The organism is Candidatus Kryptoniota bacterium, from assembly GCA_036567965.1.
Taxonomy (GTDB): Bacteria; Bacteroidota; Ignavibacteria; order Kryptoniales; family JAKASW01; genus JAKASW01.
The window spans coordinates 1-57,671 of sequence record DATCTN010000017.1 but is presented as its reverse complement, the minus strand read 5'-3'; the positions used below and the strand labels follow the sequence as shown (position 1 = coordinate 57,671).

The window sequence follows — 57,671 nt, the reverse complement described above, 5'->3', positions numbered from 1 at the left end:
ACACCTATGGTGGCAAGATAATTCAAAACGTATCGTGGCAGGTGGTCGAAATCGGCGAACCGAACAGGTTAAAGAGCGTTAATGAGGACATCCAGGATTTTTATTCCGATGATTGGCGCGATCAATCCCACTACCCCCGCGAACTTCGGGTTCAGAATGATGCCCCCATTGAGTGAAAGCCTGCTCGATCTTTCAGAAGTAACATGAAGGAGAAGCGGATACTCGAATAAGTTGAAGACGAGAGCTCCCAGGATGGCGCTCTGCGGAGAACCCAGCTTCAAGAAATTCAGTGGTCCAATTTCCGGGCCTTGCATCCCGACATGGCGAAGGAGCGCGATCGCAGCAGGCACGAGGATGATCGATCCGGCTACTATGCTTGCAATGCCAAATGTTGTCAAAGCGCGCTTGACTGCACTTAATCGCCTTCCGCTTTGAACGACTTCCGTGAGATTTGAATAGTCTTCACCGATCTTCACAACGCTTTTCAGATTCGAGTCAGGATGACCGTTCAACTGCACCGAGAAGCCGATGTCGGCCTGTGCAAAAGCAGCTCCATTATTGGATGCGCTTCCTACAACTCCAACGAATTGCCCCAATGCCTTCCCCTGCAGAATATGCAAGAGCCTCTTACCGGGATCAGTCTCGACGAGAGTGCGACTCGGGCTAATTCTCTCAATCGCAGATGAGTCAATGGTCTTGTCAGCTATGAGCGTATCGATTTCGCCTGCCTTCTCTAACACACTGACATTCGGCGGGAAGATTTCTTTTCTAATCAGCCGATTCATTTCTGATGTCTCTGACGAATCCATAGATCTTCCCACGGTGACCGGAACAAGACATAGCCAGAGTGAAATAAATGCCGGCAGGAGTCCCATCTCACCGGAAAACGCAGAGGGTGTTCTCCCGGCGGACGATGGCAGGAATGGAATGCTGATGAAAAAGAGCGAGAAGCTTATTATGACAAACCACATCGGCATCGCCATCGAGATCTCATCTCCGCTTAATCCGCGCGATGGGCTTTGAATGAGTGAAGCGACGCGATCAAGCACACCGTCAGTAGGTCGCTTTGTAACACGCACGACAATCCGTCCGGTAAGGACGCGCGTCCCGGCGATGACCCTGTTTCGATCTTTGCCACTTTCGCGAATCGCGGACACCGATTCGCCGGTCATGGCAGATTCATCTACATTTGCAAATCCCTGGATGACGATTCCGTCTGCAGGTATCAGGTCCCCGGCTTTGCAAACGACCAAATTGTTCTTGCGAAGTGCGTACGCAGAGATTAACGTTTCATCTCCCTCAACAAGTTTGCGAGCGGTATTTCCTCGTGGTTCGTTATATGCAATACCTGTAAATGACTCGACAAGATTCATGAGCACCACAGTCAACCAGAGCACCGTCATCAGTTGAAAATTAAACCAGGAAAAATTTCCCATGACAGGTCCGCTAACAACAAGGAGCGTGACAATCAATGCGCAAAATGTGGGAACAAGAACAAGTGGTCTCTTCGTAATCATCCGAAAATCGAATTTTCTTGTGAACACTTCCACCTCAGTATTCCATCTAGCGAAGGATTCACCGCGAAATGTTCTGGCAGGCATCACGGGTGTCTTCAATTGATGTAAACCCTGGATAATAGATTCGTTCGTTCTCAAGATCTTTTACACTATCCTCAAAGCTGCGAGAAGCATGTCTATGAGCTTGATGCCGATGAAAGGTGCGATCACTCCGCCTACACCGTAGATGAGCAGGTGTCTTCTCAGCAGATGAACCGCGCTCACGGCTCTGTACTTAACGCCCTTCAATGCAAGTGGTATCAGGGCAACAATGATCAGCGCATTAAAGATGACCGCTGAGAGAATTGCACTTTCCGGCGTTGCAAGTTTCATGATGTTTAGTGCGTTCAGAACCGGATACGTCGTTGCGAATGCAGCGGGTATTATCGCGAAATATTTCGCCACGTCATTCGCTATGCTAAATGTTGTGAGTGTTCCGCGCGTCATAAGGAGTTGTTTCCCGATCTCGACTATCTCCATGAGCTTAGTTGGATTGCTGTCGAGATCGATCATGTTGGCAGCTTCGCGGGCTGGCTGGGTACCTGTATTCATAGCGACCGCAACATCTGCCTGAGCGAGAGCCGGTGCATCGTTAGTGCCGTCACCCGTCATTGCCACAAGCCGTCCGCCGCTTTGATACTGGCGGATAAGTTTCAGTTTGTCTTCAGGTTTCGCTTCTGCGAGAAAATCGTCGACGCCTGCTTCAGCGGCAATTGCAGTTGCGGTAAGCTGGTTGTCTCCCGTTATCATCACGGTTTTGATTCCCATCGTCCTCAACTGTGCGAATCTCTCCTTTATTCCGCCTTTGACGATGTCCTTCAACTGGATTACGCCCAGCACCTCTCCGTTTTCGGAGACCACGAGCGGTGTCCCGCCTTTGCGCCCGATATCCTGGACCAGCTGTTCGACAGGGATCGGGTATTTGCCGCCCTGTTGCTCGACGAATTTGCGAATTGAATCGGCAGCTCCTTTACGAATACTCCTGAATAAAGATTTGCCATCAGTTTGAATATCAACTCCGCTCATCCTGGTCTGTGCGCTGAAAGGAACGAACTGCGCTGAGATCTGACGGATGTCACGACCCCGAAGACCATACTTTTCCTTCGCGAGAACTACGATCGATCTTCCTTCAGGCGTTTCATCCGCCAGGGAAGCCAACTGAGCAGCATCAACCAATCGATCCTGCGATATTCCGGGAGCAGGAACAAATTCTGTCGCCATCCGGTTGCCAAGCGTTACCGTGCCGGTCTTGTCGAGAAGCAAGACATCTACGTCGCCGGCAGCTTCGATCGCACGTCCCGAGGTCGCGATAACGTTGTGACGGATCATCCTGTCCATCCCAGCGATTCCTATTGCGGACAGGAGTCCTCCGATCGTAGTCGGAATCAGACACACAAGAAGCGCGACGAGAACAGTGACGGTGACCGGCGTTCCCTGTCCGGCCGCCTGCACGCTGAAGAGAGAAAACGGAAGGAGCGACACGCAAACCATCAGGAAAATAATTGTGAATGCCGCCAGCAAAATATTCAGAGCAATTTCATTGGGAGTCTTCTGCCTCTTCGCGCCTTCGATCAAATGAATCATCTTATCTAGGAATCCTGCTCCTGGATCGGATGTCATGCGGATAATGAGCCAGTCCGACAGGACGCGTGTGCCACCGGTGACCGCACTCCGGTCGCCGCCCGACTCACGTATGACCGGCGCACTCTCTCCTGTTATGGCGCTCTCGTCGACCGACGCGATCCCTTCGATGACTTCGCCGTCGGCTGCTATGACATCTCCTGCCTCCGCGATGAAACAGTCACCCTTATGCAGCGCGGTCGATGGAACGGGATTAAATTTTGATCCATGCCGGGGGTCATCGAGAATTTTTGCCATGGTTTCCCGGCGCGCCTTCCGCAATCCTTCCGCCTGCGCCTTTCCTCGTCCTTCGGCAAGCGCCTCGGAGAAGTTCGCGAAAAGCACGGTGAACCAAAGCCACAGCGAAACCGTCCCGATGTACCATGCAGGTGCTTCCCCGTGACCGACGAGCGCCTGGATCCACAACCCCGTTGTGAGTACGCTTCCTACTTCCACCACGAACATGACCGGATTACGCATCATGTTGAGAGGATTCAATTTCATGAACGAATCCAGAAGAGCACGCCTAAAAATTTCTCCCGTAAGACCTAATGGCCTTTTATGCTGTGAAGTTTCGGTATTCATAATGTCAATTAACCTTTTTCGCTTTTCATTATTCTCTTTTCACTTCTTCAATGTACCATCATGAGGTGCTCGACAACCGGACCCAGCGCAAGCGCAGGAAAGAAGTTGAGAGCGCCGACGATGAGTATCACGGCGATCAACCAGAAAATGAAAAGAGGTGTGTGAGTCGGCAAAGTACCTTCGCTCGGTGGAATTTTCTTTTTGCGCACGAGCGAGCCTGCGAGCGCAAGTGTGGGTATTGCAAGCCAATAGCGGCAGATAAACATGGCAATTGCGCCTGTGATATTAGGGAAAGGCGCATTGGCATTCACACCTGCGAAGGCACTTCCATTGTTGTTGGCCTGTGAAGTATATGTGTATAGAATTTCACTAAAGCCGTGTGGACCCGGATTGTCCATGATAGCTATTCCCGCCGGAACCACAACTGCCAGAGCAGTGAAGACCAGGACGACGATCGGCATTATGAGTATCAGAAGAGATGCCATTTTCATATCGTAAGCTTCTATCTTGTGGCCCAAATATTCGGGCGTTCTTCCGACAAGAAGCCCCGCGACAAACACGGCGACAATTACAAACACAAGCATTCCATAAAGCCCGGAGCCGACGCCTCCGAAGACAACTTCGCCGAGATGCATCGCGATCAATGGAATCAATCCGCCGAGCGGCGTGAAGGAATCGTGCATCGAATTGACAGAGCCATTGGAGGCGGACGTCGTTGACGTCGCCCAAAGAGCCGAGTTAGCTATTCCGAATCGGACTTCCTTCCCTTCCATGTTGCCACCGGATTGTGTCGAGCTCGCTATTTGATCGACATTCAATTTTGTAAGGAGCGGAATTCCCTTCTGCTCCGACCAATAACAAACGGCAAGCATCGCCACGAGGATTATCATCATTGCTGCAATCAAAGACCAGCCCTGGCGCATGTCCCCGATCATTTTACCGAATGTGAAACAGAGCGCAGCTCCGATGAGTAGGATTGCAAGCACTTCCAGAAAATCTGAAAACGGAGTAGGATTCTCATAAGGATGCGCGGAATTTACATTGAAGAAACCTCCGCCATTCGTGCCGAGCTGCTTGATTGCAATCTGTGAAGCTGCAGGACCAACCGCGATAACCTGTTCGGCGACCTTTGCTCCACTCGTGTCCGCCGCTGGCTGTACGAAATTCGCGGTCGCGTATGAGGAAAACGTTTGCACTGTGCCTTGTGACACAAGAAGCAGCGCAAGAATTATCGAAAGTGGCAACAACACATATAACACGCTTCTCGTCAAGTCGACCCAGAAATTACCAAGCACTTTTGAGGAATGCCGGACGAGTCCGCGAATAAACAGGACGAGCACAGCAATTCCTGTTGCCGCGGAAAGAAAATTCTGAGTAGTCAAAGCAAGCATTTGTGTCAAGTAGCTCATCGTTGTCTCACCGCCGTATCCCTGCCAGTTCGTATTAGTCGCAAAACTGACGGCGGTATTGAATGACGAATCGGGAGATACTGCACCGAAGTGCTGGGGGTTTAAAGGGAGAAGCTGTTGAAGCCTTTGCAGCCCATACACGATGAGAATGCCCAACACATTGAAAATCATCATCGCGATTGCATTCTGCTTCCAGTCCATTTCCTCTTCGGGATCGATACCGCAGAGGCGATAGATGAACTTCTCTATCGGCCCAAATATGGGATGGAGGAAAGTTTTTTCTCCCTGGAATATTCTCGCCATAAAAGTTCCAAGCGGTTTGGCAAGAAGCACCAGTACAACCAGGTAGAATACGATCTGAATAATTCCATTTAATGTCATTCGAATTTCTCCGGCCTAAGTAATGCGACGAATAAATAGATCAATAAGGCAAATGAAATAATGCCTGCGACTAGATAAAGCCAACTCATGATTTCCCTCCGCTCTTCTGTTCCTCTGCCGGAGACGACTTCGAGTTGTCGGGAGGGACCTCACATACTTTCATCAGGCCCCATGTGAAGAGAAGCAGCGCAGCAGTGATGCCGACATAAAGGAGATCCATATTCATTTCTCCTTCTTTTGAATTTCGTCCAGAGCCAGGTTTAACCTCAGGACATTGACACCGGGCTCGCCAATAAATCCGAGGAACCTCCCGTCGGTAAATTTGTCCACGAGACTGCGGAGTAAGTCCGGACTTAAGCCGCGAACTTTCGCGACTCTTGGAAGCTGGTACAGTGCTGCGGCGATGCTGATATGCGGATCGAGTCCGCTGCCGGATGAAGTGACCAGGTCAACCGGGACCGGCTGAGTATTCAGGGAGTCGACCTTATTCAGATCACTGATCCTCTGAGTCACCTCACTTGATAACGCCGGATTTGTAGGACCAATGTTTGATCCTGTGGATGCAGCTGCGTTGTACGGATATGGACTGGTTGGTGAGATGCGGCTCCAAAAATATTTCTGATCGCTGAATGGCTGACCGATCAATGACGAGCCAACAACCTTCCCATCACTTTTAATAAGACTTCCATTCGCCTGCGACGGGAAGATCAACTGCGCGATCCCCGTAATTGCCAACGGGTAAAGGAGTCCCGTAAGAACGCTGAACAGCACGATACTTATTGCCGCCGTTCGAAGATGTTTCAAAAACATTTTTTGTGCTCCTGATTATTGAGCCTTGATTCCATTTCCATGATTTGATTTTCTCGCCGTCAATATTGCCAACGACCGGTACGCCGGGCAATTAAGGGAAAGTAAAAAGAAGCGTGAAGGACATAAAGAATTCATAAAAATGCCGCGCGAGAAGGCGATTTCCATATTGCTTCCGTTCAAAACACGACTATGACACAGGCTAGAAGTGTCGGTTGTGAATTCCTCGTCGGAAAGGGAGTGCTCGCGGATATAAACGAATTCCCGTTTGAGAAATCGTCACGTGCTTCCAGCCGGACGATCAGGGGATCCCACGGTCGATATTCGTAAGTGGCGGTAATCTCTTTGAAGGTCGCCTTTGGAAACGCCGCAGGTATCGTGTAGTCATAGGGATCATAATACACTTCACCGCGCAGCGCCACATCTGATTTGGAATCTAGATTGTACTTTCCGTAAAGGGCAATCCCCTTCCACATATTCAAAAAGCCGAATACACGTTCTCTCCCGTAGGTAGCGTCGCACGCCAAAGACAGATTGTCACCCAATTGCTGCGTGACGATCAACTCCGCGACATCCTTCTTTCCGTACGGAACGCCGATTGTCTGCTCGAAACCGCTCATTCCGTTCAAAGTCAATGTCGTTGTAGAAGAAGGCGAATAGTTCAGGGCAAGTCCCACGGATTTCGATTTATTGTTGTCGATGACGGTGTTCCAGCTGTTGACAATGTGGACGGCGACCGTAAAATTGCTCGCGACCGGGTAAGTCAGCCTCATTCCCATGTGATAATATGGTATAGCCCACGCGAAGAGGAGTGAACGGCTATAATTCCAATTTCCGTTCGATTCAATCACTTCGTAGCCCATCATGGTCGCGAACTTCCCGACATCAACTGTCAATCCCGATCCGACCGGAACTACCGCGGTAAGGTATGCCTGCTCCAGCATATTAAGTGTGCTTGCTGAGGCAGTTGTCGTTCCCGTAAGCGGATTGAGCAGACCCTGGACTATGTCGTTGCCTGTACCGAATCCGAGATCCAATCTGAATCCCACGGGCTGGGCTTGCTCCTGAACTGTCAGTTTTGCAAGGTTGAAGCCAAATTGGTTCTCGTAAATATCGAAGTTCCTAAGTTGGTTAAGCTGATTAGACGGGCTGTTGAAATTCTTGCTGTAATAAACATCGACGAAGCCCGACCATGAGATCTTCGACTGGGTTAAGGTCGAGTCACCTGCGAATACTCGTGTCGCCAACAAAACGTCGACGAAAAGTGCTGCTGCTAAAATTCTCGTTCTCACAAATAGGTCCTTTCTTAGATTAATGAAGCCAGTGTGAGACTTCAGTTTCTATCTCGTCCGTACCGATTCGAATTGCTTTTTCGATTCGTGATATGACAAGTGTAACATTATCACCTCGATTAGTACTAGCTCCTTCAGATATCGCTAGGACAACCGGAATGACCATTGAGTCAATAATCTTCACTTCAAGCTTTACTTTCGGGACGAATCCAATTTCATATTCCATCCCCCTATAGGTCTCTCTGATAGGTCTTTCGCTTTCATCTACTTTGATGTCGGTCGCGATTATTCCCCTTATGCCGACTTCGATCAACGATCTGCAGATTTTGTCTACCAGATCGGCATCGACAATAAACTCTACTTTTTTCATAGCGGACATAATATGATGGGCGCGTGCCGCGCGCCGCAATCAAGGAAGTGTAAAAAGGAGAGTCGAAGTGCTAAAGGAGGTATAAAGGAGCGGGACCGATTAATCCGAAAGCAATTCCCGGTACAGATTATTGGTTGTTGGTCATATGGTTTGAGCTTTTTATGATGAGTTTTATCTGTGCGTCATGAAGTGAGAACGAGTTATTTCTTTGCCACTCCGATGGAAGACGTAGTATCATCACGAGCAGCTGAGTAAAGGATCATGGATTGCAGGCGCCTACGTGCGGACGACTCCAAGGATCTCTGCTACTATCAGTTACTTCCAAACAGGAATCCGGCAACGAGCGTCAGCCTAACGCGATTCTTGTCGACTGAGATGGACGGATCAATCACCATGCTTCCCGTTCCAGAAGTCCTGATCGCCAGCGGAAAAGCAAGTGTAGCCGTATACATATGGAGATTTTCATATTCTCCTTCTACATTGACTCCCTCGCTAGCCAGAAAGCCCTCCAAATAATCTATTTCAATTGATGGTTGGACATATACCACTGAAGAAATATTGAAGTTACGACGGAACGAAACTCCGTAATAAAAATGTCCGTCACGGAACGCCAGCCGCGATTGGTAACCGCTCAAGGCCGCAGAATAAGATCCGAAAGCGAACCCCGATGATAACGAGACAGAAAAAGGGACTGACATGGAAATTTCCTTGACGACATGCATTAGAAACCCAAGCGAGTACGCGCCGCCGGTCAGCGTGCGGTCATGGAAGGAAGTGTATGGATATGAACGCATGACATTCATTTGAGCGAGGGACAATGCTGCGTCCACATTTCCACCGCAACAATAATCTACGGAGCCGCCGATTCCTGAACCATCAGTATTTGATATTAGACCCGCGACCGCGCCCCATCCGTTTTCTTCACTCTGCAGATGAGCAACCTGGGTGAACGCTGACTCCACCAGCAGAATTGAAATGCACAGAGTGAGGAGATAAATCCTCATATGGATCGAGACTTCCTACTCGGATGTTCCTCCATCTTCGACGCGGGCCAGCACTCCAGATACATTTGCACGACAAGCAAAGATTAGCAGGCCGCATAATCATAGCAATGCATAATGTGATACCTCGGGTTGCTCGTCTTCGCTGGCCGTTCAAAGATCGTTCGACGGTCGCTAATCGCAGCATGCCCCGTCCATGCGTTTTATGAATCGGGAGCGATTGTCAATAAATATTTTGCGAAATGACCGCAGAGTCCGTCAGGTCTCGGAGTATTTGATGACTCTCAGTGAAAGCCGAAACTATTTTCCAGATCAGGTGCGGTCGAGGCTGAAACTCCTGGAAAGGGATGTTTCTTTGCTTACCCATCATGGAGTATACCATCCCATCGTCACCTGAGTTACTCTCCCCTGATATGTTTCGAACCAAATCCCTCTGGCGATGCTTTCTTCGAGATACTCCACAGTGCCGCTGCTATCCTCATTCTTCCCGTACTTCTGAAAAACCTATTCAACAAGGTCTCCAACTCTGAAGTCGATTACCGATGTCGTATTTCCAAAGCGCATGTAATTTTCAAGATGTATGCCTGCACTTTATGGGTACCATCAATCCCAATTTCATTTCCCCAGCCGACGATTATGACAGAATATGGATCAGACGCAGGTTCACTAGGAAAGCCATCGTAATCGCTTATAGAGGGTGTTGTTTGTGTAATCTGAAAGTATCAGTTCGAATAGGCGGCGTTGGCATCAGACAGCCTGAAGCCCTCGAAAGATAATCCTCCTCCGCCCATCGAGGTGGGTCTGCGGAAATATTGTCGTGCCTGAGCTGCTATATTGTTCAAGTCGTTAATGACCTGATTCCGGTCCGCACTCACCGCTCGCTCCGCATCCCAAGGCTTCGAACGACACGAGACCCATTCCTCTTTGTTCTCTCAGACCCACATCCACTACAGTGCTTACGGTTTTTTTCACCATCTTCATCCTGATATTACGACTGTAGTTTAACTTTCCCTATAAACCTCAACAAGTCAACCGCTTATTTAAATTCTAGCAACCGTTAACAGGTACGCTTATAGCTCGATCCCTTCAACTAGCAACGAGGTAAACTTATCGCCGCGCCACACAGTCCGTCCTTGTTCTTCGGACGGATTCAGCGAGCGGCTACGGCGGCTAACGTTTGCGACTATACGAAGTTGGCGAAGCCAATCTGGGAAAGCGAAGTGCAACAAGCTTTCCGTATAATCGCTGTTAAACGGCCCACGGCAAAGCCGACAGTGCAACGTGGCTCGGAGCGAATCGGAGAAAGTTCAAAAAGTATTTTGCGTTCATATATCCAATAATAGGATATCACTATTACTTATAATTTTGATTTTTTCCGCTTTGAAAAATGAAAGAGGGGTTAGGGGTGAATATTATTTTTCAAAAATTACCTTTTAATACGAAAGTGTAGGCTTGTGATCTCGCCTGTTGTGGTCGATTCTGTTCGTTCAAGTTCTATGTCTCCATTTTTTAGATTATCTGATTGAGTGTTACCTGCGATCCAAAAAGGAGATCGAATGAATGCAAAGTCAGGTAGTAACTTGAAGTTTGATTAATCCATTTTCCCATCCCTGCCTGCCGGCAGGCAGGGAATGTACTAATCATCTAATCCCTTTCCATTGAGAATTTGCTGCATACATTTTTCAACCCTTGACTCCCGGGTTTTGGATTGTTTTGGTGCAGAAAAATAAAAAATGTATGCTCTTTGCCGTCCCGGCGTCAAAGCATAAAAGGCAGTTTTCAAGGCTGGGATTCTATTTAATTTATTTAGAAATTCTTCAGGAATTATGAACTCTGAAGTCTTTTTATAGTTCACTTTCAAACCGGCTTTTTCCACTTCAATGGCTTCATGAATATAGGTTTTCAAGATGGTCTCCATCTCAAAAATATCCCTAAGATTGGTGAACCGAACCTGGCGCGCCGCCTGCACATTCTCAGTTTGTTGGATGAGAATACTCTTGGCATCATGTAACAAGGCACCCTTGAAAAACAAAACCGCACAGTATTCTTTAAAGCCATGTATTAAAACTATGTTACTTTTCTGCCTGCCCGCTGAGGCGGGAAACGTGTAACAAGGACAACCCCACTTCAATTCTTCGGTCAGCCCGCAGTCGAGAACGATCATTCTTAATTTCTCAAATTCTTCTTTCCACTTTTTGGCTTTATTAAAAAAGAAATCAACCTTGGGATTCATTTGTATGTGGGTCAAATTTGTTGTCTACGTCGTTGCCAATAAGAATACTTCTCCACTTGCAGGCAAAAGATTGTCGGTTCTATTCGTAAAATAATATTGTTCCATATCTTTTGTTGATATCGTTTTTGCTTCTTTAAAACCCGCTCCACTAGCTAAAGTCAATATATCATCAGGCGTAAAAAAACTTACCATCGGAGTTCCTGCTGCACGAGCGCCTTTCTCTGCTATTTCCTGCATAGGTTTGTCTTCTTCATCAAGAAGTTCCATTGGCAAGTAAAATGTCATAGCAAGTTTTGAACTTGTCACAAGTGTCGCAATTTGCTTTAGCGTAGAAGTAATTGCTTCTCTTGTGAGGTACAGACTAACTCCAGCACAGGCAACAACAGCAGGTTTGCCGGTGTCAAATCCTGCTATTAATAACTGTTCCCACCAGGAAGTAGTTTCAAAATTAACAGGAACAAAACGCAGGTATTCCGGAACACCAAAACCAATTTCAATTAATCGTTGTTGTTTCCAGGCCAATGTACCGGGTTGGTCAATTTCATATATCTGAAATTTGGAAGCAATGTCGGGTCTGCGTTGAGCAAACGTGTCAAGTCCTGCACCAAGAATAACATACTGACTAATTCCTTCTTTGCTTTGTTCAATAATTAGATCTTCTGTAAAACGACCACGGGCTACAATAGATGCCCTAAGGCGTTTTGTAAATTTCATATCAGGACGCTGCTGCCAATCATCGGGCGGAGCTATCAATTTCAAGCCAATTTCATCTTCAAGTACATAAGGCTTTGTGTCTACTTGCATGTGCAAAGCTCTCCATAAAGCTGTTCTTACTGCTGTGTTATCAGGTCCTTTTATTTTATTGTTTTGTTCCATCTTGTGAATCAATCTGTTCATCTATTGATTAATTGAAATGATTTTTCTATTCGCGGGTCTGAAATACCATGATGCCACAGTCAGGATTAGAAGTCCCAACGAGGGAAATATTGCATTCACGGAATCACCTGATGCGATATGTGAAAACACCGCTCCCGACATGGCAAAGAAAAAGCCTGCATAAGCCCATTCCTTCAATAGAGGAAATCTGGGAATGAGAACCGCTACCACCCCCAACATTTTCCAGACACCTAGTATTGTCAGAAGATAGACGGGATATCCCAAATGCGTCATCATATCTACAGCGCCTTGTCCCGTTTTCATCCTCAATAGCTGCCCCGCTCCGGTTGATACCATTCCTAAGGCAAGCCAAAGGGTGAAGACCCAATAGATAATTTTATTTCTCTTTGTCATGGTTTGTCACCTCAATTTGTTTGCGATCTCTTGTATTCGGTTATGTGCCATGTTTAAGCCCTGCGGCATCCCTATTTTTAGCACCTGGTCTCTTTGTGCAACCGATTCATATATCACGTGCATATTGAGTTTGCTGGTGTCGTCAGTCAGACGTTCAAATTCATAGAACTCAAGCTGGACGCCAAAAGGCGTATTCTCCATTTCAAATGTCCGTGTGATTTTCCGGTTCGGGGTAAATTCATGGATTACCCCATTGGCCTGAAATACCACTTTTCCCTGAGCATCGGTCGTTTCAAATTGATAACTGCCATGCTTTTTATTTTCAAGCTTTAGCACTTTCGTTCCCATCCATTGCGCAACAATGTCGGGCTCTATGTACGCTTTAAAAAGTAATTCCAACGGCAAATCAAACTCCCTTGTAATCGTTAATTCCTGTTTGCCGTCTTCGACATTGATATTTGTTTTTTGTTCCATCCTATTACCCCTTTTTTGATTTGTATTTTTTCATTGTGCTTTCCAATTTTTTAAACCTGTCATCCCACATTTTGCGGAATGGTTCAATAAAGTCTGCTAGTTCCTTTATCTTTTTGGGATTGAAGTGATAGTAGATTTCTCTGCCGTTCTGCTCTTGTTCAAGCAATTCGCACTCGGTGAGTATTTGCAAGTGTTTTGAAACTGTCGGTCTTGCGGTGTCAAAGTTTGAGGCTATCGCACCTGCTGTCATAGATTGTGAGGCTACCAACAGAAGTATAGCCCTTCTTGTCGGGTCTGCTATGGCTTGGAATACGTCTCGTCTTAAATTCATTGCGTAGCTATTTGACTACAAATATATGTATAGTTATCTAACTACGCAAATTTTTCGCAAATTTTTTTGTCGAAAGGTTTTATGTGTGGTTGGCTGTAAGTCCGAATGATCGTCAGCCGTTATTTTTCTATGAGTCAACGAAGGACTGTCTCACGAAAGTTGGCTGAGAGATGTTGTGCTGTGGAAGTTCGGTTGTGTCTGCCGAATAGTGAACTGTCAGCGGACAGTCCACTGATGACTTTACAAGTGTCGGGTTGTGCGGTCGTTTAGCCTTGCTGCCAACGTCCGCGGCAACAATGCAGTCCGCCGATAGGCGGATTGAGCGAACTCCTTTGGTCAATATGTTATTTGTGGACAGCCTGCCCCGATCTGCTCTTAATCCGCGTCATTGTTGCTGATGTTAGTTGCAGTTCCCCGTTCCGTCATTTGAGTACTATCAGCTTCTTTGTTTCTGCGAATGTACCAGCCTGCAGGCGATAGAAGTAAACTCCACTTGGTAAGTTCATGGCATTGAATTGCACGTAATGGTCGCCTGCATTCTGACGTTCATTAATCAATATTTTCACTTCTCTTCCGAGTACGTCATAGACCTTCACCGTCACGAAGCTGTTCACTGGCAATTCGTATCTGATTGAAGTTGACGGATTAAAGGGGTTAGGATAGTTTTGCAGAAGTGAGAAGCTTCTAGATATGCGAGAGGGGTTTTCTTTCACCGGTGTCATCTCAGGGACAGGGCGCAGCCAGACCCCATTGCCCTCTGTACCCGCAGCAAGACTATCTCCGACAATTGCAAGTGCTCCAATATTCAGGTTCGTCAACCCGGCATTGACAGCGCACCAACTGACGCCGGCGTTTTTGGAAACGAAGATTCCGCCGCCGTTTGTTCCTGCAAATACGTCCATTCCGCTTACAGCGATAGAATTCACAATCACATTTGTCAGCCCGCTATCCGAAAAAGTCCACGATACGCCGCCGTTCCTGGAGAAGTAAACGCCAGATCCGGGCATGATCACGGTGCCGCCATCATCCCCTAGGACGCCTTCAGTGTGCCAGGCAGCCGCAAACACATCATCCCCATTTCCTGCCAGGCAATGGACCTTGAATTGGTCAAGCCCGCTATCGACGGGCATCCAAGTTTTGCCGGCGTCGGTGGAACGAACTATGCCGCTGTCTGTGCCTGCAAGCATATAGGAATCGCTTAAGAGAACGCAATAGACAAAAGTCCTTGAAATACCTATGTTGACGCGACTCCAACTCATCCCCCTGTCAGTGGATAAAATGATTCCACCGACTGTTCCGGCAAAAATCTGACTGTCTTTAATCGCAAGTGCGAGAATACTTGTGTTGAGAAGCCCGCTCTCTATGGCGCTCCATGATGCACCGTTATCAGTCGAGAGAAAAGCCCCGGACGGAGTTCCTGCAAATAGATCCGAACTGTCAGCCGCAAGACATTGGATGCTGCCAGTAGCCAGACCGTTGTTAACAGGCATCCAATCGGCGCCTTTGTCGGTAGTAGAAAAGACTCCGTCGTTTTCCGTCCCCGCAAAGAGATTACCTTTATTCGCGACGAGAGACTGCACGCTGGAATAATCCAATCCAGCATTAGCGGGTCGCCATTGCACCCCACTGTCCGATGAGACAAAAACTCCCCCGTCCGTGGCAACGAAGATTTCGCCATTGTCTATGGCAAATGAATGGATGTTGACATTCGTGAGCCCGGAATTCACGGGAGTCCAGGACGTATCGGAATTCTTTGAAAGATACAATCCGCCGTCCCATCCGCCTGCAAAGAGGTTTTGGCCAAGAACAGCGAGTACCCAAATACCCTCCTCAGATGGGTTTGTGCCGAAAGCCTTCCAGCTCATGCCAGCATCTTCAGAAAGGAACACTCCGCCCCCAGTTCCGTCGGCGTTGCAACCTGTTCCGGCAAATAGGCTGTCTCCTTCCACGGCAATAGACAAGACTGTCAAATAAGTCAACCCGTTGTTCATGGCTACCCAAGTCGCACCACTGTCAGTTGAACCGAATATGCCGCCATCTGCTGTTCCAGCATAAATCTCTTTACCGACAACGGCAAAAGAACGGATGTCCATAGCCGATATAGGAAGATGATTCCACGTTGCTCCCTTGTCCGTTGAAACAAATGCTCCGGCTGTGTACGTGCCTGCAAAGATTTTTTCTCCAAGCACTGCGAGAGAGAGCACCCCCCAGCCGCCAGACAGACCGCTGTCACCACTTGTCCAAGTCAACCCGGCATCGGTCGAAATGGCTACACCCTGGTTAGAGGTACCTGTATAGATGTCGGATCCACTGACAACAATTGCGCTCTTTTCCACGCCCGTTGGGCTGCCATTTACGATCGTCCACATTTTGCCCTTGTCCGTTGAAACATACATGCCATAAGCAGTCGACGCAAAGAGTTTGTTCCCACAGAGCGCAAGTGCGTTCACTGAACCGCCAGTAGGGCCATTAGTCTGAACCCATTGAGCTTTCGACTCGGGGGTCAATGATGCCAAAACGAATGATAAGAAGATAAACATTTTTCCAAACCAGGTCATAATAAGCCTCCTTTCATTGACTCCGAAAGGCAATTGCAACTAACGTCCGCGAGAACTATGTCCGTGCCGCGCTCCTTCTTTATATTATGTGCGCGGCATGTCCGAAGGACCCCTTCGGGGAAGCGATACATAAATAGCCTGTCCCGATGCCGCTTCACGGCATCCCGACATATAAATAATTTGGACGGGACACGCTCTTGGTCGGGGAGCTTCTCGACCGAAATCGCGATGCTCTCCATCGCGACGCAGGTCGGCGTCTTTGTCCCGCGTGTCAGTCGCCGCGCGGCGTCCACGGGGAGAGAGTGCACTTCCAGCAACGTGGAGCATTACTTGTACTTCGCGTAGTTGTGAGTCGAGTAAGCTAAGCTCGCGTCGTATAGACCGCTTGAAAGTTTTGGATAGATCGACAACCATGCAGGGAAACCATACACTGAATCGTATCTAACCTCGATATTAAAAATTGATGTGTCGCAGCGAGCCATTTCATCGAGCAAACCCTTTATTGTTCGGAATCTGGTCCTTTGCGAAATTGTCAGGGGTGTATTGTCGGATAAGGAGATCGCGCCGAAAATTGTGTCCGCGACAACGTAGATCCGAGCTGAATCGCCACTCCCGGGGCAGAAGCAAAGCCGAGTCTGGTCAATCGAGTAATCATACCCGGGCTTAACATTCACAGTTGCATCCTTCGAACACGCAAAGGATGTGACAGCGAGGATGACAGTGACACATATACCTTTCATATTATCATGCCTCCTTAGATAAGGGATAAATCATCCGAGTTCTCCTGACGCCGCGTGGCAGCTAACTACTTCAATCACGACAAACGCCGTTTATGCTGCCCGTATAGGATGAAATACGCTATATGGCGTTTATTTTCTTTATGGAACCCATCGCTGCATTTTCCCTAATGCTTCTGCGTGAAATTTAACTGCACTCTTCGCCATTGTCAATCAATCTGAAGGCTCCCCGCTTTTGACGGACAGCCTTCCATGCCATACTGCTTATTGATCTTTCGGTGGATTCTTCATCGACTTCCGCGTCACCGCAGCTTTCAACGGCGCTTTCTTCTGCGCACGCATGCGAGCTGACGGGGTCAGGACATATGACATCGGACCTGAGACAGGATGCAACCAGTTCCAGGCTCGCTGCGTCGCGGTCCGTCCAGGATGATTGACGGCGCGCCAAGCTGCATCGTGGTCGTGGCACGCTGAATTGACGTTCGGGCGCGTTGCAGCGCCGCCGCGGCACGGAACGGAGACATCGCGCAAAGCCGCAATGTGGCTAAGGCATGATGATTTGGCCCTGCAGGCACGCTGTTTTGTGTTCCTGACATGTCGCATCGATACTCTGTGGCGCAGATTTAACGTTCCGGCATTTCCCTGTGCCGTGGAACGACTGGCCGATACGGTCTACCGCTCTGCCTCTATCGCAAGTCCGGCTGCCCGGACATGGTTGTAACGATGCAGATGAGTGCGAGAATCCCTTTTGGTGTAGGGACTACGCCCCGTGAATCATGGTACAGAGCTAGTTTATGTTGATGTTCAGATGCAGGCTTGGAGAAAAGATAAAGTGCATTGCTGCAGTGATTACATGGAATCTGCTCCAGTAATCATCAGTGATACTTCAGCAAGGCTTGATGAAGATTCATTGGAATAATAAAACGCCCCTTGTCATTTCGAGGAGTCGGATGAGGATTGGATCAGTGACGACGAAAAATCTTCCAGAGTACTCCTCAGTGATACTTTTGTAGAGTCATGCAGAGGATTCCTCCACTCATTCATCTGTCCGATTACTCGGGCCGACTCATTCGGTCGGAATGACAAATCAAAACTATCTTTGTCATTTCGAGGAGTCAGATGAGGATTCGATAAGTGACGACGAGAAATCTTCCAGAGTACTCTTCAATAATACCATTATGGAGTCCCATAAAAGATTCCTCCACTCACTCATCCGTCCGATATACTCGGACGGATTCATTCGGTCGGAATGACAAAGCGGAAACGCAAAGGCAAGTAATTCGTTGATGGGTTCTCCTGATCAAGTAGACATTTGGAATGCCGATCATTATTTTGCTGTCCTCAGGAGGTTTTATGTTCAGAGGGCGATCCTACTTTGTATACATTATGGCAAGTGATTCGCGAGTCCTGTATGTCGGCATGACGGGGGACTTGTGCCATAGGGTCTCCGAACATGAGCACAAGAAACTGGAAGGGTTTACGAAGCGGTACAACGTCGACCGGCTGGTTTATTACGAGGAGACAGAGGATGTTTGGTCGGCAATCCAAAGAGAAAAGCAACTGAAACGTTGGCGGAGGCAAAAGAAGATAAATTTAATCGAAAAGGAGAACGCTGCATGGAGGGACCTGTACTATGAAACATGCGGGGAGGAGGAGCATGGATCGACCGACGATGCGTAATCCTTTGAACTGCTCACCAATAATACCACTGTGGAGTCATGCGAAAGCTTCCTCCACTCGTTCATACGTCCGATTACTCGGACGGACTCATTCTGTTGGAAAGACAGAGCGATCGGACTTATAAGCCAGCACCGTCTCTCCGAGCCGCGTTCTGCTCTTTTTCCGGGTCGGCGATTTTATTTCATCAGCACGAGCTTCTTGATCGACTCGAACTTTTCGCCGTTGACACCGACCGCGCTTATCCTGTAGTAGTACACGCCGCTTGCGAATCGGTTCATGCTGAATGTCTCGTTGTATCTCCCGGCGTCCATTGTCCCGTAATCCTGTTCCATCACTTTCTGTCCAAGAACATTATACACCGTGATCGTCACAGTCGATGTCTGTTTGAGATCGAACCTTATCGTCGTGCTTGGATTGAATGGGTTCGGATAATTCTGATAAAGCGCGTAAGCCTTCGGAACGCCGACTGTCACCTGAAGTGTGTTCATATCTTTCGTCGTGCCGCTCGTCGACGCACTCTGCAGCTTGTAGATGTATGTCGTGCCTGACGAGACGTGGGAGTCGGTGAACTGGTAGTCCTTCCCGGTGCTGCTTGTCCCGAGACCGACGAGGCTCTTGTTTGAAGTATAGCTTCCTACCAGTTGCCAACTGCTGGCACCTAACTTCTGTCTCATCAAATTGAACCCGGCGTTGCCCACTTCACTCCGTGTCTTCCATGACAGCGTGACACTTCCGATGTCGGTGCTTGCAATGAAGTCCGTTACCGAGACGGCAAGCGAGACGTCGGATGAACCTATCATGAACTGGCTGAACGAAGTTAGCCCGTTAAACGTGATTGTTGTGGCGGTTACCGATGCAGCTCCGCTCACAGCCGTTGTCCAGCTTCCGTCGTCTTCATCACCTCGATGGAAGAGAGTGTAGCTTGAAGTCGCCTCCGACCCGTTCGCCGTGAAATATGACGGCACTGTGAAAGTAACGTTGGTCGAATACGTTCCAGCGATGCCGAACGGCGTTATCACCCAGTACCGGTTGGTCAGAAGTGCGCCGGGGTTGGGAGGAAGTGAATCGGGGACTTCGTCGATTTCAGTTGCGGTTATCTCGATGGTGGTATCGAACGCGTCGGTCGTCGCAAGCGACACGTGACCAAGGTTCGCCGTCCCGCTCTCGAAGCCGGTGCTGTCTCCGCTTGTGCCGCTTCCCTCAGGCGCGGTCGAAGTGACCCATCCATCGCTCGTATTGAAACTGAAGTTCGACAAAGTGCCGTTTTGACCACTCACGACATCGAAGGCGGTGGTCCCTGTTGAATCGTTAAACTGATACTCTGTGATCAGGTTTGAAGTGGTGGGGGGCACCGCGAGGTGCATGTCTTCCCTGATCTGATTTGAATCTTTGCTGACGCTCCAGAAGCGAACCTCGTCGATCGTCCCGTTGAATGTCTCAGTTGAGAAGCCGCTGTGTCCGCCGATAAAGAGATTGCCCGCCGGCACATTGGGTCCGCCGCTTCCAAGAGCTTGACTCACCCCGTTCAGGTACAGCGTCCACAAACCGGAACCGTCTCTCGTAAGGGCGACATGTGTCCACGCTCCGACCGGCAGCGTGAAATATGAATCTTGAATGAAATTCCCTCCAGCGAGGAGGCTGGCCGCATTCGACGCGCCCTGGTCCAGAAAAATTCCGTACCCGGTTGAGGACGTATTACCGCTGTAGAAGAGAACCTGGTTGCTCGGAGTGCCGCCGTTCCATTTGACCCATCCTTCCATGGTGAATCCTGAGGTGGCGGTCGTGGGCACGGGCGCGCTGACGTAGTCCGAACTGCCATCGAACTTAAGCGCGTTCCCCGGCGAACCGGAATAGGGCGGGAGTGTGTTGAATTGTTCTATCGCGCCGACTATGTATCCGTTCGAGCTCGTGGTTGCGACAGCCGTGTAATATGTTGTAGCCGCCGATAATCCGGACAAGACGGCGGAGACGGGAGTATCCGAGTTGCCGCCCACACTGCCGGGGCTCGCGAGGACGCTGTCCTTCAATGAGTCGGGCGATGTGCCGTAAAGGAACCGCACCGTCGTAGTCGCGCCGTTAGCGTTAACCTGTCCATTGACTCCGGCGGTCTGAGATGTCTCGGATGACAGAGCGAGAGTCGCGGCGACTGAACCGTTCCTGGAGACGTAGACGGGACTGGAACTGTTTGTGAAGAAGTTCGAACCGTTGCCTGATGCGTCGACATTGACTATGGAATCGGCGAACGACCCATTGAAATAAAATGCCGAAGAAGGACCGGAGCTTGTGTTCTTTCGCAGTGTTCCACCTGACCATATAAGAAAACCAATGTCGTCTTCGACGCCGCCGCCTGTGCTCAGCGATGTGTTGCTGTCTACTTCCACATTGGTGAAATAAACTGGACCGCTCAGATAGACTCCGCCTCCGCTTAATGCGGCTGAGTTGCCGCAGATCCTGACATTCGATAGAGTGTCATAAACAGGTATTCCGTAGAAGAATATTCCTGCGCCGCGGTTTCCAACGCTATTGAAGCTGACATCAGAGTTGTAGATCCTGAGAGAGTCGCTGGCTGCGATTCCTCCGCCGTCAAATGCCGCGGAATTCCATCTCACGCTGTCATTCATCATCGTGACGCTGTTTCCTCCGGTATACACGCCGCCGACATATGCCGCCGTGTAATTGCTGTCGATGATGCAGTTCATTACGGAGCAATCGCCTCCGTCGATATCGATGGCGCCGGAGTACAAGTCGCCGTAGTTATGTTTGAGGATACAGTGGTCCATCGTGAAATTGCCGTCGTCGTTATCGAATCCGCCTCCTCCAGATCCAAAGCCTGCAATAGTGCTGTCGCCGATGAAAGTGCAGTAGCTGCAGGAAATATTGGCGCCTGATCCCCCGTTCTGGATGCCGCCTCCGTTGGCGGCGATGTTGCTGTCTATATGGACGTTGAAGAACGATGCGGTCCCTGCCTGGAAGTCAGCTCCTCCACCCTGGTAGCTGCTGCCGCTGAAGTCCGCGAAGTTCGAGCTGAGCATCCCGTAATTCATCGTCAGCGTTCCCGAAATGACCTCGATGCCGCCGCCATTTTGATCGGCGGTATTCTGAACCACATCCACGCTGTCAAGCTCGACTGTACCACCATACATCTGTATTCCTCCCCCGCTCTCTCCGGTCGGGTAGCCGCCGTCCACCGTGAGCGAGGTGATTTTCACCGAAATGTTCGAGTTGGCAGGCCCGATGTCGAAATCCCTGTCCGATGTATTTCCGTTGATAACAGTCTGACTTTCTCCCGCCCCCAATATGACGAGGCTGTCGTTTATGTCGAGGTCGCCTGCGGCTGCAGTGTCTTCATCGGGTCCCGCCCACGTCAGATTGTACAAACCGGGTGGTACGATGATGGTATCCTGTCCTGCTGCGGCATTTGTAAACTGGATCGCAGACCTGAGGGTAACAAATCCATTCGACGCGGTGTCGGCAAGCGTCGGGTCGACTGCGGGCTCGTCTACGATGGAGTTGACCGTTATCGCGCCCACCGAGTGCGGGAAGTAAACACGGCGGAATGAAGATGTGCGCTTCCCCCTGATCGATGCGAGGACATTCCCCGACTTCTTTGATGACGTGTGTCTGTTCTTTATAGATTGGAGCGTAGGATGTGCTGCTCGTGTGGGAGTCGTAACCTTCTTCTGACCTCCGTTCCCTGTCGGGACGGAGACGAATTGTACCGTCACAGCCACGATGGCTGCAAGGCAAAACTGTAACGCCAACTTCTTCATTTCACCTCCAAGGTTTACAATGCGTTGCAATACGTAAGCGCGGGATTTTCTGCGATTATCCGGTACATTAGAACCTACCTCGCGTAAATCCTGGTACATGAAGCAAAATGGAATTGAAGTGCCCGGCGGGAATCCAGCAAGAACCTATATGGTGCTCTCCTCCTCCATATATTGCGCCAACGTGGTGGGTGAGTAAATAGTTCCCACCATGGAGCGGAGAGTGCCATGGAGCGGTGAGAAAATAGGGATGTAAGATGTGGTGATTCAAATTGCGAAGCCTCGTCATGCTGAACTCGGTTCAGCATCTATTCCTAGACCCCGAAACGAGTTCGGGGTGACAGAGAGTAATGGAAATGACTCACCACCAGAATGTGGCATGGCAGGCACGTTCTCATTAGATTGTTCCCGCCCCGAGCACAAAATTGAAATGAAAGAGGAGGGTCCTTGATGTCGTTCGGAGAATTGATGGTGGTGTCCCTCGTCGCCGGATTCGTCGGTGCGATGAGCGGGATGGGAGGAGGTGTGATACTCATACCTCTACTCACACTTTTCGGCATGGACATCAAACACGCGATCGCCATCAGTATAGTCTCGGTTATCGCTACATCGTCGGGGTCGGCGTCTGCTTACGTCAGGGACCGGATCACGAACCTCAAGGTGGGTATGTTCCTCGAAATGTTTACAATTGTGGGCGCGCTCGTCGGCGCCACAATTACCCTTTCTGCATCCCGGGCACCCCTCTTTATACTTTTCGGAATCGTCCTTCTTGGCTCCTGGGTCGTGTTGTTCATGCAGAAACACGAGACCTATCACCACGTCGATCACCAGGACAGGTTCTCGGGCTGGTTGGAATTGAAGGGCGAATATTTCGATTACGCATCCAATGAGACGATATCATACAAAGGACAGAAGGCATACTATGGCGGTCCACTCATGTTTGGTGCAGGATTCATCGCAGGACTCCTTGGAATCGGAGCGGGCGCGCTTAAGGTGCTGATACATGATCTGGTAATGGGACTTCCGCCGAAAGTCTCCACCACGACAAGCAATTTGATTATCGGTGTAACCGCGCTCGCGGGAACGAGCGTCTATCTCGCGGCCGGACTGATCGATCCCGCTCTTGCTGCGCCTGTAATACTCGGCATCGTTGCGGGCGCGTTCATAGGTACTCGTGTGCTCGTCCGGCTTACGAATCGGATGGTGCGGCTTTTCTTCCTCGTCATACTCGCGGTCCTCGGCATTGAGATGATCATCCGCGGAATAGGAGCGATAGCGTGATGGATAATTCCGACAAGGAATTGAGAAGCAGAGAGGTTGAACACGAAATGGACTCGCTCATCGGATACATTTTACTGATTGGTGTCCTCGCAAGCATCGTGCTTATCACGACCGGAGTTATCTGGAACTTTATTGACACAGGATATCTGGGATTGAAATACTCCATCGCGGGAATGAATCTCTTCCAATTCGCGGCGGTGGAACTCCGGCACGCGGGCGAGCTCAAACTCCGCCCAGAGCTGTTCGTGAACCTCGGGTTTGTGACACTTCTTCTCACTCCCTATGTGCGGGTCGCGGCGTCGATGTTTTTTTTCGCGTTCACGGAAAAGAACCTGAAGTACACCTGTTTCACGGCGATTGTGTTTTGTATACTGACCTATTCGCTTTTTCTAAGGTGACAGGGCTGGCTGGGGATGAATTGCTTGCCGTTCTCCGTCGTCCCGAATTAATTTCAGGTTCTGGTTCACCTACGCCTTGACGTGCTCGAAGTATCTGCCGGCGGAGACGGGTTATGCTCCGGAGGCGGGATTGGACGCGGACGGGGCTGAGTTGGTTGATCAGGCGGTGACGGATTATGAGTTGGCGGCGCGACGGGTCGCGGGCGTGCGGGTTCTGCAGGCGGGGACGACGGCTCTGGCGATACTGGCGTTCCAACAGGGATCGGCACTTCAGGAGGCCACCACGGAGGCGGGATCGGATCGCCTATAACCGGCGGCACAGGCGGAGGCTCGGGTGATGGAACAGGCGGCGGAGGCGAAGCGGGGGCCTGCATCACAATCATCCAGTTTCCGTTTTCGTCGAGCTCACACATGAAATCATCGGATCCAAGAGGCGACTCGTCCTGAACGTATGCAACATCGAGGCCGCTCGAAAAGTCGAACGAATACCAATGCTCGACAAATACCCACGCGCCAGCGTTAGAAGGATCGACATCGTTTCCGATCGGAACAAGTGCACCGAAGAACGACCGCGCAGCCGCGGCTTTGTCGTCTGTCCTTGAACCGAGAAAGTCATTCAGCATCACGGCGTGTTTGTTATCAAGTCCCAATGGTATCGCATGTTTCGTATTCTGAAATTCAAGAAGAAGGCCCGTAATATTCGACGTGAGAGGTCCGCTTCCGTCTGTAGTCTCGATAGACACGCTCACCCCGTTCTGTACCATGGCGTACTTGTAGCCGTAGGCCGGGTAATTGAAATCCTGGCTCTGCAGAAAACTCAAGAGCGATGAAGCCGCACGAACGACAGGTGAACTCATATCCGGCGAGGGCGCGCGCGCTGTTTCATTCGCCCATGCACGAAAAAAGCTGTCAAGAGTGTCCTTCGATCCGGACCTGTAAGCAGAAAAGAGGAGCACGCTTTGCGAATCCGCCGTCGGGCCGCGTTGACCGATCTCATCGGTTGTGACCTGGTAGTCAGTCGATGGCGTACCAAAGGTGTAGCAGCCAGCCAGAACCAATCCCGACACTATCATAAGAAGAGAAGCTCTCATCGCGTTACCTCCTTTCGACTCATTTGCCTTCCTACATTTTTGGACGCAGCCAAGTCGAAAAGGTTTTCTGTTTTTGGTAGGCATTCGGCACACATGCATGAGGCACGCTCTCGTCCGTCCAGGTAGAGCTGATACCAACGCTTGTCGACTGAGTCGCGCGACTTCTCTCCTGAGACACTTCAGCCGGAAATGAGCTGCCCCTTCTCGCTTATGACTACATTGAATCTGCGCTCTCAACGCTCGTATTTAGCCAGAAAGAACAGCAGGCGCAACTGAGCCTGTCGTGGATCCGACGTCACCAGAAACACTTACGCTGATCGCGTTGACGAAGAAGCCAATCGTCGTGGACATATTATGGAGGTTTGTTGTGTCGTCTTTCGGCGTTTGTCATAAAGCGCTTAAACAGCACATAATCGCGGGTTGACAACGTAACATTGTTATGCTATATTACGTAAGAGGAATTGATATGGAAAATGAACTGATTTCAAAGAAGGACTTACTCGAATTGGCCGGTATATCATACGGCCAGCTTTACAGATGGAAGCGCAAGATGCTGATTCCTGAAGATTGGTTTGTGAGAAAGTCGACATTTACGGGCCAGGAAACTTTCTTCCCCCGCGACAAGATTCTTTCTCGAATCCAGAAGATTAAGAATATGAAGACGGAGTCGTCTCTGGATGACCTCGCAGACATCTTGTCACCCGAACCCGCTGACGTCTTTATGGATCGAAATCGGATCGTGAATGAAAAGATTGCATCCGAACAGGCAATGCAGCTGTTCGAGGAGACACTCGGCCATACGGACGTATTGGATTTCGAAAAACTACTCGCCGTGTACGTGCTCGACAAGCTTCTCCAATCGGGCGAGATCAGCAGCGATGAAGGCAAATCGCTTTTGAAAATTCTGAGCGATCACTACGGCGAATTCCAAGGGAAGAATTGTGACCTGTTACTCATCCGAAAACTCGGAGTCTCAAATTGCATCTTACTGGGAGCGCCCAACCAGATCGTTCTTGATTCAGGATCGAAACCGGTCGTCAGACTTAATCTCGTTAATTGTGTCGAAGAACTGAAACCCCGCGTGACAAGCAGCGGCAACAATTCAGAGGGAGGTAAATCAAATGGAAGACAATGAAAGATCCGATTTAAGAATAAACGGGCTGGGGACTGCTGCCGGAGGAAAATATAATTTCGTCCAGATCAACGGCAAAGGGGACATAAGCGGCGATGTGGAATGTGTCCAGCTGCAAATTAATGGTTTCGGTTCAATCGGGGGCAACCTGAAGATGGAGACTGCCCGGATCGCGGGCAAATCGGAGATCGCCGGTAACATCACGGGCGGTGAACTGACTGTCGACGGCATGATCGAAGTCAACGGCGGAATCTCTGCGGAGCACATCGAAAATCGCGGAACAATGCAGATCGCCCGCGACTGCGGGGCCGAGAGTTTCAAATCCAGGGGCGGATTCTCGATCGGCGGGCTGCTCAACTCCGGAAAGATCGACGTCGAAATTTATACTTCCTGTACTGCACGTGAGATTGGCGGAGAGAAAATCAATATAAGAAAAGGTGACGCGTTTGGGTTCAAGAAATTTCTTGATTCGCTGTTCCCCGGTCTGGGATGGAACCGCGGTTTGTCCGCTGAAACGGTTGAGGGAGACGACATCTATTTAGAGAGTACCACCGCTAAAGTTGTCCGCGGCGACAATGTGAGGCTGGGACCGGGTTGTCAAATCGACCTGGTCGAGTACAGAAGCACTCTTGAACGCGCTAGTGATTCTATCATCAAGGAAAGCAAGAAAATCTGAACGGAGAAGATCCATGAACGAACACAAACGGGACCTGAGGATCATAGGAAACGGGAGCGCCACCGGTGGTTACTACAACGATGTAAAAGTCATTGGCGATGGAGTGATAAACGGCGACTTCGAATGCAATCATTTCAGATGCGCTGGAACCGCGACGATCAACGGGAGCATCAATACTCATTCGCTAAAAGTAGCAGGTTCGTCATCGGTGACCGGCACGCTTAAGTCCGACGACATCCGTATCGCGGGCAATGTCGACGTCCAGGGCGATATCAAGGGCGGAACGTTTGTCGTGAGAGGCGGCGCGGATGTGAGAGGAAGCGTCAGCGCGGACGACGTCTCGCTGAAAGGCTATGTCAACATTCGCAGAGACTGCGGGGCAGACAAATTCTGTTCCGAAGGACCGCTCACAGTCAGTGGACTTCTAAGTGCCGACGATATCGATATCAAAATCCACAGCTCGTGCAAGGTTTCGGAGATAGGCGGCCACAAGATACGCGCCAGACGCGGGCACGGCTCGACTATCGCGCACTTACTTAAGTCGCTTTTCATCGCACCCGATTTCTACAGCGGGAAGCTCATCTGCGACAGCATCGAAGGAGACGAGATTCAACTTGAATACACAAAAGCGAAGGTCGTAAGAGGAAAGAAAGTGATCATCGGTGACGGCTGCGAGGTTGACCTCATAGAGTACAAGGACGAATGCCGGGTGTTCGGGAGATCGAGCATCAAAGACAAAAAGAGGATTTCGTGAGCGTTCAATTTCATTGGAGATTCAGTCGACCATAAAGCAATCTAATCGGCTTGAGATAGAGGATAGACGACATGATGAAAACGCAGCGCCACATCAAAACGCGAAGTAACGGTTTCTTAGCGAAAGATTAACGTCACAACAAACAGCTACCCTTACACGTCATGATAATCGGTAATTCCGTAATCGAGAATCGAGAGGAAAGCATGCCAAAAACGCCCGAATTATTCATTTTTCGCACAAATATCGAGACATTGTCTGATTTCGCATGCGTGCGGAAGGACCTTCAACGGGTAGCGGGGGTTCTTGAATGCACCATCGATCTTGAAGACCGCGATAAGGTTCTTCGGGTCGAAACGGAGAACCGGAATATTAGCATTATTGTTGATAAGGTTGTCAGTCACGGGTTCTTTTGCGAAGAGCTCGAGGACTGATAACGAAATTTTCAAAACCCTAACGAGGAAAATGTGGAAGCAAAGAACGCCGACTTATCGTCATTAAGAATTGATCGATCAAAACGCGACCCGGGACAGCAGTCCGGATCGTCCGCAAAGAAAATATTCACCATCGCAATACCCGCAATTGTTATCGTCGCCGCGGCGATCGCAGTTTCAAGGACCATGTCGGGCTCACCAATGCAGGTGAAAGCGATTACGGTAGTTCAAGAGTCCCCGTCACAATCTCAGGCCCTACTTACGGCGAGCGGTTACGTCGTCGCTCAGCGGAAGGCCGCGATTGCCTCCAAGGCCACCGGAAGATTGGTTTATCTCGGCGTTGTTGAAGGGGACAAGGTTAAGAAAGGCCAGGTTATCGGGCGACTTGAAGACAGCGACGTGAAAGCTCAGCTCGACGAAGCGAATGCGAATCTTGAATTGTACCAGGCTTCTCTCGCCGACGCCAAATGGAACTACGACCGAGACAAGGACTTGTTGAAGTCGGGCTCCATTACCCAGTCCACGTTCCAGACTGCAGAGACCCAATACAAGAAAGCTCAGGCGTCCGTTGATGTGGCGAAAGCGAATGTTGAGGCGGCTGAAGTCGCGGTCGAGAACACTGTTGTCCGCGCGCCCTTCGACGGGACCGTCCTCACGAAGAATGCCGACGTCGGAGAGATTGTCGCACCGATGGCAGGAAGTGTCAACACACGAGGGACCGTGGTGACGATCGCGGACATGGGCTCGCTCCAGGTAGAAGCAGATGTGTCGGAGTCGAATATAGAGAAAGTGCGGATCGACCAGCCGTGCGAGATCACCCTCGACGCGTATCCGAACGTCCAGTACGATGCTTACGTCGCGAAGATCGTTCCCACCGCAGACAGAGGAAAAGCTACGGTCACCGTAAAGGTGGCGTTCAGGAATTACGACAGCCGTGTTCTCCCCGAGATGAGTGCAAAGGTCACGTTCCTCGGGCTCAAGGATACCACGAAGGGCGACTCGAGCGTGTTGATGATCCCGTCCACCGCGGTCTTAAACAAGAATGGCAAAAGCATAGTATACATGATTGTCAACGATAAGGCCGTCGAGACGACAGTGACGCTCGGCCGTTCTTTCGGAAACTACGTCGGGATAGCCGCAGGTCTTTCGAACGGGGACAAAGTAATAGATTCTCCGGGCGATCAGATCACGAACGGATTAAAAGTGACCGAAGAGTAGCAGTCAAATATCTAACGAGGAGAAGAAATGCCAAATCTTATCGAGATATCCAACGTGTCGAAGTCTTACTGGCGCGACAGTATCGAGATACCGGTTCTCAACAACATAAATATTTCGGTGACCGAGGGAGAATTCCTCGCACTGATGGGTCCCTCAGGTTCCGGCAAGACGACTCTGCTCAACATGATTGCTGGGATAGACAAGCCGAGTAAGGGCGAGGTGGTTGTAAAGGGCACTGACATAGCAAAGCTCAGTGAGTCAGCTCTGGCGAAGTGGCGCTCTACGAACATTGGGTTCATATTTCAGTTTTATAATTTGATACCTGTCCTCTCCGCTTACGAAAACGTCGAGCTCCCCCTTCTTCTCACCCACCTCTCGAAAGCGGAACGGAAAGAGCACGTGATAAATGCGCTTTCTATCGTGGGGCTTGCGGACAGAATCGACCATTACCCGAAACAGCTTTCTGGTGGCCAGGAGCAGAGAGTCGCCATCGCCCGCGCGATTGTAACAGATCCTGTCCTCCTTATCGCTGACGAGCCTACCGGGGACCTCGACAAGAATTCGGCCGAGGAGATCATGACGCTCATGCAGAGACTCAATTCCGAGTTTGGGAAAACCATCGTCATGGTGACACACGACCCGCACGTCGCTCAGCGAGCAAAGGTCCTCATTCACCTGGAGAAAGGCGACATCCTAGCGAACGGCTCAAAGGGAGGAGCCTGACGATGAGAGTACTGAAACTTATCGTAAAGAACGTGTTCAGACATAAGTTGAGGACAACCCTCACCGTCCTCGGGATGGCGATAGCAGTTATGGCATTCGGGCTCATACAGGCGATGGTGGCCAGCTGGAACTCAGGCGTGGCGTCATCCGAAGTTGACAGGCTTGTTACTCGCGACGCGGTCACGATTATCAATCCACTTCCCTACGCCTACCTGGACAAGATTAAGCAGGTGACGGGCGTGAAGGAAGTGACATACATGAACTGGTTCGGGGGCACATACATCGATAAGAAAAACTTCTTCGCGCGTATGGCCGTCGACGAGAATACACTATTTCAGGTTTACCCGGAATATATTCTGCCGCCGGATCAGATGGCCGATTTCAAGAAAGAAGGAAATGCATGCGTCATCGGAAATGCGCTCGCCAAACAGTATAACCTCAAGCTTGGCGACATAATGACGATCGAAGGCGATATCTATCCCGGTACGTGGGAGTTCGTCGTGCGCGGGATTTACCAGCCCAAGCTGAAGTCCACAGACGCGACGCAAATGTTTTTCCACTGGAATTATCTCAACGAAAAAATGAAGCAGGATTTTCCGGCAAGAGGAGACCTGGTAGGCTGGTTCATCGAGCGGGTCGATAACGCCGCCGACGCAAACGCGGTGTCGACGAAGATCGACGACATGTTCAAGAATTCGCCTTACGAGACAAAGACGGAGACGGAACGCGCGTTCCAGCAGTCGTTCGTGTCCGCCTCAAGCGCCATCATCACCGGTATGCAGTACATGTCGTTCGTCATAATCGGGATAATCATGCTCGTCCTCGGCAACACCATGATAATGTCTGCGCGGGAGCGAACCCGCGAGTACGCGGTATTGAAAGCACTCGGCTTCTCGGCAAAGCATCTCGTGGGGCTGATAATGGGCGAATCTATTTTCATTTCGGCTATCGGCGGGGCACTGGGAGTATTCTTGACCTTCGGTGCGGTCAACGGCATGTCGGAGAGTGTACCCCGAAGCTTCTTTCCTGTGCTCGAAGTCTTGCCGAGTAATCTCATACTTGCGCTCGCGGCGGTCATGCTTGTAGGAATCGTCGCTTCCATTTTCCCGATTAACCGTGCGCTGACGACGAGGATCTCGGATGGTTTCAGGTTTGCCGGATAAGGAGACTGACTAATGGCAATTCCATTCAAATACATGGTGAAGAACTTCAGGACAAGAAGGTTGTCCACAATCGTTACGCTCGCGGGAATAGCGCTCGTCATTTTCGTCTTCACCGCGGTCCTGATGATGGCGAACGGTGTCAAGAAGACGCTGGTCACGACCGGATCGCCCGACAATGTCGTCGTCTCGAGAAAAGGATCGAACGGCGAGATATCGAGCATCATCGATGTGGAAACGCAAAATATAATTGCAACACTACCCGGCGTAGCAAAATCTCCTGATGGGACGCCCGCAATTTCGTACCAGCCGGTCGTCGTGATAAACCTTACGACTCCCGACGGCGGGATGACGAACGTATCCGTCCGCGGCGTATCCCAACAGACATTCTATATCCATCCTGAAGTGAAGATCGTCTCGGGAAGGAATTTCAACCCCTCGCTTCATGAAGCGATCGTGGGAGAGGCAGTCGCGAGAAGATTCCAGAACGCGAAGATCGGCGGAGAAATCAAACTTGCCGGCGACTACTGGAAGGTGGTCGGGACCTTTTCGGATAACGGGAGCGGATTCGATTCCGAAATATGGTGCGACAGTCATCAGATACAAGACGCGTTTCATCGGGGAAGCACCGTGTCCACGGTGACATTGAAGCTGGACAAGCCGTCTGACTTCGACGTTTTCAAATCCGCATTCGCGTCCGACAAGCGACTTCAGCAATTTGAACCGAAGGGAGAACAGGCATACTTCTCAGAGCAATCCGAAACTCTTGCGGCATTCATAAGCATTCTCGGGACGATTGTGACTATCATATTCAGCATCGGAGCCGCTATCGGTGCCATGATAACGATGTACGCCGAAGTCGCCAACAGGACTACCGAGATAGGAACCCTACGGGCGCTGGGGTTCAGTCGCAGCAGCGTGCTGACAGTTTTTCTTTGCGAATCGATACTCATCTCGATAGCAGGTGGCGCGCTCGGAATCATTCTCGCCTCTCTGCTTCAGTTTCTATCGGTTTCCACGTTGAACTTCGATACTTTTTCGGAGCTCACGTTCAATTTCGCTCTCACTCCTTTCGCCGTGGTGCTTTCGATAATATTCGCGGTGTTCATGGGTGTCATCGGGGGTTTCCTCCCTTCGGCACGAGCCGCAAGGATGAACATCGTAAATGCACTTCGCGGAGGATGATGGAATCGACGGGTAATTTGCTTCGTCAACTGACGAGAATGGTCAGGAGTTTTTAAAACAAAAAGAATACTCCAGGGGATTACAAATTGACGCTTACAAATGTGGAAACCAAGATCATAGCCGTAACGAATCTTGTAAAGAAATTCGGCGATTTGACCGCGGTCGACAATATCTCGTTCGAAGTGCATAAAGGTGAGATCTTCGCTTTTCTCGGACCGAACGGTGCCGGGAAATCGACGACGATCAAGATGCTAACAACACTTCTCCATCCGACAAGCGGGAAGATAATGTTGAACGGTTACGACCCGGCGCACAGCAAAGATGGCGTCAGAAAGTCGCTTGGGATAGTCTTCCAGGATCCGAGCATTGACGAGGATCTGACCGCGCTGGAGAACATGCAGTTCCACGCGGTGTGCTACAAGATTCCGAAGGATGTTCGCGACGCGAGTATCAAGGAGCTTCTTGAGTTTGTCGAGCTCTGGGACAGGCGCGGCGACCTGGTGAAGACTTTTTCCGGGGGAATGAAGAGAAGACTTGAGATTGCGAGAGGGTTGCTCCATCATCCGACGATTCTGTTTCTTGACGAGCCGACGCTCGGACTCGATCCGCAAACAAGGAACCATATGTGGAGTTACGTGAGGGACATAAACCAACGGGAAAACATGACGGTATTCTTCACCACACATTATATGGAAGAAGCCGATAGAATAGCGGACCGGATCGCTATAATCGACCATGGCAAGATTGTCGCCGTAGGAACCGCGGACGAACTGAAGTCTCAAACGAGAGCGGAGACACTGGAAGACGCATTCCTCAACCTTACAGGACACAAGATCCGCGAGGAGGAAGCGAGCGGACTCGACAGGATGAGAAGGATGAGACAAATGTGGGCGGGGAGGAGAAGATAGAAATGAGTGTGATCTACATAATGTGGCTGAGACAGGTCAAGAAGTATTTCAGGTCAAAGTCGAGGATCGTCGGATCGCTTGGACAGCCTTTGCTGTTCTTGTTGGCTTTCGGTTTCGGGTTCGGATCGATATACAAGCGTGCGGGCGATGGTAACTACATGCAGTTTCTTGCTCCGGGTATCATACTCATGAGCGTTTTGTTCACCGCTATATTTTCCGGCATTGACTTGATATGGGACAGGCAGTTTGGATTTCTAAAAGAGACCATGGTCGCTCCTGTCTCGAGGTTTCAGATCATGTTCGGGAAAACACTTGGCGGTGCGACTGTCGCGACAATTCAGGGAATAATCGTGTTCATACTTACACTCCTGGTCGGCTTCAGACCGCAAAGCATTTACATGCTGCCGGTCGCCGCGATCGTCGTCTTCCTTGTCGCCCTCCTTTTTACTTCAGTTGGAATCGGACTTGCGTCGACGATGGAAGACATGCAGGGATTTCAGCTTATCATAAATTTTCTAGTCATGCCCATCTTCTTTCTCTCCGGCGCTCTCTTCCCTCTCCAGGGAATTCCCAAGGCGTTGGGCATTATCGCAACTATCGATCCGCTCAGCTACGGAGTCGATGTGCTCAGGTACTCGTTCTCGTCGATTACGAACTTCGGGATGGCCACGGATTTCGCGGTATTATTAATCCTCACCGGACTGCTCCTCGCGCTCGGAAGTTTCTTGTTCGAGAGGATTCAAGCCTAGGTGCATTCGCAATCCCGATAGGATCTACGGAAGGATCGCCAATTCCGCCTCTGGGGTGAGCTCGCAGGGCCTCTCCGTGATTCTGAAGTTGACCCAACTCCCATCGTCTCTAGCATGATGCACGTTTTCTCTCAGAGCATTAGATTTATACATAAACCGGAGGAAATATGAATCGCTTCTCGGTAGTGAGTGCCGCCGTTCTATTTCAGTTAGTCTCAGTAGTGTACGCCCAGGACATAAAACCAATTCGAGACAATGTCGGGTTTTGCTGGGACCCGGTCCAGATGACCCGGCTGATTGATTACCTGAAAAAGATTGAGAAGGAACATCCGATGCCAGCGAAAATTGTCGCGGCTATTTCACCCCATGACGATTATTTGTATGCAGCCAGAGTCTATTATCCGCTTTATCGGACGCTGCGTGCCAAAGAAGTAGTGATATTCGGTGTCACCCACGGCGATGTAAGGTCTGAAATCGGTGACCCGCACAACATTCTTATTCTCGACAACTACAAGGAGTGGCCGGGACTCGTCAAGGATGTCGGCATTTCTCCTTTGCGTGAGTACATCAAGGCGCACCTGGACACCTCATACTTCATAGTCAGCTACAAAGCGCACGCGCTCGAACATTCCATTGAAGCGCTCGTGCCGTTTATCCAGTACTTCAATCCAGATGCGAAGATTGTCCCTATAATGGTTACACAGATGCCGTTCGGCAGGATGGATACGATTTCCGATCATCTTTCATCAATAATTTCTGATTACATCAAAGTAAATCATCTGGTTCCGGGTAAGGATATCGCGTTTCTTGTTTCGTCGGATGCGGATCACTATGGACCAGACTTCAACAATAGTCCTTACGGAGAAGACGAGAAGGCGCACGCGGAGGCGACGGCAAACGACAGGCGAATCGCACACAAGGACCTGGACGGTGTTCTCACGTCAGAGAAGGTGTATGACCTCACCAACGAAATGAAGAACACACTCTGGTGCGGAAAATTTTCGGTGCCATTCGGATTGCTGACTTCGGAGAAAGTTGTAATGAAAACAAACGGTAAAGAGCTAGACGGAAAATTAATCAGATATTCTGACTCCTACTCGGAAGGAGTTATCCCTTTGAAAGGAACCGGTATGGGAACCACCGCCCCTGCCTCGTATAAGCACTGGTGCGGATGGCTTTCGGAAGCTTTTTACTTAAAGTGAAGCGATAGTCAATCGACAATCCCCGGACTGACGTAAATTTAATTTCCGCCGACGCCGACGAGAGTGCCGATCGGATCTAAATCGTCATGCCTTCCAGTGCTCATGTCATACTTGAGCAACCGGTGCTTCCCATTCTTCTCTTGATTGTAATCCGCAAAATCGACATAGAGATAGCCCTCCCGGAAGTAACAGGCAGTCACATCGACAATTCCACCAAGGATCCTCGAAGTATCGTGATTCCGGGTAACGAAGACGTTCTGAATCGGGCCATCGAAATCCGGATTGGAGACCACCATATCCTCGCAGACGAAAACGGAAACTGAGTCGCTCACGCGAATCATTTCGGTTCCGGGGACCGAGATATCCATCATCGATGTATCGGGCAGCTGATATCTCTTCGTGCTCCGATCTGTAATCCTGATTTCACTAATGCCATCAGGTGTCGTCGACATAATCGTCGAATCGGAATTCCACGCGTAAACGCTGGACCGGTCGATATCATAGACCACCCTCTTCGTCGAGCGATCGTATATTGCTGTTTCCCAATCTCCGGGACGGTGGAGACAATTGAATGCGACTACCCTTGTGTCGGGAGACATGACCGCTCCATAATTGTAATGGGAAGCGGAAGGAATAATAGATATCTTCCGCTCCTCAACTGAATACATCCCCACCTGTCTTCGCGGATCGTGAATTTCCTTATCATTGGAAACTGAGTCTTCCCATCGCGTAAAGCAAATGTATTTTCCATCATGACCAATACTGACGTCAAAGATGTCGAACGGCGCGGACCAGATTGTCAGAGGAGAATTGGAGCCAGGCATCCATTCGAGGATCGTAGAGCCTCTTTGAAAATACAGCTTCTGGCAGAAGGCATCGCTCGTTGAGACGCACGCTGCAAAAGCTAACGCTATCGACACTTTGGACACAAGATCTCCAATCGCACTTTGAGGATCCGATGTCACATCCATGAGGAGAGAATCGAACCCATCACGAGAAGAGCTATCAACCAGAAACCGTTGTCAAGCAGCCAGAGTCCCCACGGCTTCTTCTCATACAATTTTGTCATCAGGGTAACTGGGGCAACGTAACCGAGCCAGCCGAAGAATCCGCCCATTAAGCCGCCGCCGACGCCAGACATTTTGGTAAAGTAATCGCCGAACGCTATCGAGTGAAAAAGTACGAAGCTCATTACGAACGAACCGATGAGCGGCAGGATTATGTTTATCGGTTTTGGTTTCATGTCCGTTATTCCGGTCAGTTTTTGCCAGACCTTTCCGAATATCACAGCGTACCAGATTGTAGCTATGACATAACTTGCCACCGCCGCGACGACAACCGCGAGATAATTCATGTGTACTTCCATATCTATGTCCTCCCTGAGAATTAGTTTAGCATTGTGGACCATGCAACCCTGGAACGTACCAGGGCAGCAATGTATCGAACGTGATTCTAACCAATATGAGATTTAGAAACACGAAGAAAAAAATCAATCCCGGTAGAACCGCCTCGAGATGATCGGGCATCCCATGGTACAGCCGTCAAGGCAAATGAACAGATTCATTATTTGAGATACTTCTCCATCCATTCGACCCAACGTTTATAAACGTCAGTCCTTCTGACAATTCCGCCCGGAAAGTGAGTATCGACCGGGTACGTATAAAACTCGGTATGAACTCCGTTGTCGCGCAGTGCGTGGTACATTTCGTAGCTGTTTATTATCGGCACGTTCGGATCACCTGCGTCGCCCATGATCAAAGTCGGCGCTTTGACGTTGCGCGAGAGTTCAATCGGCGACTGTTCGCGCCAGATATTCCAGGACTCTTTAGTCCATGGCGAGCTGCCGAAGAAATAAAGATCGAAGGTCTGGTAATAAGCAATTGTATAGTCCATCACCCAGTCGTTAAGCGCCGCGCCTTCAACCGCGGCCTTCCACCTGTCAGGATAAAAGCCGTTGAGCCACGACGTCATGTAGCCGCCGTACGACCAACCGGAAATCCCGATGCGGCTGGTATCAATGGCGCCGGTCTCTTCAGTCTTAGCAAGGCCTGCCAGGATGTCCTTTCCGGGTCCTTCGCCTGTGTCGCGGAATATTGCGTGTTGGTAAGCGTCTCCAAGGTTTGTGCTGCCCCGGTAGTTCGGCTGGAGAACGAAGAAACCTTTTGCCGAAAGAAGCTGGGCCAGCGGCGAGAACGATGTAGTCGATGCCGCCTCGGGGCCGCCATGTATCAGGATAACGATCGGATACTTCTTCCCGCTTTTATAATCGACCGGATAAGTCAGAACGCCATCTTCATCGAACCCATCAGTGCTTCTCCAGTTTACGCTTTCACTTCTACCGAGTTTCAAAGTGTCCGCAAAGGCATTCAGATTCGTCAAGCGTTTCGGTTTTCCAGTGATTGCATCGAGATAATAGAGCTCCACCGGATGAGCAGACGTACTGCCGAGAAAGCAAATAGCACCATTCTTAGACACGGTCGCACTTTCGGCGTTCGCATCAACGTCGCCGAGATTCAGCTCTTCGGCGCGTCCGTTTAACGCCAGGCGCCAGAAGGTGGCATGTGTTCCATCTTCTCCCGCGAGGAGCAAATCGCCGTCCGGAAGCCAGACAAAGCCATAAAAGTTTCTCGCCAAATCGCGTGTGACGTCCGAAATATTTCCTCGAGAGTCGACGTACACTCCGTTTCCGTTATTGAGATCTCCATTCCGCGGGCGCATAAAAGCAAGCGTCTCTCCCGAGTATTGAGGCTTCGCTGCCCCTTCGTCCTTGACCACGGTTCTTATTTCTCCACCCGACGTGTCGATTTGCGTGATCGTGCAATGCCAGCTATTTCCTTCCCACACATCCGGAAACCACTGGAAGGCGATTGAGGTTCCGTTATTGGTCCATACGAGGGGAGAGATCGATTCCTGGTCCGTCTCGAGGCTCCATGAGCCGCTCGTGAGGCGCATTGCCTCTCCACCTTTCGATGAGACAATCCAAACGTGCCAGGGCTGAAGCGGCGCGCGGACTGTGTAGTTGTTGTCGGTCACCTGAAATGCGTCTTCGTGGTGTTCGACTGCTTTCGGATTAGGAACGGTATCCTGCGCGACGAAGGCGATCTTCGAACCATCTGGGCTCCACGAAAATTCTGCCACGCCGGTCTTACAATCGGTGACCCTAATGGCATCACCACCATTCATAGGCATCACAAAAATCTGCGACTCTTTGGATTCAGGATCTTTCGCGCTGAATGCCAGCCTGGAACCGTCCGGCGACCACCGGACATTCGAGATTCCTTCACGCTCAAATGTCAGGGGACGAATGGACCCGTCCGCCACAGACACTAGGTCTATCTCCTGTTTCGCTTTGTCTTTTTCCCAATCCGATTTCGAAACGGTCACTGCTATCGTTGATCCATCGGGAGAGATCCGCGGATCGGACAGGCCAACAAGATTACGAAGATCAACCAGCTGGAAGGGACTCTGTGCGGACTGAGGCAAACTCACGCTCGCTATCAAAAATTGGACGACCACTGAACAACTCGGAACGAAATACTTCATACCATCACCTTTCACCGTGTTTATGAGACAGCCTGCCCCGAAGTTATGATAAAGAACGAGTAGATGAGCAAAGCAGATCTCCCGGGCTTGCGTCCCGGGAATCTGCCTGACGCCCGAAGAGTCGACTCTATCTTGGCCAGAGCCAGCCGAAGAAGCCCGCCGTCACGAGGGCGTAGATCAAGCCGTCGACGGTCGACTTGATCGTGAGGCTGAGTGAACGGAACCACCATATCGGCATCTCCCAATGCGCCACGACGTAGGCAATAAATGCGGTCACGCCCGCGAAACGGAAGACGTGCAGATAAGTTGCTCCCGGCGGAAGCGCCCGCCCCGCAACGTACGAGACGAGGATCCCGACCACGACAACGTAGATGAACCACTTAATGAGACTGGGAGCCATCGGAATCATGCCGTTCTTTCTTACTGTCATAACAAGGACCGGACCGTCATTCATCTTCTGCTGAAACTCGGGAGTCTTCAGCTCCTTCATGCTGTAAGTTCTCGGGACCATATATTCTCCCGGTGGAATATTAAGCGGCTTAAGCGCGTTCCTGACTTTGTCCTCGTCCGGCACCTTTGGATAATCGTTCTTGTGCCATGGCAGGAACATATGAACAATCGAACTTAATATGAAGACTCCAACCGACGAAAGCAGGATCGGCAGCCAGAGTGTGTGAATCGGTGTCATGTTTTCCTCCTCTTTTGGAATTATCTGATGAATGACTTGCAGCACCTGTACCAGCAGTCCAATAATAACTAAATCGTCGACCTATTCGCAAATAGTCCTTGTCGTAATCGTAAAAAAGTAGATTCGAAGGTTCGGATTCGCGAGAGCTTCGGTCATAATAAATCAAGGCATTCTCAAATGTTCGGGCTTAATCAAAACTACCCGGATTGGATTCAACCCCGCGTTCAACAGTAAACGATCGAGATATCGGAGATCAGTAGCAGCCAGCTTGTTCCATCGGGAATCCGATTCGTGTAGTTCCTTCTTGACTACATCATATGCTTCCGACATCTGGCGGGTCGGCTGACGGTCGGCGCTCATTACAGCCATTTCAAGATTGCCGGCTGCACCTGCATCGAGCGCTCGCCTCAACTTGGAAATATTTGAAACGAGCGAGTCAAATGCCGACTCCAATGTCGGATTAGATCGGCCGACTTTCTCAACTTCGTCGAGTTGCGAGAAGGTCGAATCGAGTGTCGAGCGGAGAACAATAATGTCAGACGTTGTATTCCAAATCTCGATGGCAAGCGCAAGCTGCCTTTCAAGCGCTTTCGAGTCGACTGTCACGCGCGGGTCTAGCACGACGTTAAGAGATTGAACATAAACACGGCCAGCTGCCGAAAGTCTCACCTGATATTTGCCGGGAAGAACCAATGGGCCTTGCGGTTCCATTACTGAACGACCGTTGGCGACCGCCATACCATATTCTGCACCTCCGCCCGGAGGCGGCGGGTAACAAAGATCCCAGACAAATCGGTTGAGCCCCGGCTCGTTTGATAATTTTTCATTTTCCGGATGCCAGTAGTTGGCAACGGGCTGATGTTCCGTGTCGGCTGGAACAACCTGATCACTTGAGAACCGACAGACGATATTTCCCGACTTATCAAGTATTTCGAGTTCGATCGGTCCGCGCACATTTTCTCGGAGATAATAATCGATTATAGCCCCGCTAGGCGGATTCGTGCCCTGCGGTTCCTCAGGCGGAAGAGGAGTGTCGCTGTTCTCGCTTCTCCTTATTCGCACAGCACGTTCAGGTTCGAATAAATGTGCACTCGAGTCAAGGACTGTCTCACTCATTTGTTGAAGCGGTGACAAGTCATCAAGCGCCCAGAACGCGCGCCCGTGAGTGGCCGCTATGAGATCATTATCATGGACCGCAAGATCACGGACAGACACGATAGGCAGATTGAGTTGAAGCGGCTGCCAATTGTCACCGTCATTAAAGGAAATGTAAACTCCGGTCTCCGTCCCGGCATACAACAAACCCTTACGCGTCAAATCACTTCGAACGACGTTCACATAAGAGCCATCGGGAATTCCCGAATCCGCTCTCGTCCAATTCTTTCCGAAATCGGTCGTGCGATAGATGCAGGCTTTCTGATCGTCAAGCCGATGCTTGTCGACGGCTGCATACGCCTCCCCGGCATCGAACGGTGAAGCGTCAATCATCCCGATCTTGTTCCACGCTTTGAGCTCTTTGGGTGTAACATTGTCCCAGTCCTTGCCTCCGTCGCGCGTGAGTTGAATGTATCCGTCGTCGGTTCCGATCCAGATCATTTCTCTTTGCACAGGCGATGGAGCAATGGAATAGATAACGCCCCAGCCGCTGTGCGTGGAATCGGATCTTATACCGGTGTTCCTGGTCAAATCGGGACTGATCTCATCCCAGCTCAATCCTCCGTCATTTGATCGAAGCAGTTTCTGCGAACCGAAGTACAAAACGTGAGCGTCGTGCTTGTCGAATACGATCGGTGAAGTCCACGTAAAGCGGAGCTTTCTGGAACTGATCGGCTTCCCGAACTCCGCGAGCAGGGATGGCGAGATCACTTGAGATTGACCGGTCCTGGTGTCGAACCTGAACACACCGCCGTAAGTATCGCCGCCATAAACGACATCAGGATCAGCGGGATCAGGCGCGATGTATCCGCTTTCACCCGAGCCAACGGGATGCCAATCCCTGTATGTTATCGATCCATAATCGCTGCGAGTGACGATCGAAGCGGTACCGGCGTCCTGCTGTGCGCCATAAATTCTGTATGGAAACTGATCGTCCGTGGCGACATGGTAAAACTGGCCGGTCGGTTGATTGTACCAGCTGCTCCATGTCTTCGCGCCGTCGACGCTCACTACCGTTCCCTGATCGCTTGCCAGAATCATGCGATCGTGATTAGTCGGATCAATCCAAAGAAAGTGATAATCGTCGCCGCCCGGTGCACCTTTGATAGGGGAAAAAGTCTTTCCAGCGTCCGCGCTTCGCATGAGCGCGACGTTAGGACAATAGATCACATCAGGATTCTCTGGGTCGACGGACACTTGAGAAAAGTACCACATCCTGGCGGCGATGCGCTTGTCATTCCCGGCAAGCCGCCACGTTTCTCCCGCGTCATCGGAGCGATACAAGCCGGATCCTTTTTTGAGATCCTCCATAAGTGCGTAGACGATTTTGCCCTGCGAGCCGCGCGCGACGGAGACGCCGATTCTTCCGTATGGCTTCGCGGGCAATCCCGGTGAATTGAGCTCGCTCCATGTGAGGCCTTCATCAGTCGATTTGAAAAGGCCGCTACCAGGACCTTCATCAGGTGGATACTGACTCCAGGGTGTGCGCCGTGCTTGCCACATGGCCGCGTATACAAGTTGAGTATTTTCAGGATCCCATCCGAGATCAACGGCACCGACATCCGGACTTTTGTAAAGAACCTTGGTCCAGGTTTCGCCGCCGTCAGTTGATCTATAGATCCCGCGTTCCTCGTTCGGACCATACGCGTGGCCCAGCGCCGCGACAAGCACGAGATTTGGATTGCGTGGATCGACGAGAATCCTGCCGATGTGTCTCGTATCGTCAAGACCTAAATGGTCCCAATGCAAGCCGGCATCCGTGGATTTAAAAACACCGTCACCGTAAGTCAAATCGGAGCGCATGTCACATTCTCCCGTGCCGACATACAGGATTTTCGGATCTGACGGAGCAACCACCAGCGCTCCGACAGATGAATTAGTCAGGCCGGTAGACATATTCTGCCATGTGACGCCCGCATTTTCCGTTTTCCAAACTCCACCATCGACGGAACCGAAGTAAAAGACATAGGGATTTCCCGAAACTCCAGTGGCTGCGAGTGAGCGCCCGCCTCTGAACGGACCTACCAATCGCCACTGCATAGCGGAGAACGGGGTCCGATTCGATTGAGCCGAAACGACAGACGATAAGATTATCGCAAGGGACAAAGCCGCTAACCCGTACATGGGCGCATTACCGAATAAATCTGGTCGAACGAACTGGAATCTCTTTCGCAATTGCGTCTGCCTTCCTTAATGCAAATATGTGAAAAGCCGTTAACTCTTAAGACAAGTGGGATGTTGAAACAACCGGAGAGACTAAAGACAAAATTCCACCGGTATAATGCCGACAATTGGTACCATCAAATGATACAAACAGCTTTTGGGGGGAATTAGTTTAACGCGGATTGATTATTCTACCGTCACGCTTTTCGCAAGGTTTCGGGGCTGATCGACATTACATCCGCGGCGTACCGCCATATAGTAAGAAAGAAGCTGCAGCGGAATGACGGACAGTATCGGGCTGAGGCACTCAAGGGTTTTCGGAACTTCGATGATGTGATCTGCAATTCCCTTCAATCGATCGTCTGCCTCATTGGCAATTACGATGACGTTTCCTTTTCGGGCGCGGACTTCCTGTATGTTGCTCAGAATTTTTTCGTACGTGGAGTCTCTCAGAGCAATAAAAACGGCGGGCATGTTCTCGTCTATGAGAGCAATGGGTCCGTGTTTCATTTCCGCCGCGGGATAACCTTCAGCATGGATGTACGAAATTTCTTTGAGCTTCAGTGCGCCTTCGAGTGCAACGGGGAAATTCACGCCCCGACCCAAATAGAGGAAGTTCTTCGATTCTTTGAACTCATCAGCAATGGCCTCTATCTCCTTAGTATTGCCGAGTATCTGCTGAATCTTTGCCGGAAGGAGGTGCATCTCCCTTACAATCTCTTTTCCCTGCTCGACAGTTATGGTTCTTCTTTTTCTGGCAAGGAAAAGATTTATTAGATTCAGTACAACAAGCTGCGAGGTAAACGCCTTCGTCGAGGCCACACCTATTTCAGGCCCCGCATGGATGTACACTCCGGCGTCGCTTTCTCTCGCGATTGTGCTTCCGACGACGTTTACTATACCGTACGCAGCGGCGCCTTTACCTTTTGCTTCGCGAAGCGCTGCCAGAGTGTCAAGAGTCTCCCCGCTCTGGCTTATCGTCCACACTATGTCACCTTCGAGGAGGACCGGGTTCCTGTATCGGAACTCAGAAGCGTAGTCTACTTCTACAGGAATCTTTGAAACTTGCTCCAGAATATATTTTCCCACAAGAGCCGCGTGCCATGACGTACCGCAGGCGAGTATCACGAATCGTTTCGCCTTTGCTATCTTGTCCTCGACTTCCCGCAGTCCGCCCATTTTGGAAATGCCATCCGAGTCGATGAGTCTTCCGCGCATCGAATTGAGGACGGTCTCGGGCTGCTCGTTAATCTCCTTCAACATGAAATGAGCATAGCCGCCTTTCTCGATCTGCTCGAGGTCGAAAGTCAGGCGCTCAGCCGCCCGTTCAACGGTCTCATCATCGAGATTCTTGAGAGTGACGCCCTCTTTGGTGAGCACGGCAATTTCATTATCGTGGAGATAAACAACTTCACGTGTGTGCTTGATCAGCGCCGACGCGTCTGAAGCGATGAGATTTTCCGAATCCCCCAGCCCGACGAGAAGCGGACTCCCTCGTCTTGCAGCGACCAGCACGCCCGGCTCGTCAGCGGACATGACCACAATTCCGAACGTGCCGTCCACCTCTTTCAATGCAAGCCTGACAGCAATCTCGAGGCTGCGAGTCTTCGGATAAAATTCCTCGATGAGATGAGCAAGCACTTCGGTGTCCGTCTGGCTTTTGAACGAATGTCCGAGCGATAGGAGCTTGGTCTTCAGAGCCGAGTGGTTCTCCACTATTCCGTTGTGTACGAGCGCGATTCTTCCGGTGCAATCCAAATGCGGATGAGCGTTTACGGTATTCGGCTCGCCGTGAGTCGCCCAGCGAGTATGCCCTATCCCAACGTTGGAAGGATTCGAGCCAGAGAGCATCTTCTCGAGTTTTGACACCTTGCCGGGTGTCTTAATCACATCGATGCGTCCGTCGCGGTATAGCGCCACGCCGGCGGAATCGTAGCCACGATACTCGAGCCTTTTCAGTCCTTCAATCAGGATTTTAGTTGCGTCTTTGGTCCCGATGTACCCTACTATTCCACACATGATTTCTCCTATCTGATTCCGATCGCGGCGATCATTCTCCCGCTGGCGTTCCCTTCGCGGCGGAAAGAATGAAACTCAAGATTACATATGGTACAACTTTGATTAACGTCGATGTTGCCAGAGGGAATTCCTCTCGCGGTCAGTTGGACTGCGTTAGCGGACTTCAGGTCGAGCATCGATTTGCCCGCGGCATTTCCCGGCTTTAAAAAACTTGAATCGAAGTTTGCCGCCACTTCTTCGCCGACTTCATAGCAGCATTGACCAGCCGAGGGTCCGATATAAGCGAGGAGATCCTCGGGCCTGCATCCGCCTCTGCCGATCATGAATTCGAGCGTCTTCCCGGCAATGGAAGAGCTGGTGCCCCGCCATCCCGCATGTACTGCGGCGATCGTAAGATTTCGCCTGTCGAAGAGGAAAACGGGGACGCAATCAGCAATGGATATAGCGAGAGGGAGACCTTTTCTCGTCGTCACGAGCGCATCTGCGTTCGGATAGTTGCCGGACTTCTCCACAAACACAAAGTGGTCACTGTGAATCTGGCCTACCCTTGCTGCCGCTGATTCTTCGAACCCGATATCTTTAAAGAATTTCTTTCTGTTAGATTCTTCCGGACCGCCGATACGGCCGGTTCGGCGCATGCTGTAAAGCATGGGCATGTCCGAGATACGCAAACTGACCGCGTTCACTGCTCCATAACTAGCGAGAAGCTCCGAGCTGACGAATGTTTTCATCAAATCAAATTAAGCGCTTCCTGCAAATCTCTCATTATGTCGTCAACTTTTTCGAGACCGATTGACAGTCTCATTCCGCCGGGGTCAATTCCTTTCTTGATCTGTTCGGCCGCCGGGATGGCAGCGTGTGTCATGCTTCCGGGGTGCTCGACGAGGGTCCTGATGTTTCCCAAGCTCACTGCGAGAGTTATTGTGTACGCATTTTTTGCAAGATGGTTGATGAGTTTCTCACCCCGGCTCCTGCTTTCTTCCGGAGAATGTCCTTTCAGCACAAAGTAAATCATTGAACCGGGCGCAAAGTTCCCGTCGAAGTCGCGCATTTGCTTTCTGGCAAGTGAATGCTGCTTGAAATCCTCAAGGCCGGGGTAACTGACCTTCTCGATCTTCTGATGGCCGGCAAGAAAACGAGCGATTTCAGAGGCGGTCTCCTGCTGCCGCCGCAATCGCGTGGCAAGTGTCGGAAGCCCGTACACGAGAGCGTTCCAGGCGTTCCGCGTACTGAGGACCGCGCCGAAATCCTTGCGATAGAGCAGTAATCTGTCCCTGCTCCATGATGGGCCGATCACGGCGCCGCCGACGTCTGTACCGAATCCCCCGATATTCTTCGTGAGCGAGTGAACCACGAAGTCTGCTCCGACTTCAATCGGGCGTTGGCAGAACGGAGTGGCGAAGGTGTTATCGACCACCACGCTGATGCGGTTTCGTTTTCCTCTTTTCTTGTTTTCTTCGGCGACAATTTTTGAAACTGTTTCGATGTCGATCAGGTCGAGCGTCGGATTCACAGGCGTCTCGAAATAAATCACCCGTGTCGCGGGAGTTATTGTGCGCTCGAGATTTTTTGTCGAAGTCAGGTCAGCGAATTTCACATCGATGTGGTATCGGGGGTACCAGAGCGTCAGGAGCTCATAGGTGCAGCCGTAAAGCATCTTATGCGCGATCAACTGGTCGCCAGGCGCCGTCAGTATCCCAAGCGAAGCCGCCACGGCTCCCATCCCGCTTGCAAAACTTACGCATGCGTCGCCGGATTCGGCGAGGGCGAGATTGTCCTCAAGGAAATCTTTGTTCGGCTCACCAAGCCTGTCGTAAATGTATATAGGCGCCTTTTTCGATATTTCCTTTCCTTCTACGGTGTGCGCGAACTCCACGAAACCCTGAGCTCCCCGCTGCGCGGACTCGAGTCTGAATGTCGCACTCGCCGTGATAGGCGGGACCAAATGGTGAGAGTAATCCCATTTCTCCGAATGTGCCTTGCCATAGATGAGATGTGTTTCGGTGCTGTACTCATTTGCCGACGGCACTCGCCTGGTGCCCGAGACTTTCGGTTTTGCCTTGGTCTTCTTCATCGGTGGTCTCCTTTTTTCGGATTGATTTTAGAGCTGCCGAATTTTATATTGCAATGATGGATCACTAGCTCAATTGGTAGAGCAACTGACTCTTAATCAGTGGGTTCGGGGTTCGAGTCCCCGGTGATCCACACTATTCATTTACTCTCAATCCCATTTCGAATCTCTCCCAACAATTGGTAGAGCAATCCGTCCATCCGGACGGATGAGTTCGGGGTTCTCCCGAAGGTCCGTAGTCCCGAAGGTCCGAAGGACTCCTTCGGAGGATCCCTTCGGGAGACTCCTTTCCGACGGAATCCTTCGGATCGGAGGATCCGCCTCTGGCGAAGAGTCCCCGGTGATCCACATAATTTACTTCTTTTCAGCCTTTCTTGTCAGCAACCTTCAGAAGAATTTAGCATCTTACTGAACACTTTACTGTACAGTCTTCTGTACCATGATATTCGCAGCTTTGCTCCGGAGAAACACAAAACAAGGAGCCAAAAATGTTTCTCTTTCGGAGACGCGGGATCTACTACATCAAATATCTCGATGAAGCAGAAAACAGAATTAGACGGGTAAGCACTCATTGCAAATTAAAACAGGATGCAACAAAATTCCTCTCGAGATTTGAAAGTGAGCTCTTGGCACTGACCTGCCGCCATTTGATGTATCATTATGAAGTAAGTGGTCCTGTCAAGCATCGGCAACCTCACTTACGGTGCTGTCCGAGATTGCTTCTCCGTCAGCAGCGTGCACGGAATCTTTGATGCCCTGTCCTTGTTGAGTTTTCCATTGGAGAACATGAGAATCACATCCTTCGTCCCTTTATTGCTCGCAGCGTGGAGCACTGCCGCATTCGCACAACAGGTAACGTTCGAACACCTTTCCCTTTCCAACGGTTTATCCCAATCCTCTGTATATGCGATCGCACAGGACTCGCTCGGATACATATGGTTCGGAACGCAAGACGGGCTCGACAGGTATGATGGATACTCGTTCAATGTATTCCGGAATGACCCCGTCGATTCCACCTCCTTGTCGGGGAATTATGTCATCAGGTTGATGGTGGACCGTGCCGGGACCCTTTGGGTCGCTACTGCGGGCGACGGCCTCTCATCGTATGACCAGGTCACCGGAAGATTCACACAGTACCTGCACAAGAGTAATGACCGGGCCAGTTTGAGCAACAACGATATCCATGCTATCTACCAGGATTCAGAAGGTAAAATATGGATAGGCACGGTCGAAGGGCTCAATCTCTTTGAACCAAAAACGGGTTCATTCAAATCGTTTTTCTTCCATATCTCCGGCGCAGACTCGATCCGCTCCAACTACATAAGTTCCATCTTTGAGGACAAGGATCACCGGTTCTGGATCGGAAGTCTCGACGGAGCGGGGATCCTGGACAGGAATAACGGGACGTTCATAAAAGTACGGTCTGACAATATCGTGATAAACAAAATCCTTCAACTGCAAGATGGTACAATCCTTTTTATAGGAGCAGGAGTTTACTCGTACGATTCTCCGCAGAACCGGCTGATCCCCTGGAAGAAACGTTTCACCGATGAGATCGAGAAAAATATCGGGAGCGAAGGTGCCGTGTTGAACGGAGACGGTACGATCTGGCTCAGTTCGTATGAGGGACTCGGACTTATCGGAACAAAAACCGACACTGTCGCTGTATTCCGGAATAACCCGAGCGATCCGGGAAGTCTCTCAGAGAACAGTATTCTTTCTCTCTGCAAAGACAGATCCGGAATTCTGTGGGTTGGAACCTATGCTGGCATAAATAAGTTTGTCCCGACCAAAAAGAAGTTCGACTACTACTCTCCCAATCCCAAAGACCTTAACAGTCTGAGCAATCCACGAGTGCGTTCCTTTGCCGAAGATGCGAACGGAATGATTTGGATCGCAACACAAGGCGGGCTTGACCGATTCGATCCGAAATCCGTCAGGTTCGCGAACTACATGCAAACTAATAGCAATCCTTACCATCTCACCTCGAACACGTTCTGGAGTGTGATTGTTGACCAAACGACAAAAGGAACATCGGTATGGGCGGGAACTAACGGTGGCGGGATCGACATTCTACATTTTCCTAAGAATCGTTCGTACACCAGACCCGTCGTGAAGAACTTCCGATTATCAACGCAGGAATACAGGGCTCTATTCAGCAATGTGATAAACTCCCTTTATCACGATCGTTTCGGGAATATTTGGGCCGGCCACGATTACGGTGTTACAGAATTAATTCGTAACGGCCCTGGCTATATTGAGAGACCTTTCCCTTTCCCTTCAAACGTGAACTGCATTTTTCAGGATAGTGACGGGGCAATATGGATCGGTGGGTACTCGTTACCCTTGCAAAAGCTGGATCCCGAAAGGAACAATTTCATTCCTGTTTTCACCGACAGCGGCTTCACGATGACACTTGCAGCTAAAAGCGTTCTAAGCATGACTGAGAGCTCCGACGGCACATTGTGGGTCGGCACTTACGGAGGACTTCTCCATCTCGCGAGAAGCGGAAATCTGATTCGGGTCGTTACAGTGAGGGACGGTCTGCCGAATAATGTTATCTACGCGATCTTGAAGGATCATTATGGAAATCTCTGGATGACCACCGACATGGGATTGTGCAGGTATTCTCCCACTACTGGAGTCATCAAGAACTACACCGAGAGCGACGGTCTGCAGAGCAATGAATTCAACCAGGGATCGGCATTCGAGTCGTCGGACGGGAAATTCTATTTCGGCGGCATTAACGGTTTCAATTCGTTCTATCCCGACAGCATCCATGATAATCCGAATGTTCCTAAGGTGGTGTTTACTGATTTCAAAATATTCAACAAGTCAGCAGCGCCGTCGTCTTCAGGCCGCAAGCAAACGATCTGGACGGCTCGATCGGTGGATTTGAATTACAGTGACGCGGTGCTCACATTCGATTTTGCTGCGCTGGAGTTCACGGATCCTGAAAGGAACAAATATGCATACAAATTGGATGGATTCGATAAGAATTGGCAGAGTTTGGGGAGCAAGCGGGAGGTAACGTACACAAACCTGGATCCAGGCAAGTATGTGCTTCAAGTGATAGCTTCGAACAACGACGGTGTATGGAGCAATGAGGGGAGGTCGCTCGTGATCTATATTTCGCCGCCATGGTGGATGACATGGTGGTTCAGGGCTGCTGCCATTCTCACGTTCCTCTCAATTGGTCCGGCGGTTTATTATCGCCGGGTCACGGCTTTAAAAAAGGAGACGGCACTGCAGAGGGAGTTCTCCGGGCGACTCATCGAGAGCCAGGAGAGTGAACGAGGCCGCATCGCAGCAGAGCTCCATGATACTATCGGTCAGGATTTATTGGTCATAAAGAACCGCGCCTATCTGGCTAACCAATCAAAACGGATCACTCCGCGCGTGAAAGAACAGCTGGATAAAATCTCCGAGACTGTTACTCAATCGCTTCAAAATGTCAGAGAGATTGTAAGGAACCTGCGCCCGTACCAGCTGGAACGCATAGGCCTTACGGGATCACTGAAGTCGATGCTCGATTCGGTCGCCTCGATCTCGACAAAATCGGGACACTCTCCTTACATCAAGTTGGAAGTATCGCTGGAGAACATCGACGGTCTCCTCTCGGACCATTCCAGGGAGAGAGAGATGAGTTTCTTCAGAATCGTACAGGAGTCGGTGAACAATTTAATGAAACATTCCGGTGCGGCCTCAGCATCGGTGACGGTAAAGAGAGAGTCCGGTCGGATTATTGCCACGATACATGACGACGGAAAAGGGTTCGATTACGATACGGAACTCATTAATAGGCAGAGAGCAGGTTTCGGATTGTCCGGGATGAAAGAACGTACCAGAATTTTGGGCGGAAGTCTGACTGTGGTGTCCGGTATTGGGAAAGGCACTACAGTGACGCTCGTTGTACCTGTAGATGAAACGCAAAATCAGCGCAATGAAATCAACTAGTCGGCGAAAACAACCGTATCCCAGGCGCTCCGTCATCATAGCAGATGATCACCCGCTTTTCAGAAAAGGTCTGAAAGACTTCGTCACTTCATCAGGAGAATACGAGGTCGTTGCAGAATCTTCCGACGGCGAGGAGGCCTTGCGGCTGATAAAACAGCTCCAACCGGCGGCAGCCATACTTGATATTAACATGCCGCGGCTGGACGGAATCGCAGTCGCAAAAGAAGTCATTCGCCAAAAGATGAAAACGGAGATCGTGATTCTCACGATGTACGAAGACGCGGAGCATTTCGAGCTTGCCATGGATGCCGGCATCACAGGATATCTCTTGAAGGACAGCGCAGCCGCCGATGTAGTCGCGTGCCTGAAGTCTGTCCTCGCCGGAAAGAGTTACATCAGTCCGATGCTGTCCGGTCATTTGATGAAGCGAAGCTTGAAGTTCGTCAAAGGGCTCGAGAAGAGACTTGGGATCGACTCATTGACTGCAACGGAGAGAAAAGTCCTGGAGATGATTTCGAAAAGCAAATCAACTAGAGAAATCGCAGCCGAAATGTTTGTCAGTCCGAAAACAGTGTCAGCACACCGTTCAAACATATGCGCGAAGCTCGGCATTCACGGGACAAATGCCCTTCTGAAATTCGCTATCGAACATAAAGACATGTATTGATGTAATATCGCAAAAACCCTCCTGCAGTTTCTAAAGCGGGTTTGAATTGCACCCTCAGTGCGCTCGCTAGAGGATTGATAGGTACTATTACCTAGTTAAATACCGTTCATCGCCTATAACACCTCGCTCTCGCTTCTCTTTAATTGGAGTCGAGCCGCAGCGACGCCCCAGCGACTTGTGCGGCAGAGCAGTTGACTCTTACAGAAACAATGATCGAAGGAGGAGGAGAGCGATATGAACTGTACGGGATTTTTTTCCGGATTGAACTTAAAGAGGCGATTGTCGTCTTCTTTCGCCACAGTCTTGATTCTGACAGCGTTGTGGACCACAAACTCACGTGGACAGACAGCGCCGTCCGTGACGACCGGTAGTGCAACGGATATCAACGGGAACGATGCCACTGTCAGTGGCTACGTTACACCGAACGGAGCACGTACTGCCGCATGGTTCGCTTATGGACTCACGAATGGTTATGGCTCCGTTTCGTCATTTGACACGGTGGATGACCACAGATATGCGGTGAAATTCAACGATGCAGATTCTAATGAGATCACTACTCCAAATTCAATAAATTTCGCGTACAGTGACGGGGGTTACCAATCATTTACAATCGAAGCTTGGGCAAAACGAAATCCGAATGGGACGGCCGACTGCATTGTGGGACAAGGCGCATCGTCATTGACCGATCAGCAAGATCTCTACTTCGGATTTGAAAGCTCTTCCAATGGCAATGTCTTTGAGTTCACGTTTTCTACTGAAAGCTTCCGCACAGTCACAACATCCGTCGGGTATACCGACACATTATGGCATCAATGGGTCGGTGTGTGGGACGGCAGCAAACAGTACTTGTATCTGTACCAGGATGGACACCTGGTCGCCAGCACTTTCAATCAGCTTGTCGATCAGACTGATGCGCCGATTGTTATTGGCAGAGATACATATGATGCGACATCCTATTTCAACGGCGAAATAAGCCAGGTCAGAATATGGGGAACAGCGCTCGACTCAACCACGATACAAGAATGGATGAATCGAAATGTGATTTCGTCGCACCCGTATTACTCGAGCCTCCTCGCCGAATGGATAATGAACGAAGGAAGTGGTACAACAGTCGGGGATTCCAGCGGTCACGGAGACTCGGGAAGTCTGCAGCGGTCAAGTTGGACAACATCGGGATGGTCAGCGCCATTTGAGACATCGATTACAGGCCTGACTAATGGGGCGACATACCACTACAGGCTTTCGGCGACAAACTCAGCGGGGACCACAAATGGTAACGATTCCGTGTTCACAACGATTGGAATTCCGTCGATCCAAACGTCCAATCTGGAATTCTCCAGCATCGGCAAGAACTCCGCGACGTTGACCTGGACGAACGGTAATGGTTCCGATCGAATCGTGGTCGTCAGAGCCGATTCCTCGCTGGATACCTCGAACGTTCCCACCAATAACACATCATACACGGCAAACTCCTCTTTGGGCATCGGCTCGGAAATTGGCACCAGTGCTTATGTTGTTTATGTGGGATCAGGAAATACGGTCAGCATAACAAATCTTCCAGAGGGTAACTACATAGCGGCGGCTGTGTATGAGTTGAATGACCTTTCAAGTCCCGTCTATGACACCGCATCACCCGCAAAGTCAACAGAGGCGACGATCACGCCGTCATATTCAACATCTCCCGGAACGGCTCTGTATTTCAATGGCACTTCGTCGTACGTCGATATCCAGAACTCTGGGTCAGCATCGGAACTCAACTTTCGTGGCTCCTTCACCATCGAGGGATGGTTCAAGACCAACGGACCGTTCAGTTCTCAGTCGTGGATTCCGATAGTCAATAAAGGAAACGGTGCATGGAGAATTCAGAGGTATAACTCAACCGATCACCTTGACTTCGGTACAAACGGTCTGAGCCAGCAAGATCTGGAGGGATCAACAACCATTGATGACGGGAAGTGGCATTTCTTTGCGGCCGTATACAACGCGAGCAGCTCCACAAAGTTTCTTTATGTCGACGGAAATGCAGATGCGGAAGCGGGGTCGGTAAGCGGCAGCCTCGCGAGCGACAACGACGATCTTGCAATAGGCTATAACCTCGGGGCATCTAACGGATACTTCAACGGAAACGTCGACGAAGTGCGAATCTACAATGTGGCGCGCACGCAGCAGCAAATACACAACGATATGTTTTCGACGACAACCGGTGCCCAAAACGGACTTGTAAGTTACTGGCAATTCAGCGAGGGAAGCGGTAGTACGACTGCAGACTCGGTGAGCGGCCTTAATGGCACACTCACGGGTTCGCCCGCGTGGCAGACTTCCAATGCACCGGTTGGAGAGTACGGAAAGTACGATGCGACAACCGCCGCGGACAGCGTCGGAGTATCAGGAGCAAACCTGAATGCAACGATCACTTCCACGCCCGATAGTGTTAACCTCCTTGGCTTGTACTCTTTCGGTTCGGTAGATGACATTTTCATCGCAAGCGAAACCTTTCCTTCGGGTGTGAACAAACGTTCGGCAGTCATATGGGGAGTATTCGGTGTGGGAACAAATACAGCAAACCTTACCTTGAACTACAGCAGTTTCCCTGGAATCCAGAATGAATCCACATTGAAGGTGCTTAGACGTGAAGAAAGTGACAGCGCGTGGACGGACGCTACTTCTGGCTTTGCACATAACACATCGAGCCACACATTCACTGCAACAGGAGTTAGCGCACTCGGTCAATTTTCAATAGGTGCCGGGGGTGATAATACGTTCACCTTCAGTGCACCGTCAGTTCAAGATTCAAATTTGACTTTTTCCAATATCGGCAGAAATTCGGCGACACTGACCTGGACAAATGGAAATGGCACGGACCGTATTGTGGTGATGAGAAACGATACTATGATGGACAGCACCAATAATCCCGGCAATGGGACAATCTATGGAGCAAGCTCAACGTTCGGAAACGGATCGGAAATCGGAACGGGAGGATATGTGGTCTATTCCGGCTCAGGTAACTCCGTCAGCGTCACAGGCCTCACAGCAGGCAATTATTTCACTGCCGAGGTGTTTGAGTTCAACAACCCGTCCTCGCCTGTATATTTAACGACATCTCCCGCCAAGACAACCCAGGCCACGACTACTCCGAAGTACGCTTCTGATCCGGGCGAAGCAATTCACTGCTCCTCCGGGTCATCATCTTACATCGCCATTCAAAATTCCGGAACGTCATCTCAATTCAGCCTCGAGAGTTCCTTCACAATTGAAGGATGGATCAAAACAGACGGAGCGTTTACCTCCCAGTGGGCGGGGATAGTGTGCAAGGGCGACAATGCCTGGAGAATCCAGCGTTATAGTTCCACCGATAATCTGGATTTCGGTACCAGCGGTCTTTCGAGTCAGGATCTTCAGGGCTCCACAACGGTCGATGACGGGAAATGGCACTTCTTCGCCGCGGTTTATGACGGATCCAATAAATATCTGTATGTCGATGGAAGACTCGATGCCTCTGCGTCAGGAGTAACCGGCACTCTCGGAACGGATGCTTTCGATGTCACCATCGGCAACAACCTTGAGGCAACGGGAAGGATATTCTCCGGTGAGGTCGATGAAATTCGAATCTGGGATAACGCCCGTACCGAACAGCAGGTGCGGAACGACATGTTCTCTACCGTTAGCGGTCCGCAGATCGGCCTTGTCAGCTATTGGCAATTCAATGAAGGGACCGGCACGACAACCACAGATTCGGTGAGCGGATTCCAAGGTACGCTGGTGAATCCCTATTCGCTGGAATGGGTTGCCTCAGGCGCACCGGTCGGCGGGTACGGTTCTTATGATGCGTCCGCTTCAGCAGACAGCACAGGCCCGTTGGGTGATATGGTCACCGCTTCGATCATCTCTCCCGTTGACAGTCTGAACTATCTCGGTTTGTACTCCTACGGCACGCCCAATGACACAGCTGTTACCGACGAAACTTTCCCCGTCGGGATCACTAAGCGCTCACCTCTCGTTTGGGGAATCTTCGCGGTAGGAAACGATACAGCAAATGTAACTCTGAATTACAGCGGACTTGCCGGAATCCAAAATGAACCCGGGCTCAAAGTCCTGGAGCGCGCTGAGGTCGACAGTCCATGGCTCGATGTGACATCGGGGTTTACTCAGAATGTAGCGAACCACACTTTCTCGGCGGCTGGCACTCATTCACTCGGCCAATTCTCCATCGGAGGAGGAACGGATAATTCCCTTCCTGTTCAGGCTTCAGATTTCCTCGCCACTGCCGGCATCGGTTCGGTCACCCTCTCATGGAAAACTCAGTCGGAACTTGACAACGCGGGATTTAATATTCTGAGAGAAGATCCGGGTACTCCTTTGTTCAAAGTCGTATCGACTTACACAGGCAACGATAGTCTCAGAGGCCTCGGGACTAATTCAACCGGAAAGATCTACGATTACACCGATAACAAAGTCATATCGGGATCAACTTACAAGTATAAGATTCAAAGTGTGTCAACCTCCGGGATCACAAAAGACTTATCGACACTTTCCGTGACAGTGGATGTCCCGAAGACGTATGCACTGTATCAGAACTATCCGAATCCTTTTAATCCGAGTACAACGATCAGGTTCGATCTGAAGCAGCAATCAGTAGTTCATCTCGATTTCTACAATACACTCGGACAAAGAGTCGGAGAATTTAATTATGGAACGATGAACGCCGGAAGGTATAACGAATCTTTGAACCTGGGCGCATTAGCCAGCGGTGTGTACTTCTACAGGATTGTAGCCGAAGGTCAAAATGGCGAGGAGTTCGTTTCGCTGAAGAAACTGGTTCTGTTGAAATAAATCCGAGTGAGGCCCCCGATTTGTGCGGCGGCCTCACCGCAATCCGGGAGATGAAGGATGCTGCAAAAAGCGTTGACAAGAGTTCTCCACCTAACCGACGGCAGGAACTGTCCTTCGTGCGGCGCTCGTATGGTAAGAGTTCACAGGAGGATGGAAGACAAGCTCCTAAGCCTTGTGGTTCCGGTAATTCGATGTAAGTGTTGCGGAGATTACCGGCTGGTGTTATCCGAAAATGGAAGATCCAAGCGAAGGCTGTTCTTGTAGCGGCCGTAGTTCTGAGGACATCCGGCTAATGCGGCGTGAAGCATGAAAATAATGATCGTCGATGACAACAGAAATATCCGTGAAGTTATGAAAAGCACCGTGACTCGACGCGGAGATGAGATCTGCGAATGCGAAAATGCCAGGAGTGCAATCGCGCTATACAAAACCTTCCAACCTGATTGGGTGCTGATGGATGTGGAAATGGAAGGAACAGACGGCATTACCGCAACGAGGGAGATGTTGAGAGTCGATTCGAAAGCCAGAGTTATCATCGTTACGCAATACGATGAAGTGCACTTTCGGATCGCGGCAGAAGATGCAGGCGCCGTTGCATTTGTCAGCAAAGAGAATCTGCATGAGTTGAACAGGATCATTCATGCGTAATATAAAAATGAGTGAACTCCGGCCCGTTGCCCGACCGGATGAACCTTGGTGTCCCGCGGGTTATGAACAGATCCTTCAGTGTATCGATAACATCGTTTGCAGTTATCTTTCTCTTCACTCTTATCGCCAGGCATTCTCTTGTATACTGGTCGATGATGTTTAGCATTCGTAGTGGTTTTCCGTCGCTTGTCCTCTCTGCGACAAAGTCGTAGCTCCATGCGTGGTTTTTGTATTCAGGACGAAGTCTCACACACGATCCGTCGTTGAACCGTAGCCTCCCACGCTTGGGCTGTTTTTGGGGCACTTTGAGCCCTTCTATCTTCCAGAGTCTCTCTACTCGTTTGTGGCTCACTCTCCATCCTTCTCTTCGGAGCATGATAGTCATTCTCCTGCAGCCGTATCGTCCGTACTGACATGCGAGTCATGCGTTCTGTGAGTCGTTCTGTTGCTGTATCCAGCCTCGCCACAGCCCTCTGTGTCGACCTTGGCTGTGTTTTTTTGTTCCCCCCAGTACCACGCAAGCTCTTCGTTCCGATACCTGAAGATTATCCATTACGACCTCAACCGCCCGGCGCCTCTTTGCCGGGCTCACAAGTTTCCCCGGAGTGCCTCCTTTCCCGAAGGGATGCCTTCGGCACAGTATCGAGTTGTCTACTGTCAGATCCGCTACAACCTTCCGCAGTCTCTGGTTCTCCTGCTCGAGTTCCTTGTAACACTTTGCCTGGTCCACCTGTAGTCCACTCGACGAGTCCCTACGGGTCTATCGACCCGAAGGGTCGTAGACGAGTCATGGTTGTGACCCCCGTAACTTGGTCCATTTTGAGTGAGAAAAAAAGGGTACATTTGCACTAACAAAATGGAGCCTACAGGACATGAAGAAACGATTCACGGAACAGCAGATCGTCTTTGCCCTCCGGCAGGCTGAAGCAGG

General features: G+C 50.4%; 45 protein-coding genes, 1 tRNA gene and 1 pseudogene. 18 read left to right on the top strand and 29 right to left on the bottom strand.

Annotation, left to right across the window (positions count from 1 at the left end; genetic code table 11):
• Positions 1-68: 68 nt before the first annotated feature.
• From VIS48_06660 to VIS48_06580, 17 genes are all read right to left on the bottom strand, one after another.
• The gene (locus VIS48_06660) at positions 69-1,544 is read right to left on the bottom strand and encodes a hypothetical protein (GenBank protein ID HEY9165827.1); all 1,476 of its coding nucleotides are present in this window, start codon (positions 1,542-1,544) and stop codon (positions 69-71) included.
• A 117-nt stretch (positions 1,545-1,661) separates the two neighbouring features.
• The gene (kdpB, locus tag VIS48_06655; GenBank protein HEY9165826.1) at positions 1,662-3,761 is read right to left on the bottom strand and encodes a potassium-transporting ATPase subunit KdpB; all 2,100 of its coding nucleotides are present in this window, start codon (positions 3,759-3,761) and stop codon (positions 1,662-1,664) included.
• A gap of 47 nt (positions 3,762-3,808) precedes the next feature.
• Positions 3,809-5,551 carry a potassium-transporting ATPase subunit KdpA gene (gene kdpA / locus VIS48_06650; GenBank protein ID HEY9165825.1) on the bottom strand — a complete coding sequence of 581 codons (1,743 nt, stop codon included), beginning with the start codon at positions 5,549-5,551 and terminating at the stop codon, positions 3,809-3,811.
• Positions 5,548-5,640, bottom strand: coding sequence for a K(+)-transporting ATPase subunit F (gene kdpF / locus VIS48_06645; protein HEY9165824.1), 93 nt, complete (start codon positions 5,638-5,640; stop codon positions 5,548-5,550). Before kdpF ends, kdpA begins: the two co-directional genes overlap by 4 nt.
• On the bottom strand, positions 5,637-5,771 hold the full coding sequence (locus tag VIS48_06640) for a hypothetical protein (protein HEY9165823.1): 135 nt from the start codon (positions 5,769-5,771) through the stop codon (positions 5,637-5,639). Before VIS48_06640 ends, kdpF begins: the two co-directional genes overlap by 4 nt.
• Positions 5,772-5,773: 2 nt before the next feature.
• Positions 5,774-6,361 (bottom strand): potassium-transporting ATPase subunit KdpC, encoded by a 588-nt coding sequence (gene kdpC / locus VIS48_06635; protein ID HEY9165822.1) that lies wholly within the window; start codon positions 6,359-6,361, stop codon positions 5,774-5,776.
• A gap of 176 nt (positions 6,362-6,537) precedes the next feature.
• The gene (locus VIS48_06630; protein ID HEY9165821.1) at positions 6,538-7,650 is read right to left on the bottom strand and encodes a porin; all 1,113 of its coding nucleotides are present in this window, start codon (positions 7,648-7,650) and stop codon (positions 6,538-6,540) included.
• A gap of 19 nt (positions 7,651-7,669) precedes the next feature.
• Complete coding sequence (locus VIS48_06625; protein ID HEY9165820.1) at positions 7,670-8,020, bottom strand: P-II family nitrogen regulator; 351 nt, start codon at positions 8,018-8,020, stop codon at positions 7,670-7,672.
• Positions 8,021-8,331: 311 nt separating this feature from the next.
• Entirely contained in the window at positions 8,332-9,024 is a 693-nt protein-coding gene (locus tag VIS48_06620) for a hypothetical protein (GenBank protein ID HEY9165819.1), read from the bottom strand.
• Between the two features lie 843 nt (positions 9,025-9,867).
• Positions 9,868-9,993: a hypothetical protein gene (locus tag VIS48_06615; GenBank protein ID HEY9165818.1), complete on the bottom strand. Its 126-nt coding sequence runs from the start codon at positions 9,991-9,993 to the stop codon at positions 9,868-9,870.
• A 664-nt stretch (positions 9,994-10,657) separates the two neighbouring features.
• The gene (locus VIS48_06610) at positions 10,658-11,254 is read right to left on the bottom strand and encodes a YdeI family protein (GenBank protein HEY9165817.1); all 597 of its coding nucleotides are present in this window, start codon (positions 11,252-11,254) and stop codon (positions 10,658-10,660) included.
• A gap of 24 nt (positions 11,255-11,278) precedes the next feature.
• Positions 11,279-12,130 carry a class I SAM-dependent methyltransferase gene (locus VIS48_06605; protein HEY9165816.1) on the bottom strand — a complete coding sequence of 284 codons (852 nt, stop codon included), beginning with the start codon at positions 12,128-12,130 and terminating at the stop codon, positions 11,279-11,281.
• A gap of 21 nt (positions 12,131-12,151) precedes the next feature.
• Entirely contained in the window at positions 12,152-12,544 is a 393-nt protein-coding gene (locus VIS48_06600; protein HEY9165815.1) for a DoxX family protein, read from the bottom strand.
• A 6-nt stretch (positions 12,545-12,550) separates the two neighbouring features.
• Positions 12,551-13,018 carry an SRPBCC domain-containing protein gene (locus VIS48_06595; GenBank protein HEY9165814.1) on the bottom strand — a complete coding sequence of 156 codons (468 nt, stop codon included), beginning with the start codon at positions 13,016-13,018 and terminating at the stop codon, positions 12,551-12,553.
• A gap of 4 nt (positions 13,019-13,022) precedes the next feature.
• Complete coding sequence (locus VIS48_06590; protein ID HEY9165813.1) at positions 13,023-13,349, bottom strand: metalloregulator ArsR/SmtB family transcription factor; 327 nt, start codon at positions 13,347-13,349, stop codon at positions 13,023-13,025.
• Positions 13,350-13,771: 422 nt separating this feature from the next.
• Complete coding sequence (locus tag VIS48_06585; GenBank protein HEY9165812.1) at positions 13,772-15,907, bottom strand: T9SS type A sorting domain-containing protein; 2,136 nt, start codon at positions 15,905-15,907, stop codon at positions 13,772-13,774.
• 326 nt (positions 15,908-16,233) lie between these two features.
• Entirely contained in the window at positions 16,234-16,647 is a 414-nt protein-coding gene (locus VIS48_06580; protein ID HEY9165811.1) for a DUF6174 domain-containing protein, read from the bottom strand.
• 1,350 nt (positions 16,648-17,997) lie between these two features.
• On the opposite strand from VIS48_06580, the gene VIS48_06575 reads away from it, so the two are divergent.
• Complete coding sequence (locus VIS48_06575; GenBank protein HEY9165810.1) at positions 17,998-18,324, top strand: GIY-YIG nuclease family protein; 327 nt, start codon at positions 17,998-18,000, stop codon at positions 18,322-18,324.
• Between the two features lie 176 nt (positions 18,325-18,500).
• On the opposite strand, the gene VIS48_06570 is transcribed toward VIS48_06575, so the two are convergent.
• Complete coding sequence (locus VIS48_06570; protein HEY9165809.1) at positions 18,501-22,094, bottom strand: LamG-like jellyroll fold domain-containing protein; 3,594 nt, start codon at positions 22,092-22,094, stop codon at positions 18,501-18,503.
• 447 nt (positions 22,095-22,541) lie between these two features.
• On the opposite strand from VIS48_06570, the gene VIS48_06565 reads away from it, so the two are divergent.
• The gene (locus tag VIS48_06565; protein HEY9165808.1) at positions 22,542-23,372 is read left to right on the top strand and encodes a sulfite exporter TauE/SafE family protein; all 831 of its coding nucleotides are present in this window, start codon (positions 22,542-22,544) and stop codon (positions 23,370-23,372) included.
• The gene (locus VIS48_06560) at positions 23,372-23,770 is read left to right on the top strand and encodes a DUF1634 domain-containing protein (protein HEY9165807.1); all 399 of its coding nucleotides are present in this window, start codon (positions 23,372-23,374) and stop codon (positions 23,768-23,770) included. The genes VIS48_06565 and VIS48_06560 overlap by 1 nt, the downstream gene beginning before the upstream one ends.
• A gap of 65 nt (positions 23,771-23,835) precedes the next feature.
• On the opposite strand, the gene VIS48_06555 is transcribed toward VIS48_06560, so the two are convergent.
• Positions 23,836-24,861 carry a hypothetical protein gene (locus VIS48_06555; GenBank protein ID HEY9165806.1) on the bottom strand — a complete coding sequence of 342 codons (1,026 nt, stop codon included), beginning with the start codon at positions 24,859-24,861 and terminating at the stop codon, positions 23,836-23,838.
• A 466-nt stretch (positions 24,862-25,327) separates the two neighbouring features.
• Here VIS48_06555 and VIS48_06550 point away from each other — a divergent pair, with 466 nt between their 5' ends.
• Genes VIS48_06550 through VIS48_06540 form a run of 3 tightly spaced genes read left to right on the top strand, consistent with a single transcriptional unit; the run spans position 25,328 to position 27,423 of the window.
• On the top strand, positions 25,328-25,996 hold the full coding sequence (locus VIS48_06550; GenBank protein ID HEY9165805.1) for a YhbD family protein: 669 nt from the start codon (positions 25,328-25,330) through the stop codon (positions 25,994-25,996).
• A complete protein-coding gene (locus VIS48_06545) occupies positions 25,983-26,669 on the top strand; it encodes a hypothetical protein (GenBank protein HEY9165804.1) in 687 nt (228 codons plus the stop codon). Before VIS48_06550 ends, VIS48_06545 begins: the two co-directional genes overlap by 14 nt.
• A 13-nt stretch (positions 26,670-26,682) precedes the next feature.
• A complete protein-coding gene (locus tag VIS48_06540; GenBank protein HEY9165803.1) occupies positions 26,683-27,423 on the top strand; it encodes a polymer-forming cytoskeletal protein in 741 nt (246 codons plus the stop codon).
• Positions 27,424-27,644: 221 nt separating this feature from the next.
• Here the strand turns inward: VIS48_06540 and VIS48_06535 are convergent, their stop codons facing one another.
• Complete coding sequence (locus VIS48_06535) at positions 27,645-27,869, bottom strand: hypothetical protein (GenBank protein HEY9165802.1); 225 nt, start codon at positions 27,867-27,869, stop codon at positions 27,645-27,647.
• A gap of 18 nt (positions 27,870-27,887) precedes the next feature.
• Between VIS48_06535 and VIS48_06530 the strand changes: the two genes are divergently transcribed.
• The 7 genes from VIS48_06530 to amrB all read left to right on the top strand — a co-directional run bounded on the left by VIS48_06530 (position 27,888) and on the right by amrB (position 34,999).
• Complete coding sequence (locus VIS48_06530; protein HEY9165801.1) at positions 27,888-29,072, top strand: efflux RND transporter periplasmic adaptor subunit; 1,185 nt, start codon at positions 27,888-27,890, stop codon at positions 29,070-29,072.
• A 27-nt stretch (positions 29,073-29,099) separates the two neighbouring features.
• The gene (locus VIS48_06525; protein ID HEY9165800.1) at positions 29,100-29,795 is read left to right on the top strand and encodes an ABC transporter ATP-binding protein; all 696 of its coding nucleotides are present in this window, start codon (positions 29,100-29,102) and stop codon (positions 29,793-29,795) included.
• Positions 29,796-29,797: 2 nt separating this feature from the next.
• Entirely contained in the window at positions 29,798-30,958 is a 1,161-nt protein-coding gene (locus tag VIS48_06520) for an FtsX-like permease family protein (GenBank protein HEY9165799.1), read from the top strand.
• A gap of 12 nt (positions 30,959-30,970) precedes the next feature.
• Positions 30,971-32,140, top strand: a complete 1,170-nt coding sequence (locus tag VIS48_06515; GenBank protein ID HEY9165798.1) for an ABC transporter permease — start codon at positions 30,971-30,973, stop codon at positions 32,138-32,140.
• A gap of 86 nt (positions 32,141-32,226) precedes the next feature.
• Positions 32,227-33,048: an ATP-binding cassette domain-containing protein gene (locus VIS48_06510; protein ID HEY9165797.1), complete on the top strand. Its 822-nt coding sequence runs from the start codon at positions 32,227-32,229 to the stop codon at positions 33,046-33,048.
• Between the two features lie 2 nt (positions 33,049-33,050).
• Complete coding sequence (locus tag VIS48_06505) at positions 33,051-33,797, top strand: ABC transporter permease (GenBank protein HEY9165796.1); 747 nt, start codon at positions 33,051-33,053, stop codon at positions 33,795-33,797.
• Positions 33,798-33,964: 167 nt separating this feature from the next.
• Positions 33,965-34,999 (top strand): AmmeMemoRadiSam system protein B, encoded by a 1,035-nt coding sequence (amrB, locus tag VIS48_06500; GenBank protein ID HEY9165795.1) that lies wholly within the window; start codon positions 33,965-33,967, stop codon positions 34,997-34,999.
• Between the two features lie 38 nt (positions 35,000-35,037).
• Here amrB and VIS48_06495 read toward each other — a convergent pair whose 3' ends face one another.
• The 8 genes from VIS48_06495 to VIS48_06460 form a co-directional block, all read right to left on the bottom strand.
• Positions 35,038-35,928: a hypothetical protein gene (locus tag VIS48_06495; GenBank protein HEY9165794.1), complete on the bottom strand. Its 891-nt coding sequence runs from the start codon at positions 35,926-35,928 to the stop codon at positions 35,038-35,040.
• A 32-nt stretch (positions 35,929-35,960) separates the two neighbouring features.
• A complete protein-coding gene (locus VIS48_06490; GenBank protein HEY9165793.1) occupies positions 35,961-36,365 on the bottom strand; it encodes a DUF1761 domain-containing protein in 405 nt (134 codons plus the stop codon).
• Positions 36,366-36,562: 197 nt separating this feature from the next.
• Entirely contained in the window at positions 36,563-38,542 is a 1,980-nt protein-coding gene (locus VIS48_06485; GenBank protein HEY9165792.1) for a S9 family peptidase, read from the bottom strand.
• A 127-nt stretch (positions 38,543-38,669) separates the two neighbouring features.
• Complete coding sequence (locus tag VIS48_06480; protein ID HEY9165791.1) at positions 38,670-39,230, bottom strand: hypothetical protein; 561 nt, start codon at positions 39,228-39,230, stop codon at positions 38,670-38,672.
• Positions 39,231-39,392: 162 nt separating this feature from the next.
• The gene (locus VIS48_06475) at positions 39,393-42,560 is read right to left on the bottom strand and encodes a hypothetical protein (GenBank protein HEY9165790.1); all 3,168 of its coding nucleotides are present in this window, start codon (positions 42,558-42,560) and stop codon (positions 39,393-39,395) included.
• 174 nt (positions 42,561-42,734) lie between these two features.
• Positions 42,735-44,567 carry a glutamine--fructose-6-phosphate transaminase (isomerizing) gene (glmS, locus tag VIS48_06470; protein HEY9165789.1) on the bottom strand — a complete coding sequence of 611 codons (1,833 nt, stop codon included), beginning with the start codon at positions 44,565-44,567 and terminating at the stop codon, positions 42,735-42,737.
• 8 nt (positions 44,568-44,575) lie between these two features.
• Positions 44,576-45,298: a peptidoglycan editing factor PgeF gene (gene pgeF, locus VIS48_06465; protein ID HEY9165788.1), complete on the bottom strand. Its 723-nt coding sequence runs from the start codon at positions 45,296-45,298 to the stop codon at positions 44,576-44,578.
• The gene (locus VIS48_06460) at positions 45,298-46,641 is read right to left on the bottom strand and encodes an aminotransferase class I/II-fold pyridoxal phosphate-dependent enzyme (GenBank protein HEY9165787.1); all 1,344 of its coding nucleotides are present in this window, start codon (positions 46,639-46,641) and stop codon (positions 45,298-45,300) included. The genes pgeF and VIS48_06460 overlap by 1 nt, the downstream gene beginning before the upstream one ends.
• Before the next feature lie 58 nt (positions 46,642-46,699).
• On the opposite strand from VIS48_06460, the gene VIS48_06455 reads away from it, so the two are divergent.
• The 5 genes from VIS48_06455 (at position 46,700) to VIS48_06435 (ending at position 56,740) form a co-directional block, all read left to right on the top strand.
• Positions 46,700-46,772, top strand: a tRNA-Lys gene (locus VIS48_06455).
• 652 nt (positions 46,773-47,424) lie between these two features.
• A complete protein-coding gene (locus VIS48_06450) occupies positions 47,425-50,595 on the top strand; it encodes a two-component regulator propeller domain-containing protein (GenBank protein HEY9165786.1) in 3,171 nt (1,056 codons plus the stop codon).
• Positions 50,582-51,262 carry a response regulator transcription factor gene (locus VIS48_06445; protein HEY9165785.1) on the top strand — a complete coding sequence of 227 codons (681 nt, stop codon included), beginning with the start codon at positions 50,582-50,584 and terminating at the stop codon, positions 51,260-51,262. The genes VIS48_06450 and VIS48_06445 overlap by 14 nt, the downstream gene beginning before the upstream one ends.
• Positions 51,263-51,496: 234 nt before the next feature.
• A complete protein-coding gene (locus VIS48_06440) occupies positions 51,497-56,092 on the top strand; it encodes a LamG-like jellyroll fold domain-containing protein (GenBank protein ID HEY9165784.1) in 4,596 nt (1,531 codons plus the stop codon).
• Between the two features lie 306 nt (positions 56,093-56,398).
• Positions 56,399-56,740: a response regulator gene (locus VIS48_06435; GenBank protein HEY9165783.1), complete on the top strand. Its 342-nt coding sequence runs from the start codon at positions 56,399-56,401 to the stop codon at positions 56,738-56,740.
• 13 nt (positions 56,741-56,753) lie between these two features.
• Here the strand turns inward: VIS48_06435 and VIS48_06430 are convergent.
• Positions 56,754-57,357: pseudogene (locus VIS48_06430) on the bottom strand (IS3 family transposase).
• Positions 57,358-57,671 lie beyond the last annotated feature (314 nt).

Coding starts and splice junctions, on each gene's coding strand:
- kdpF (HEY9165824.1), bottom strand. CDS start 5,640: ATGAGTTGGCTTTATCTAGTCGCAGGCATTATTTCATTTGCCTTATTG.
- VIS48_06595 (HEY9165814.1), bottom strand. CDS start 13,018: ATGGAACAAAAAACAAATATCAATGTCGAAGACGGCAAACAGGAATTA.
- VIS48_06545 (HEY9165804.1), top strand. CDS start 25,983: ATGGAAGACAATGAAAGATCCGATTTAAGAATAAACGGGCTGGGGACT.
- VIS48_06485 (HEY9165792.1), bottom strand. CDS start 38,542: ATGAAGTATTTCGTTCCGAGTTGTTCAGTGGTCGTCCAATTTTTGATA.
- VIS48_06435 (HEY9165783.1), top strand. CDS start 56,399: ATGAAAATAATGATCGTCGATGACAACAGAAATATCCGTGAAGTTATG.
- VIS48_06515 (HEY9165798.1), top strand. CDS start 30,971: ATGGCAATTCCATTCAAATACATGGTGAAGAACTTCAGGACAAGAAGG.
- VIS48_06445 (HEY9165785.1), top strand. CDS start 50,582: ATGAAATCAACTAGTCGGCGAAAACAACCGTATCCCAGGCGCTCCGTC.
- VIS48_06460 (HEY9165787.1), bottom strand. CDS start 46,641: ATGAAGAAGACCAAGGCAAAACCGAAAGTCTCGGGCACCAGGCGAGTG.
- kdpB (HEY9165826.1), bottom strand. CDS start 3,761: ATGAATACCGAAACTTCACAGCATAAAAGGCCATTAGGTCTTACGGGA.
- VIS48_06555 (HEY9165806.1), bottom strand. CDS start 24,861: ATGAGAGCTTCTCTTCTTATGATAGTGTCGGGATTGGTTCTGGCTGGC.
- VIS48_06505 (HEY9165796.1), top strand. CDS start 33,051: ATGAGTGTGATCTACATAATGTGGCTGAGACAGGTCAAGAAGTATTTC.
- VIS48_06560 (HEY9165807.1), top strand. CDS start 23,372: ATGGATAATTCCGACAAGGAATTGAGAAGCAGAGAGGTTGAACACGAA.
- VIS48_06620 (HEY9165819.1), bottom strand. CDS start 9,024: ATGAGGATTTATCTCCTCACTCTGTGCATTTCAATTCTGCTGGTGGAG.
- VIS48_06640 (HEY9165823.1), bottom strand. CDS start 5,771: ATGGATCTCCTTTATGTCGGCATCACTGCTGCGCTGCTTCTCTTCACA.
- VIS48_06610 (HEY9165817.1), bottom strand. CDS start 11,254: ATGAATCCCAAGGTTGATTTCTTTTTTAATAAAGCCAAAAAGTGGAAA.
- VIS48_06580 (HEY9165811.1), bottom strand. CDS start 16,647: ATGAAAGGTATATGTGTCACTGTCATCCTCGCTGTCACATCCTTTGCG.
- kdpA (HEY9165825.1), bottom strand. CDS start 5,551: ATGACATTAAATGGAATTATTCAGATCGTATTCTACCTGGTTGTACTG.
- VIS48_06605 (HEY9165816.1), bottom strand. CDS start 12,130: ATGGAACAAAACAATAAAATAAAAGGACCTGATAACACAGCAGTAAGA.
- VIS48_06590 (HEY9165813.1), bottom strand. CDS start 13,349: ATGAATTTAAGACGAGACGTATTCCAAGCCATAGCAGACCCGACAAGA.
- kdpC (HEY9165822.1), bottom strand. CDS start 6,361: ATGTTTTTGAAACATCTTCGAACGGCGGCAATAAGTATCGTGCTGTTC.
- VIS48_06585 (HEY9165812.1), bottom strand. CDS start 15,907: ATGACCTGGTTTGGAAAAATGTTTATCTTCTTATCATTCGTTTTGGCA.
- amrB (HEY9165795.1), top strand. CDS start 33,965: ATGAATCGCTTCTCGGTAGTGAGTGCCGCCGTTCTATTTCAGTTAGTC.
- VIS48_06450 (HEY9165786.1), top strand. CDS start 47,425: ATGAGAATCACATCCTTCGTCCCTTTATTGCTCGCAGCGTGGAGCACT.
- VIS48_06600 (HEY9165815.1), bottom strand. CDS start 12,544: ATGACAAAGAGAAATAAAATTATCTATTGGGTCTTCACCCTTTGGCTT.
- VIS48_06525 (HEY9165800.1), top strand. CDS start 29,100: ATGCCAAATCTTATCGAGATATCCAACGTGTCGAAGTCTTACTGGCGC.
- VIS48_06480 (HEY9165791.1), bottom strand. CDS start 39,230: ATGACACCGATTCACACACTCTGGCTGCCGATCCTGCTTTCGTCGGTT.
- VIS48_06625 (HEY9165820.1), bottom strand. CDS start 8,020: ATGAAAAAAGTAGAGTTTATTGTCGATGCCGATCTGGTAGACAAAATC.
- VIS48_06540 (HEY9165803.1), top strand. CDS start 26,683: ATGAACGAACACAAACGGGACCTGAGGATCATAGGAAACGGGAGCGCC.
- glmS (HEY9165789.1), bottom strand. CDS start 44,567: ATGTGTGGAATAGTAGGGTACATCGGGACCAAAGACGCAACTAAAATC.
- pgeF (HEY9165788.1), bottom strand. CDS start 45,298: ATGAAAACATTCGTCAGCTCGGAGCTTCTCGCTAGTTATGGAGCAGTG.
- VIS48_06440 (HEY9165784.1), top strand. CDS start 51,497: ATGAACTGTACGGGATTTTTTTCCGGATTGAACTTAAAGAGGCGATTG.
- VIS48_06520 (HEY9165799.1), top strand. CDS start 29,798: ATGAGAGTACTGAAACTTATCGTAAAGAACGTGTTCAGACATAAGTTG.
- VIS48_06570 (HEY9165809.1), bottom strand. CDS start 22,094: ATGAAGAAGTTGGCGTTACAGTTTTGCCTTGCAGCCATCGTGGCTGTG.
- VIS48_06490 (HEY9165793.1), bottom strand. CDS start 36,365: ATGGAAGTACACATGAATTATCTCGCGGTTGTCGTCGCGGCGGTGGCA.
- VIS48_06550 (HEY9165805.1), top strand. CDS start 25,328: ATGGAAAATGAACTGATTTCAAAGAAGGACTTACTCGAATTGGCCGGT.
- VIS48_06565 (HEY9165808.1), top strand. CDS start 22,542: ATGTCGTTCGGAGAATTGATGGTGGTGTCCCTCGTCGCCGGATTCGTC.
- VIS48_06575 (HEY9165810.1), top strand. CDS start 17,998: ATGTTCAGAGGGCGATCCTACTTTGTATACATTATGGCAAGTGATTCG.